Origin of the sequence: Rhizobium sp. Root1204 (assembly GCF_001424965.1) — a bacterium.
Classification (GTDB): Bacteria; Pseudomonadota; Alphaproteobacteria; order Rhizobiales; family Rhizobiaceae; genus Pararhizobium.
In genome coordinates this window covers 57672-115342 of record NZ_LMCZ01000009.1, presented here as the reverse complement: position 1 = coordinate 115342, position 57671 = coordinate 57672, and the positions used below count along the sequence as shown (strand labels likewise).

The window sequence follows — 57671 nt, the reverse complement described above, 5'->3', positions numbered from 1 at the left end:
CATCGCTTTCGATTTCGGCTAAGAGGCGAAATTCGCCCGGCGATTAAACGCGACCACCGACCGCAGCCCGGTGATGACCCGGCTGGTTCTCAGGCAAGCATCGCATTCCATGAAATGGAGATCAGCATGAACGCATCTTCCTATCGCTGGATCATTGTTGCAGCCGGCGGCCTGCTCGGCTGTCTCGCAATAGGTGCGATGTTTTCCCTACCCGTCTTCCTTTTACCCATCGCGCGCGGTACCGGCTGGTCTGTCACCGGCATTTCCAGCGCCATGACCATCGGCTTCCTGGCGATGGCGCTCGCGAGCATGGTCTGGGGCTCCCTGTCGGATCGCTGGGGCTCCCGCATCGTCGTACTGACCGGGTCGATCATCCTGACGGCCAGCCTCGCGCTTGCCAGCAGGGCAACATCACTGATTGAATTCCAATTGGTCTTCGGCCTTGTCGTTGGCGGTGCCACCGCGGCCATCTTTGCGCCGCTGATGGCCTGTGTCACCGGGTGGTTCGACACCCATCGCAGCCTTGCGGTTTCCCTCGTCTCAGCCGGCATGGGCATGGCTCCGATGACCATGTCTCCGCTCGCAGCTTGGCTCGTCACCGTCTATGACTGGCGACAATCGATGTTGATTATCGCAGCCCTCGCCGCCGCCATCATGATCCCGGCATCGCTCCTCATCCGCAACCCGCCAGTATCGAAGCAGGAGAGTGACGGTATCCCTGGCGAAGAGGGACCACAGGCGGGGATGACCACGGGACAAGCACTGCGCTCGCCGCAATTCATCGTCCTGATGCTGACCAACTTCTTCTGCTGCGCCACACATTCCGGCCCGATCTTCCATACGGTCAGCTACGCCATCAGCTGCGGCATCCCGATGATCGCCGCCGTCTCGATCTACAGCATCGAGGGCTTGGCCGGCATGGGCGGCCGTGTCGCCTTCGGCCTCCTAGGAGACCGTTATGGCGCCAAACGCATCCTGGTCATTGGTCTGTTGATCCAGGCATTTGGCGCACTCGCCTATGTGTTCGTGCGCGAGCTCTCGGGCTTCTATGCCGTGGCCGCCCTATTCGGTTTCATCTATGCCGGTGTCATGCCGCTCTACGCCGTTCTGGCGCGCGAAAACTTTCCCCAGCGGATGATGGGCACCATCATTGGCGGAACCGCCATGGCCGGCAGTCTCGGCATGGCAACCGGCCCGGTGGCAGGAGGTCTCATCTACGATACATTCGCCACCTATAGCTGGCTCTATATTGGAGCCTGGGGCATCGGCATCGGTGCGTTCCTGATCGCGATGACCTTCCGGCCGTTCCCGAAAGCAGCCCAGTCGCAGCTGGCGCCGGCTTGAAACTCCCGCCCGGCTCCGGTTCCTGTGCCTCGGGTTGAAAACCGGGAGGCGGCCTGAAGGACCTAGACAACCGAAGCCGCCCCACAACTGGCCCAACAACTGGATTGTGACCCGGCGCCGATTATGCGACCATTCGCGCGGGAGGATGTCTGCATGGTGTCGATGCTATCGCACATACGGGAGATCGAGCGCGTGGGCATGGGCGTCGTCAGCCCGCGTGATACGCCGGTCATTCAGTCCTGGCTGCGTTGCCTGAACGACTACAAGCTTGATCCGGCGATCGCGCAGGAAGCTTACATCGTACCCGAACTCAAGCTGCGTGAACATCGGGAGCAGGCCGAGGAACTGATCCGCATCGGCCGTTCGGGGCTCGAAGCTCTTTTCACGCAGATCGCTGAGCAGAATTATGTACTGCTGCTGTCTGATGCGCGCGGCGTCACGGTCGATTTCATGGGTGATCCGACTTTTGACAATCAGCTGCGCAAGGCAGGGCTCTATCTCGGCTCCGAGTGGTCGGAAAGCCGTGCCGGCACCTGTGCAGTCGGAGCGTGCATCGTCTCCGGTGAGCCTGTCATCATCCATCAGGACGATCATTTCGACACCAGCCATATCGGGCTGACCTGCACTGCCGCCCCCGTCTTCGACACGCTGGGAGACCTCACCGCAGTGCTCGACATTTCGCAACTCCGCTCGCCGACGGCTAAAGCCAGCCAGCAACTGGCGCTGCATTTGGTCGCGTCCACCGCGCGACGCATCGAACTTGCCAACCTGATGACCCGCACGCGCAATGACTGGGTGCTGCGCCTTGCCCGCTCTCCAGAGTTTCTTGACGTCGATCCCGATGCCGCGATCGCGCTCGACGGAAGCGGCCGTATCACGGGCCTGACGCATGGCGGCTTCGGCGCGCTCGCCCGCTCCATGAATATGCGTGGCCTTGCGACACGGGATTTCCTCGGCCAGCAGATATCCAACGTCTTCGACATCGATATTGACGATCTGCCGCGTTTCATGCGCGGCAGGCCGAACGGCGAGCGGCTGCTCCGGGCGCGCAACGGCCTGGTGCTGTTCGCCAGTGCCATCGCTCCTGCTGTCAATATCCGCGCACCTGCCGTGCCGGAGCCGCGCCTGCCGGGTGCACTTCGGGACCTCAGCAACGGGGACGCCGCTATGGAGCGGTTGCAGATTCGCGCGGCCAAACTGGCGGCGCGCGATATCCCGATCCTTATTCAGGGCGAGACGGGCAGCGGCAAGGAATATCTAGCGCGAGCAATCCACGACAGCTGTGGGAGCAGCGGAAATTTCGTTGCCGTCAATTGTGCCGCCATTCCGGAGCACCTGATCGAATCCGAGCTGTTTGGCTATGCGCCGGGCGCGTTTACGGGGGCCAACCAGAAGGGAAAGCGCGGGCTGATCGAGGAGGCAAGCGGCGGCACTCTTTTCCTGGATGAAATCGGCGACATGCCACTACCCCTCCAGAGCAGGCTATTACGGGTGCTTTCGGAAAACGAGGTCCAGCCGGTCGGCGCATTAAAGCCAAAGCCCGTTCGTCTTCGGGTGCTGTCCGCCTCACACCGCGACCTTGCCGATCTCGTCAAGGACGGCCGCTTCCGGCAGGACCTCTACTACCGGCTGAACGCCGCGACGGTAAATCTGCCTGCACTGCGCGAACGCGAGGATCTTGGCTGGCTGGTCGATCAGCTGCTCCGGCGCCTCAAGAAGGAAAATGGCGCGGCCTACCGCATCGACAAGGCAGCGCGGGCGGCGCTGCTCGCGCACGACTGGCCGGGCAATCTGCGCGAACTGTCCAACGCACTGCGCGTGGCGGCGGCGCTGTCGGACGCTGGTGTCATCGATCTCGACTGCCTGCCGGAACACCTCTTTACCGGGAGCGCGACGATCTCGTCCAAGACAGACGGCGACCTGCGCCAGGCGCTCCACGACTGTGGCGAAAACGTCTCGGCGCTGGCGCGAAAACTGGGCGTCAACCGGTCCACGATTCACCGCCGCCTGAAGCGTCTGAACTGACGCAACGGCTGCAACACCTGTTGCGCCCAAGGTGTTGCATCTATCTGGCCGATCAACAATGTATCTTCACAACATATTGAGAACGCGAGGGAAATAGGCCTCAGCCCATTCTGGCACGCCGCTTGCTGACCTTCTGTACAAGAACAACAGGAGGAAATTCAATGAAGGCACTGCGCTTTCACGCCGCCAAGGATTTGCGCATCGAAGAGGTGAATGCGCCCGCCGCGCCGGGGCCGGGCGAAGTACTTGTCGAAAACAGGTTCTGCGGCATCTGCGGCACGGATTTGCACGAATATGCCTATGGCCCAATCTTCGTGCCGAAGGAACCACACCCGTTCACCGGCGCGCATGGGCCGCAAATTCTCGGCCATGAATTCGGTGGCTCGGTCAAAGCTGTTGGCGAGGGCGTCAGCCATGTACAGCCCGGCGACCGCGTATCGATCCAGCCTCTCATCATGCCACGCCATGGCGACTACTATGCCGATCGCGGCCTCTTCCACCTGAGTGCCAATCTCGCGCTCGCCGGCCTCTCCTGGCATTCCGGCGGCATGGCCCAACAGGCCCTTCTCAACGACTACAACGTCCAGCCGATCCCCGATGCGCTCTCCGATCAGGAAGCGGCACTCATCGAGCCGACGGCCGTTGCCGTCTATGCCTGCGACCGGGGCGGCGTGACGGCCGGCCACTGCGTGCTCGTCACCGGCGCCGGGCCGATCGGCATTCTTGTCGCCATGGCAGCGCGCGCGGCCGGTGCCTCGCAAATCTTCCTTTCCGATCTCAATGACACACGGCTGTCACTGGCAAGGGAGGCGCTCGGTGAGGTTCGCACCATCAATCCGAAAACAGAAAAGGTAGGCGATGTCATCCGGGCCGAGACCGAAGGCAATGCCGGTTGCGATGTCGCGATCGAGTGTGTCGGCAACGAACATGCGCTCAAGAACTGCGCCGACGCCGCCCGCAAGCAAGGCGTCGTTGTGCAGACAGGGCTCCATCCCGGCGAAAACCCGCTGAACTGGTTCGACGTCACCTTCAAGGACATCGATATCCGCGGCTCCTGGGCTTATCCGACCCACTATTGGCCGCGCGTCGCACGGCTGATCGCCAGCGGCCAGATTCCCGCGAGCCGGATCGTCACGAAATATGTTTCGCTCGACGAGGCCGTCACGGAGGGGTTCGAGCAATTGCTCGACCCTGGCGGCAAACACCTGAAAATCCTGATCGACCTGTCACGATAGACCGATCCGTCTTGCGGGGCGGTTGAGGAGCCGTCCCCGTTTTGCAAACTGAGCTGGAGGAGAAACACGATGCTCGACAAGACCCCCACCACCCGCCTTCAGGCGCTTCTCGATACGTTCGGGGCAGCGCTCGAAGCTGGCCGGATCGACGATGCCGTCAATCAGTTCGCCGAGGACTGCTATTGGCGCGACCTCGTCGCCTTCACCTGGAACCTGAAAACCGTCGAAGGCCGCGATCAGGTGCGCGATATGCTGCAAGTGCAGCTTTCAACGGCCAAGCCATCGAACTGGCGCGTTGCCGCGGGAGAGGAGGCGACGGAGGCAGACGGCGTCCTCGAAAGCTGGATCACCTTTGAGACGGCAACCGGGCGCGGCTACGGTCTGGTGCGTTTCAAAAACGGGCAGATCTGGACGCTGTTGACGGCGCTTGCCGAGTTGAAGGGCCATGAGGAGAAATCCGGCTTCACGCGCCCGCTTGGCGCCAAGCATGGCCAGGACCTCGGCGCCAAGACATGGGCCGAGGAGCGCGAGGAGGAAGCCCGCACCCTCGGCTACGAAAAGCAGCCCTACACCGTCATCATCGGCGGCGGCAGGGTGGTATCGCCCTTGGCGCCCGGCTGCGGCAGCTCGGCGTACCGACCATCATCCTCGAAAAGAACGAGCGGGCCGGTGATAGCTGGCGCAAACGCTACAAGTCGCTCTGCCTGCACGATCCTGTCTGGTACGACCACCTGCCCTATATCGACTTTCCGAAGAACTGGCCGGTCTTTGCGCCGAAGGACAAGATCGGGGACTGGCTGGAATTCTACAGCAAGGTGATGGAGCTGAACTACTGGACCCGTTCTGCCGCCAAATCGGCGAAATGGGATGAGGTGACCAAGGAGTGGACGATCGTCGTCGATCGTGACGGCGAGGAAGTTGTGCTCCGGCCCAAACAACTGGTGTTTGCGACCGGCATGTCCGGCAAGGCAAACATTCCGGATTTCGAAGGACGGGACCAGTTCGAAGGCGAGCAGCACCATTCCTCCCAACATCCAGGCCCAGACGGCTACAAGGGCAAGAAGGTCGTGGTCATCGGCTCGAACAACTCGGCCCACGACATCTGCGCGGCACTTTACGAGGCGGGTATCGACGTCACGATGATCCAGCGTTCGACGACGCATATCGTGAAGTCCGACACACTGATGGATATTGGATTGGGCTCGCTCTATTCGGAGCAGGCGCTTGCCAACGGTGTCACGACGGCCAAGGCCGACCTCATTTTCGCCTCCCTGCCCTACCGGATCATGCATGAGTTCCAGATCCCGCTCTACGACAAGATGCGAGAGCGCGACGCGGCCTTTTATACGGCGCTTGAAAAGGCCGGATTCCAGCTCGACTGGGGTGCCGACGGCTCCGGTCTTTTCATGAAATATCTGCGCCGTGGCTCCGGCTACTATATCGATATCGGCGCGTCGCAGCTCATCATCGACGGCAAGGTGAAACTTGCAGCAGGCCAGGTGGAGGAGATTACCAAGAACTCCGTCAAGCTTTCGGACGGAAAGGAAATCCCCGCCGATGTCATCGTCTACGCGACCGGCTACGGCTCGATGAACGGTTGGGTGGCCGATCTCATCGACCAGGAAACCGCAGACAAGGTCGGCAAAGTCTGGGGCCTCGGCTCGGATACGCCGAAGGATCCCGGCCCTTGGGAGGGTGAGCAGCGCAACATGTGGAAGCCGACTCAACAGGAAGCGCTGTGGTTCCATGGTGGCAACCTGCACCAGTCGCGCCATTATTCGCAGTATCTGGCACTGCAACTGAAGGCGCGGATGGAGGGCCTGCCTGTCCCGGTTTACGCTCTTCAGGCCGTTCATCACCGGCGCTGATTGGGCAACGCTCAAGCCGGAGGCATTCCGCCAGCCAAACTAGGATGTAAGGAGTGAGGGGTGTTCCGCCCCTCACTCCTTGTCCTGAATTTTGGGCTGGGTATCGCAAACCGGCGACGCGATGGTCTCGCCTGCCCACCTTGCTCACCGTCAAGACACAATCCGGAGGTTTCGGCCCACACCCCACAGTGAGACGCAGCGCGAACGGCAATCCCGCTATTTGCGATAAGCCGCAGCTTTTTGTTATGGTCAGGCGGTTTTCAGCACGTCGCCGAGCGCACCCACAAGCGTATCGGCATTTTCGCGGGAAAAGACGAGTGGCGGGCGGATTTTCAGGATATTGGCATTGGGGCCAGAGGCACTGATCAGGACGCGCCGATCCCGCAGGCCGTTGACGATGCGGGTCGTCAAGCTGGCGTCAGGACTCTTTGATATCGGGTCACCGATGATTTCGACACCAATGAACAGGCCCGAGCCGCGCACGTCGCCGATGGCGGGATGGGACAAGCTCTTGAGACCGTCCATTAGATAGCGGCCGACTTCCAGTGCGTTCTGTTGCAGCCCCTCGATCCGGATCGTATCGAGCACGGCCTTGCCGGCGGCGGCGGCGATGGGATTGCCTCCGAACGTGTTGAAATAGCGGGCGCGCGGCCCGAATTCGGCGATGACCTCCGGACGCAGGACAATGCCTGCCATCGGGTAGCCGTTGCCCATCGGTTTGCCGATCGTCACCATGTCGGGTGCAACGCCGTGGCGCGCAAAACCCCACATGGCTTCACCGGTGCGGCCAAAGCCAGGCTGCACTTCATCGGCGATGAAGAGGCCACCTGCCTCATGGATCGCGTCCACCGCCGGTTTCAGAAACCCCTTTGGCCCGGCGAAGATACCGTCACTCGAGAAGATCGTATCGGTGATCAGCATGGCTGGCTTGATGCCATGGCGCTGCAGGTCAGCGATGGCCGCACGCACGTCGCGGCCAAATTTTTCCATCAGTTCTTCCGGCGAGTGACGATAGCTGTCCGGGGCAGCAACGGTGCGCACATGGGGGCCGAGCGTCACGGATTCTCCGAGCGAGGGCGAGAATTCCGCCACCACACTCGTCAGGCCGTGATAGGCAAGTTCAGTGGCGATGATGCCGGTGCCGCCGGTGACATAGCGGGCAATGCGCACGGCAAGGTCGTTCGCCTCGCTGCCTGTGCAGGTGAACATGACCTGGCTCAGCGCTTCGGGGAATGTCGCCGTCAACGTTTCGGCATAGTCGACAACCCCTTCGTGCAGGTAGCGCGTGTGAGTGTTGAGAACTGCAGTCTGCTTGGTAATCGCCTCCACCACCCGCGGATGGCAATGTCCAAGCGAGGCGACATTGTTGTAGGCATCGAGATATTTTTCGCCGGCGGCGTCATAGAGGAAGACGCCTTCGCCACGAACCAGATGAAGCGGTTTTTCATAGAAGAGACGATAGGCGGGGCCGAGCACCTTTTCCCGGCGCGCGATCAGCGCCCGTTCCGTCTCGTTCAGCCGTTCGAAATCTTCGCGCGAGAAAGCATTTACCATCGACATGATTCAGGCCTCGGACAAGTTGGGCGCAAGCGTTTTCAGCCCCGCCGGTGTTAGATCGGATATATTGAGGAGCCCCTGCCAGGCGGAGGCGTGGTTGCGCATGATGTAGTTGTGGTTCTCCGGAAAGCGTGCAGAGCGCCACTCGGCGATGATGATCGACATTGCGAGCCGTGCGCGGGTGAGCACCGGCAGCAGTTCCATTTCGGCGGGCTCCAAAGCGCGTACCGACAGGAAGCCCTCCAGGAACGCACCGGCGCGGGCCGCCCAATTCTCCGTCGCCAGATGATAGGAAAGCGCGACAGCGAGATCGTTGACCAGCGGGCCATGCACCATATCGCCGAAATCGATGATGCCAACGACCTCGGTGGGCTTTGCCGGGGCGAGAAGAATATTGTGCGGGTTGAAGTCGTTGTGGATGATCTGGCGCCGCTTAAGCCCGGTAATCAAGGGTAGAGCACGCTCGAATTCGAACAGTACGGCTTCCGCCTGCGCGCGGCGTTCAGGGGCGACATGATCGACGACGGCAGCGAGATCCAGCGTGTGAGAAATGTCCCACATCAGCTTTCCCGCGGGTGGACGTCCCTTGTAGTCCTTGAGACCAAGGCCAAGTTCCGCCAGGGCGCGGCCGACATTACGGCTCTGCACCTCGCAGGCGCGCGTACGGTACTGCAGCTCGCCGCGCAGGAAGGTCAGCAGGCGCATAATACGCGGCCCCTCCGAAGTGGCCAATGTGTGGCTCGGTTCGCCGTTCTTCGCCGGGACAAGGCGGGGTACGGGGACCGCAGGCGCGGCCGACGCCAGATGCAGCAACGCGCCATCCTGGAAGTCCAGTGCCGCCGGGTCTTCTGCGGGGTTGGCGATCTTGAGGATGAAATCGGTTCCGTCGCTGCGTATGAACAGGAAGGTCTCGTCACGTTCGCTGGAAAGCCGCTTTGCCGTGCCGGCAAGGCCATAGACGTCCGCGACTGCGGCCTCGGCGTCGGCAAGCGACGTCGGCTCCCATGTCGCAGACATGGAATCCGTTTTCTTGGTGGCGGACGATGGCTGCGTCATGTCTACTCCCTTGCGCGGCTTCCCGCATTTTTCTTGATCGCTGCCTCTTTCAGTGGGTTGTCTCCCCCAAGGAAGGCAGTTTGGCAGCCTAGGCACCGGCTGGCCGAAGATGCCTATTGCATCAAAGCGTACTTGAAACATGCCAGAAAAGATGCATCAAGTATCTTATTACTCGATTATTTGGATCGGTTCCATGGCTGAATTCACCACATTGGAATATGAGAACCTGAACAGCACCATTTATAGTGCGCTGTGCGACGCGCTGATCCAGGGGCGGTTCCAGCCCGGTGACCGGTTGAAGATTCGCGATCTCGCCGAACAGTTCGGCACGAGCGTCACACCGATCCGTGACGCCATCCTGCGGCTCGCCAATGACGAGGCAATCATCTTCCGCTCGCCCCGCGACATCCGCATCCCAGGCCTGAGCGAAAGCCGGTACCGGGAGATCCGAACAATCCGTATCCGGCTGGAGGGGCTGGCTGCAGAAACTGCAGCACAGGTTGCGACCAGCACCGATATCGAGGTTCTGGAGCGAATTTTGCGCGAAAACGAGCAAGCAATTGTTGCCGGAGACCGATTGAAAGGGACAGAACTCAACCAGGCCTTCCATTTCATGCTGCCGCAAATTGCCGGCCTTCCGGTGCTGAACGGGATTCTGCGACGACTCTGGCTGCAGATGGGGCCGCACATTTCCGACGCCTATATTCAGGGTGGGCGAGCGATGATCGACCATCATTACCCGGTCATCGAAGCCCTGAAACGGCATGATCCCGCGGCCGCTTCCATGGCGATCGTCGATGACATCCTGCTCGGCGGCAAGCCTATTCTGGACCGCATTGAAAGGGCGGAAGAGCGACAGGACCGCAGGGCATAGGACTTTCGTGAGACGAGGCTTGCATTTCGCGAGCCGCCCATTACGATGTATCAAGCATCAACGGAGAATGCGCCGATGACCGAAGACCGCCGCTACATGTTGTTGACGGGCGCAAGCCGCGGCATCGGCCATGCAACGGTGAAACTCTTCCAGGCGAAGGGCTGGCGCATCCTTACTGTGTCACGCCAGCCGTTCTCCGAGGAATGCGCCTGGCCGTCCGCCCGCGAAAGCCATATCCAGGCCGACCTCGCCGATCTGGCGCAAATCGACCGCCTCGCCGCGACCGTGCGCGAACGGCTGCCCAACGGCCGGCTGCACGCACTGGTCAACAATGCTGGTATTTCCCCGAAGGGGCCGGGAAAGAGCCGCCTCGGCGTGATGGGCACGGACGCGGATATCTGGACGCAGGTGCTCAATGTCAATGTCGTCTCGACGGCGCTGATCGCCCGCGCGCTCATGCCGGAACTCGAAGCGGCGAAGGGGTCGATCGTCAACGTCACCTCCATTGCCGGAACGCGCGTCCATCCCTTTGCTGGTGTCGCGTATGCGGCGTCGAAGGCGGCTCTCGGCTCGCTGACACGGGAGATGGCGCATGAGTTTGGCCGCCGCGGGGTCAGGGCGAATGCCATCGCTCCAGGTGAGATCGAAACATCGATCCTTTCGCCCGGAACGGATGAACTGGTGGCTGCGGAAGTGCCGATGGGAAGGCTGGGTGAACCGCGCGAAGTCGCGGAAACCATCTATTTTCTCTGCACGGAGCCATCGTCCTACATCAACGGTGCGGAAATTCACATCAACGGAGGGCAACACGTCTGACCACGGTCAAAAAGGGATACTCCCACTGACCGGCAATGACTGAAATGCATCAAGCGGCTGAAGCACCCAGGGGAAAAGGGCGCGATGGCCGCAGATACTGAACGCCACCGCTACGCCAAAGGCGAAGGTGACGCCAGCAGTTCGCATGAGATCGTCATGGGAGCCGGGCCATCCGGTTCCTTCGCTAACAAAGAAAAGGGGAATACAATGAAGACTTTCATGAAACCCGGAATTCTGACGATTGCAGCCGTCGTGCTGTCTACAAGCCTTGTCGCACCCGTTTTCGCGCGGGACCTGACGGTCGTCTCCTGGGGCGGCAACTATCAGGATGCGCAGCGCAACATTTACTTCAAACCGTTCTCCGAGAAGACCGGCAAGCCAGTGCTCGATGAAGCCTGGGATGGCGGCATCGGTGTTATCCAATCGAAGGTCAAGGCCGGCGCGCCGAACTGGGATGCGGTGCAGGTTGAAGCGGAAGAGCTGGCGCTTGGCTGTGCGGACGGTCTCTACGAAAAGATCGACTGGGACAAGATGGGCGGCAAGGACAAGTTTCTCGATTCTGCCGTGAATGACTGTGGTGTCGGTGCCATCGTCTGGTCGACGGCGATCGCCTATGACGGCGACAAACTGAAGGAAGGTCCGGCCTCGTGGGCAGATTTCTGGAACGTCGAGAAGTTCCCCGGCAAGCGCTCGCTGCGCAAGGGGCCGAAATACACGCTCGAATTCGCGCTGCTTGCCGATGGTGTCTCGAAAGACGAACTCTATGATGTGCTGGCGACCGAAGAGGGCATCGCACGTGCATTCAAGAAGCTCGATGAGTTGAAGCCGAACATCGTCTGGTGGGAATCGGGCGCACAGCCGCTGCAATTCCTCGCCTCTGGCGAAGTGGCGATGGCATCGGCCTATAATGGCCGCATCACCGGTATCAACCGGTCGGAAGGCAAGAACTTCAAGGTCGTTTTTCCGGGCAGCATCTATGCCGTCGACAGCTGGGTGGTGTTGAAAGATGCCGAGAACAAGGATGCCGCACAGGACTTCATTGCCTTTGCAAGCCTGCCCGAGAACCAGGCAAAGCTGCCGGAATTCGTGGCCTACGGACTGCCGAACAAGGAAGCTGCTGCAAAGGTTCCGGCTGAGTTTTCCAAGGATCTGCCGACCGACCCGGCGAACATGACGGACTCGATTTCGCTCAATGTCGATTTCTGGATCGACAACGCGGAAACGCTGACGCAGCGCTTCAACGCCTGGCTCGCCCAGTAGGAACATCCTCCAGGAAGGGCGCCCCATAAGCCGCCCTTCCTGTCTGGGCGGGCGCGTTCTCGCGGATTTTCCCGATAACGCGCCCTTTGCCTCAAGCGATGGAGCCTTCCGTGGCCGAATTCATTCGATTTGACCGTATCACCAAATTTTACGGCCCGCTTTGTGTGGTCGAAAACCTCGACCTTGGCATCGGCAAGGGCGAATTCGTCAGCCTGCTTGGCCCCTCCGGCTCCGGGAAGACGACATTGCTCATGATGCTTGCCGGGTTCGAGCAGGTCACTTCCGGCAATATCCTGCTGGATGGCACCGCCATCAACGACGTGCCGACCCACAAGCGGGACATGGGCGTCGTGTTCCAGAGCTATGCGCTGTTTCCCCATATGTCGGTCGGCGAAAACGTTGCCTTTCCGTTGCAGATGCGGGGCATGGGCAAGGCGGAGATCGGCAAGCGCGTGGCGCGGGCGCTGGACATGGTGCAGTTGTCGGCATTTGCCGACCGCCGCCCCTCGCAGCTTTCCGGTGGTCAGCAGCAGCGCGTAGCGCTTTCCCGCGCCCTGGTCTTCGAACCCCGCGTCGTTCTGATGGACGAGCCGCTCGGTGCACTCGACAAGCAATTGCGCGAGCAGATGCAACTCGACATCCGAGACCTGCATCGACGTCTCGGCCTGACCATTGTCTTCGTCACACATGACCAGTCGGAAGCACTGACGATGTCGGACCGCGTTGCCGTGTTCAACAAGGGCAGGATCGAACAGATTGGCACGCCAAGACAAGTCTATGACGAGCCGGCAACCCGCTTCGTCGCTGAATTCATAGGAGAGACCAACCTGGTGGAGGGCGTTGTCGAAGCGGTGCAGGGAGAAGAAGCCAATGTGCGGCTGGCCTCCGGCACACGGATCGTGTCGGCCGTCTCCAGCTCTGTGGTCCCGGGCCAGACGGTCTTTCTGTCCATCCGCCCCGAGCGTGTCGATCTCACCGAAGTTCGCGGAGATATGTCCAACTGTCTTGAAACGGAGGTTACCGACTCTGTCTATCAGGGAGATCACCTGCGAGTGCAGTTGCAAAATGCCGCTCATCCGCTAATCGCCAAGCTTGGACGGCGATCACGCGAATATCCGCCGGGCACCAAGGTCTACGCCGCCTTTTCCGCCGGCGATTGCCGGGTTATCGCGCCATGAGTGGGACGTCGCCACGAACAGGGCGATCGATCCTCCTTCTGGCGCCGCTGCTCCTCTTCGTCGTCGCGTTCTTCGTCTGGCCGCTGTTCAGCATGATGTCCCAGTCGGTGTCCGACACGGCGGTGCTGCGCCTTCTGCCGCGGAGCGCCGAGGTGCTGCGGGGCTGGGACCGCAAATCGCCACCGACCATGCTTATGCAAGCGGCGCTGATAGAAGATCTGAGAGCAATCGATGACGACCAGGCGCTCGGCGACATGGTGCGTCGTCTCAACAGCGCCCGGTCCGGTTTTCGCACGCTGATGTCCAAGACGACGAGCGCGCTCGCGGACACGGCGAATCCGCCCGCCGATCTCGTCTCCATCGACAAACGCTGGGAAAAGCCTGAATTCTGGCTGGCGATCGCCGATGCGCTCTCGCCGCTGACCGACCGCAACCTGCTCGCTGCCATCGATCTCGGCCGCAACGCCACCGGCGAGATTGAACACCTGCCAGCCGATCAATCGGTCAACCGCGTCATCCTCATTCGTACCTTCTGGATCGCCGCCCTCGTCACTTTCGCCTGCGCGTGCATCGGCTTCCCCTATGCGATCATCGCCGCTTCGCTGACTGGCTGGAAGCGCGACCTGATGCTAGGCGCCGTGCTGTTGCCGCTCTGGACATCGCTTCTGGTGCGCACGGCCGCCTGGTTCATCCTGTTGCAGGAAAAAGGCCTGATCAACGACCTGCTGCAAATGCTGGGCCTGATCAACAGCCCGCTGCCGCTGATCTTCAACCGCACGGGTGTCATCATCGCCATGACCCATGTGCTGCTGCCGTTCATGGTGCTGCCGATCTACTCGGTGCTCATCACCATACCGAAGAACCTGATGCCAGCGGCAGCATCCCTCGGCGCTCATCCCCTGCGTGCCTTCCTGCGCGTGCTTCTGCCGCTCAGCCTGCGCGGCGTCGCCTCCGGCAGCTTGCTCGTCTTCATTTCGGCGATCGGTTACTACATCACGCCCGCGTTGATCGGCGGTCCGGGCGACCAGATGATCTCTTCGATCATCGCCTTCTACGCAACGGGTTCGGCGAACTGGGGCATGGCGGGCGCGCTCGGCGTCGTGCTGCTCATCGCGACACTGCTACTCTACAGCATCTATGCACGGCTTTCTGCCGAAGAGCCGGAGAGACGCTAGGCCATGGCAATGAAGCTCACCAAAATCGCTTTTGCGGCGCTGACAATCCTCTTCCTTGTCGCCCCCCTCATCGCCATCCTGCCGCTCGCTTTCACTTCGAGCGTCATTCTCACATATCCGATCCCCTCCTGGTCACTGCGCTGGTTTGAAGAGCTTTTCACGGCGGATGCCTGGCGCCGCGCGATCATCAACAGCCTGATTATCGGCACTGGCACGACATTGCTTGCAACCATACTTGGTACGGCCGCTTCGCTTGGCTTACGGAACCGGCTTATCTTCTTTCGCGGGACGATACGCACGCTATTCCTGCTGCCGATGGTCGTGCCGGCCGTCGTGCTCGGCGTCGGGATGCAGGTTCTGCTTGCACGTTTCGGCCTGACGAACAGCTATGCCGGAGTGATCATCGCCCACACAGTCGTTGCCGTTCCCTTCGTCGTCGTCAGCGTCACCGGCGCGCTTGCCGGCATCGACGAGCGCATCGAACTCGCCGCCCAAAGCCTTGGTGCGCCACCCACAACGGTCTTCCGGCGCGTAACCCTGCCGCTCGCCATGCCCGGCGTGCTCTCCGGTGCTGTACTCGCCTTCGCCACCTCGCTCGACGAAGTCGTGCTGACCCTCTTCGTCGCCGGGCCCAATCAACGTACGCTGGCCCGGCAGATGTTTTCCAGCATCCGCGAAAATATCAGCCCGGCAATCGCCGCCGCAGCCCTCCTCTTCATCGCAGCGACCCTCATCATCGGCCTCTTTGTCGTGCTGTCCCGATCCATGTTGGCAAAGCAGCGGTAGATGCGCCCTATCTTGCTGAAATCCAGCGTCAGGGAAGCCAAGTGCTCCCTCTTCTGCGTGCTCAAATGGATCGCGGCATAAAGCCCGTCAATAGGCGGTGTGCATTGTTGTATCTGTCACGAAACCGCCCGACCGCTCAGCCCCGGGAAATGGCAGATTGCGCCCGAGCTTCTGTTGATGTCAGGTCAGGCCATTCTTGAACCGATCGCGAATAACGATCGGAATGATCTTCCAATACAATTGGATTCTATCGAAGATATTTCTCATTGTGGCGTTATCCTGAGTTATATTTTCGAGACAATCCGCATGACCGATTCTTCCGCCGTTTCCTCTTCAAAACCCGGAGCCTTAGCGGGCTTCATTCCCGGTATCGTGCTGGTGGCGGTGATCACGGCATCCGCCTACGGGCTGCGCAACCTGCCGTTTGTCTCGTCGCTCAGCCCGATGATCACAGCGATCTTTCTCGGGATGGTTTTTGGCAATCTCGTCGGGTTTTCCTCGTCCGCCGAAGCGGGCATCTCGATTGCCGGGAAAAAACTGCTGCGGCTGGCGGTTGCCCTGCTCGGCCTGCAGCTGACCTTCGCCCAATTGGCCAGCATCGGGATCAACGGCCTGATGCTCGCAGCGGTGATCGTTGTCTCGACATTGCTTTTCACAGTCTGGATGGGCCGATTGCTGGGCGTCGACCGGAAACTGAGCCTGCTACTGGCGGCCGGTACCGCAATCTGCGGCGCCTCGGCTATCGCCGGCGCCAATGCCGTCACGCGCGCCAGGGACGAAGACGTCTCCTATGCGGTTGCCTGCGTCACTGTATTCGGCACCATCGCGATGTTCCTCTATCCGTTTCTGAACATCCTCTTGGGCAACGACCCGCAATCCTACGGCCTGTGGGTTGGACTGACAATCCACGAGGTTGCCCAGGTTGTCGGCGCCGGGTTCCAGGGCGGTGAGGCCGCCGGACAGGTCGCCATCGTATCGAAGCTTGCTCGCGTGATGATGCTGGCACCCATTGTGATTGCTCTTGCTCTCCACGTCGCCCGATCCGAACACAGTGCGGCCGGCCGGCCGGCCCTGACGCAGGTAGTTCCCTTCTTCATCGTCGGCTTCGTCTCGCTGGTTGTCCTGAATAGCTGGGGTTTGGTGCCGGAACAGCTGCGGGGTTCCATTATCGCAATGACGCCTGTCCTCCTCACCGCCGCCATGGCAGCGCTTGGCCTGGGGACGAGTTTTACCAAATTAAAGCAGCGGGGCCTGCTGCCGTTGCTTCTTTCCTTCATCGCCTCATTGTACATTGCCACAGCGGGCCTGCTGCTGGTCAACCTGGCTCAGTAAGGTTGCCGGCCATTCCGCACAGCCGGTGGTATGATTTGAAAGGCGTGGTGTGACACTCGAACAGTTGCGGATATTTCTTGCTGTCGCGGAGCGAGAGCATATAACCCGCGCGGCAGAGGCATTGAACTTGACGCAATCGACCGTCAGCGGGGCGATCAACGCGCTCGAAAACCGGCATGACGTTAAATTGTTTCATCGTATCGGCCGCCGGATAGAACTGACCGAAGCCGGCAAGATTCTTGCTGAGGAGGCGAAAGCAATCGTCGCCCGCGTCAACGCGGCCGAGGCTGCCATGGCCGATCTCAGCGGTACCCGGCGCGGAACGGTGACCATCTTTGCGAGCCAGACCATTGCCAGCTACTGGCTGCCGCAACGCCTAGTCCGCTTCTATGAGCGTTTCCCCCAGATTGAGTTGCGGCTACAGGTCGGGAACACGGCACAGTGCACAAAGGCAGTTCTGGCTGGCGATGCCGATCTCGGCTTCATCGAGGGAACGATCGACGAGCCGGCCGTCTCCGTTGAGCCCATTGCCAACGATCGTCTCGTCGTCATCGTCAGTCACGACCATCCGTGGGTCAGCCAGCCTCCAGTCCTGCCGCGTGACCTTGACGGCACAGAATGGGTTTTGCGCGAACCTGGTTCGGGCACACGATCCTCCTTCGAACAGGCGGTGCGCGAGCTGGGGCTGAACCCCGGCAGCCTGCGTGTCCCGATCGAGCTCCCTTCGAACGAGGCAATCTGTGCGGCGGTCGAGGCCGGATACCTGGCCACTGCGGTCTCCGAAATGGTCGCCCAAGCGGGTGTCAACGCCGGACGGTTGCGCATCATGCCGCTCGAACTGCCATCGCGCGAATTCAGCCTCATCCGCCATCGCGAAAGGCATCGTACGCGTGCAAGCGACGCCTTTCGCGAGCTTGTTATAACCTGATAGAGCGGCATGTGTGGCGGCACAGCACGCGGCCAAAGGCCACCGCAGCTGAGCCCACAGCCAATTCGACCTGCTCACCGCAGTTTGATTGACGTTACGGTGCCGTAGCCGACAACGAGCCGATGGCCGACAGGCTGGATGCACGGTCCCAAAGAAGATCTTCCTCGGCCTCCAACCCAACCGAAACTCTGAGCAAGCCGTCGGTGATGCCGGCGGCCGATCGAGCCTGCGCCCCCATTCCGGCATGCGTCATGGTTGCCGGATGCGCGATCAGGCTTTCAACACCACCGAGCGATTCAGCCAGCGTGAATACCTGCAACGGCTTGACGAAAGACCGCACGGCCTCAAGCCCGCCAGCCAACTCGAAGCTTAACATGGCGCCAAAGCCTGACTGTTGCCGTTTGGCGAGTTCGTGTCCGGGATGCGTCTCAAGCCCAGGATAGTGAACAATGCCAACCTCCGGCCTCCCCGCCAAAAAATTCGCCACCGCGACAGCGGTTTTCTGCTGGCGCTCGAGCCGGGGAAAGAGAGTACGGACACCGCGAAGCGTAAGATACGAATCAAACGGCGACCCTGTCACTCCGGTCAGATTTGCCCAGTCCTTTAACGCCTCCGCATCACTCGAACGGGCCGCGACAACCGCGCCACCGACAACATCGGAATGGCCGTTCAGGTATTTTGTTGTCGAGTGAATGACAAAATCCGCTCCAAGAGAAATGGGCTGCTGCAGCGCCGGCGACAGGAAGGTATAGTCGACAACGACGCGTGCACCGGCGGCATGCGCCTGTTGCGCAATGCCATTGATGTCAACGATGCGCATCAGCGGGTTGCTTGGGGTTTCGATGAAAACCAGGGTTGGCGAGCCCTGAAGACCACTTCTGAGCGCTGTGGCATTTTGCTGGTCGATGAACTCCACGTCGAAATGTCTCTTGTCCCGGAGAGAACAAAGCAACCGGTATGTCCCGCCATAACAATCATGCGGTGCAATGACGCTGTCTCCGCTTTTCAGCAGGCTGAGAACCAAGTTGACAGCAGCCATTCCGGAGGCCGTCATCACGGCTCCGGCACCACCCTCCAGCTTTGCCAAGGTGTCACCCAAAAGGTCGCGTGTCGAATTGGCCGTCGTCGAATATTCGTAATCCTGCGTCTGTTCAAAATGTCGAAACGCAAAATTGCTTGAGAGATGGAGAGGCGGAGTGACGGCGCCAAAGGCGCTATCGGTAGCGATACCGTTTGCTGCAGCAATGGTTTTGACGTCTTTGGCCTTTCTCATTTCGATCTGACTTTCTGTGGTTGCCGGAGTGCGCGAAATTTTCGAGGCAGGACCATCCTCATCCAAGCCAGAGCGTCACCCTTCTTGGGAGGACTATAATTTCCATTTTGTGAATGACAGCAATCAATCATTCTCCAGTATCGGATTTTTGGCAGGGTGAGCGCAGATGTAGCTCAAGACGATGCCTGCTTTTCGGCCCGTCCCATCAGTTTTCCGACAAACGGCGGTAGAACGACAGCGCTATGCAGCCCTTCGCGAGCGGGGCTCTTCTGTCCCATCAAGGAAGCAGCCTTATAAAAATCGGGGTTTCAATTGCCCGGAAAATCTGCGAAAGGCCTTTCGTCCGCAAGGACAGGACGCGGCTGCTATTAGATTTAGAATAGGGCCGGGCGGGCAGATTGACGTCTCTCTCGCTGCCACGAAAGAACGTGGCCGTCCATTTTTTGCGACCTGCATCCGGCCGTATGATAGCATCAACTCGTTGAGTATTATCATGTTATGACAAGCCATCAGTGTTCGGCGGAGGTTCAACCTCTGCCTCTTTCGGATCGACAGCAAGGCAATTGGCCAGCTTTTTTTTCACATTGCAGCGGTTGCCGGTACAGGTGCACGGCAATCAATGCTAAAGATCGCGGCTATGTCATCGGCACTGCCTGCCGTAATCAGTCCATCGCGTTCATCGAAACGGCCCTGACTGTCACGGCACCAATATTTGAAAGGGCCATCCATGGCCGAGAAATTCATCGTTGTTCCCTACAAAAAGACGCGCGGCGGACTTGGACCGGGCGAGATGCGCCAGGCATCCAATGCTGCGAGCGCAGAAAAGATTGCTGCAGCCATGGCAGACCGGTTTGTCGGGGTCGCGGCCTATGCCGTCGAGGTCGATGAAGAGAGCGGCGACATGACGAGCCCGCGCCTGCTCGCCCAATTCGGGGATATCGCCGAACTGCCATCAAGCTGATCTTGCCAAGATCCGGCGCCTTTCTTGACGATTTTGGCTCGACGGAGGCCCTTTACCCCGCAGTTTGAAGGCTTTACCGCCTTCGCCGGTCTTTTCGAGGAACATTCGCCCTACAGCGACGTTTATCGGGCAGTTGCCTTCAACGTTTGCTGGCACAGGCACCATTTCTCGAAAGGATATGTCCGCCATGAATCAACGTTTTGATCCCACTGAAAACCGTAACGTGAATCCTGCGGCATGGCCGGCTGAACAGGCAGGCCCGCGTATCGATCCGGTGACAGGCGCTCCGGTGAACGATCCGTTGGCCAACCAGCGGCGGCCGGAAGACCTCGAACCCCGATCGGCACGCTCGAAATGGCCGGTTTTGATCATCCTGCTTGCAGGCTTGGTTCTGGCGCTTCTCGTCTGGTTGCCAGCAGATATGTCGACCGATCAGACCAGTGGCACAGCAACTCAGCCCACGGCGACAGAACAGACGACAACTCCACCAGCCGACACCGCTACCCCGCCGGCTGACAACAGCGCGACACCGGGTGCCGTTGCGCCCGGCACTGCAACTCCGGACACAAACGTGACGCCGAACACCACAACGACCCCGAGCGCCACGCCTGCGACCCCGGAAACGCAAACCCCGGCAACTGGTACCGGTACGCAGACACCAGCCACCGGCACTGCCCCGCAGAACTAAACGACGCTTGACACGTTCGATAAATGACGGAGCGGCTTCAGCCGCTTCGTCATTTGCTGTTGCCGGTCATCGCAAAAATATTCGGCAAGATTGTCTTGCAAATGAACCAAATGCCTCGTCATCCGTTTCTCCTCGGCTCTCCCAGAACAAGGACATGGCAATGACTGGAAAAACACCAAAATCCACAGGGCGCGAGGACGATTACCGCGATTACGAGGAACGAGATCTTAACGAGGGCTGGCCCTACGCCGACGCGGCGCCCGGATCAGACACCAGGGTCGGAAACCGGTCCTACGGTGAGAGCGCCGAAAACTTCGATGAAGCGGAAAATCCCGGATTCCAGCGCAGCGACGAGACGGCGATCGAAAGTAGCAACGGTCCCGACCTTTTCGGCGACGACACCGAGGCGGATGTTGACGACGATGCTCTGGAGGACATGATTGCCAATGTACTTGAGGACAGTGATATCGACACATCGAGTGTCGACATCAAGGCCCGCCGTGGAGCCGTATGGCTGAAAGGTTCCGTCGATACCGCGCGCGAGCGCCGCCAGATCGAAGCGCTGATCTATGCAGTGTCCGGCGTGACCCGTATCCGCAACGACTTGGAAGCAATTGGAGCAGACAGCGGCATTCCAGCTGATTGGGACGATTGATCGCGCAGCAAGATCGCGAGCATGAAATTATGGTCCGGCACTTTGTCACTCACCCATCAAGGGCGGACTCAAAGGCATCTGCGCCGCCATCGGTAGCTCCGCCTCGCCGCCCCGTCAGGGGCGACTCTCGTTGTGCCGCGAACGGATCGGCGAAACGGCGTTCCATCGTAACTGGCCGCTTAAAGGATCACCGTCATCAGGCTCCCAGAAGCTGGCCGATGGCATCGAGCGCCCTGCCGGCTTCGTCAGAAGGGCCTTTACCGCGTGTTTTGCTTCGGATGGATTCGAAAACAGCCGGCCATCCAGGCTCCATACGCCATATCTGACAGCGAGAAACCGAAACCCGTTATCCTCGCGTATCAGAGCGCCAACGGCTTCGCCGTTTAACTCTACGACCTGTTTCTGCATGAAATACCGCTCCTGCCACCGTTCCTCACGGCGGTCATTTCCAAATGCTGTTCATGACTCAGCCGACCGAGCCCTCGCCGTCAGCCAACCCACATAACGGACGGCTGTGACGTTTGTTCCGGTCTTCGAAAAATTAATCGGAAAAGAATCGGCAGCAGAATTGGACGCCGGAATCACTCCCGGCGTCTGTGCCTCGTGTTGATCAGGCCAAAAACCGGTCAGGCCTGAACGGTTTGATGTCTATAACGGTTTTTTCGCCGGTCATTTTTTCGGCGAGCGCGCGGCCGGTGACCGGGCCAAGGGTCATGCCGTGATGGGCATGGCCGAAGGCAAACCAAAGACCTTCGTGACGCGGCGCCTTGCCGATGACAGGCATCATGTCCGGCGTGCAGGGGCGCGCGCCCATCCACGGCTCCTCATCGCGGCGCTCGGCAAGCGGAAAGAATTCACGGGCGACGCGCTCGGCTCTCGTCAGCTGGACCGGGGTCTTCGGCGCATCGCGATTGGCAAATTCAGCGCCGGTGGTCAGCCGTATGCCGCGCAGCATCGGCGCCAGGAAATAGCCCTTTTCAGCATCGAGCACCCAGTTGTTCAGCTGCGCGCCTTCTTCCATGCCGTAATGCATGTGATAGCCGCGCTTGACCGCCAGCGGAAACCTGTAGCCGAGCTTCTTCGTCACGGTATCGGCCCAAGGGCCGAGCGCCACCACGACTTCCCTGGCCTCCAGCGGCCCCTCCGGCGTTGCAACACGCCAGCCCGCACCCTCGAGAACATGTTCCAGCGTCGCCGCATCGCCGGACACAAGGCGGCCACCGAGCGACTGGAAATAAGCGAGATATGCCTTGTTGAGGCTGTGCGGATCGCGGATCGACCACGGGTCGGTCCAGCGCAGACCGCCGGTGAGGTCCGCCCGGATCGACGGCTCCATCGTCTTCAGTTCGCTGCTGGACAGCTTCTGGTGATTGACGCCGAATGTCGATGACAGCTTTTCGGCTTCCTTGTAGGCCGCATCACGGGCTGCCTCGGTGCGGAAAACCTTCATCCAGCCATCCTTGCGGATGAGATCGCCGGCGCCGGACGCGTTGATCAGGTCGGCATGTTCGGTGATCGAATTCTCGATCAGGGGTGCATACATCGACGCGATGTTCTGGTGCTGAGTGAAGCCTGAATTCCACCAGTAGCGGATGAGGAACGGCACGAGACCCGGCAATGCACGGAAATGATAATGCGCGTCGATCGTGTTGTTCAGAGCATAGCGAAACAGCGCCCCGAAATCATGAGGGAAACCATAGGGAAAAACGCCTTCGCGCTGGATCAGGCCGGCATTGCCATAGGACGTTTCCTCGCCAGCACCGCGTCGATCGAGCAGCACAACGGACTTGCCCCGCCGCGAAAGATGGATGGCAGTCGACAGGCCAACAATGCCCGCCCCCAAAACAACAACATCAGTCTTCATGCCCGCCACCCCATTCTGCTTGTTGCGGTCTATTTCTTCAGTTTGGTCATGATCTGTTCGAGGAAACCAAGCATCAGCGCGGACACCACGAAAGCGATGTGAATAATGGTCGCCCACATCAAGTGCTCGCTGGTGTAGTTCGCCACGTTCAGGAAAATCTGCAACAGATGGATGGACGAGATCGCCACGATCGACGATGCCACCTTGATCTTCAGGCTGCCGGAATCAAGCTTGCCAAGGAACGAGACTTCGGCATCAGCTTCATCGAACCGGCTTACGAAGTTTTCGTAGCCCGAGATCATAACCATGACGATCAGGCTTGCGACTAGTGCCGCATCGATCAGGCCGAGCATGGCAAGAATCATGTCGGATTCGTCATAGGTGAAGACCATGATGGCGATCTTGTAGAATTTGTAGACGAAGGACACGGCGTAAAGTGCCAGCGCTGCAACCAGCCCCAGGTAAAAGACCACTAGGAGCCAGCGGCTCGACAGGATGATTCTTTCAACGATGAGTTCCAATGATTTCATGCTTGGTGCAGCTCCGGCATGTGCAATTGCGAGATAATCCGGTCATGAATAGCCAAGCCCATTGCCTTCGGCAAGGCGGAAGCGGCCTGTATTGGCGAGACATTTCGACCCCAACAGCAAAAGGGAGCGATGCTTTCGCATCGCTCCCTTCTCTCACGCATCACCTGATATGGGATCAGGTTCGGCGCATCAGGCCAGCCACCAGCGAGATGACCAGGAAGGCGAGAAACAGGAAGAACAGAATTTGTGCGATACCTGCGGAAGCGCCAGCAATACCACCAAATCCCAGAACACCGGCGATGATGGCAACAACGAGGAAGACAAGAGCGTAATACAGCATCGGGAATTCTCCTTGGTTTAAATCATTGCTGATTAAACGCCGGAGGCGAACCTTTGTTCCGGTAAAAAAGGCAGGACGCGGCGCCTCGCGACACAAACCAATCATTAACTACGACGCGAAAGATCGCCTCATTTTGACACGGTTTGGCCACGCATTTCTCGGAACCTTAGCAAGGAAGTGAACGTTGTGAAGGCATATACATCATGCGAGATAGTAAAATGACCGTATCAACAACGAATATCTGGAAATCTGCAGCGGCCTCGGTTCGCGTACCGAAAAAGGGGCGCGATCGGCACCTGCATATTGGCTCGACTTTGCGTGACCTCTACTTCACGGAAGCCCCACTGAACGCAGATGGCACGTTGTCTAATCTTCTTGCAGATCTCGATGCTGCCGAACAACGCTCGACAAGAGACACGGACAGCTGAGTTTTAGCAATTGATCCGGAGCAAAAAGATGACGGCCACACGGCCGCCTTTTTTTTTTACACCGGTTCGCATTCAGACGGGTTTGTAACAACAAAAAGCCGGCGTCATTTCGGCGCCGGCTTTGCAAATACTCGTCAGTTTGCCGGCGTTGCCAGAACGATTCCACGCGGGTTGGCCCTGTAGGCCTCCTCGTCATAGGCAGCCTGGGCTTCCAGCTGCGCCTTGGTGAAAGGCGAATAGATGGTCATTGTCCCCTTGGCATCGGCCATCACCTCAACGCTCTGCGCACTCATCGCAACCGGCTTTTGCCCGATCCCGAGAAACCCACCGACATCGATCACATAGGCTTCGATCTTGCCGTTCTTGTCGAGAAGAATGTCGCCGATCTCGCCCACCTTGGTATCGTCGGCAACCTTGACCTCGATGCCGATAAGCTTTTCCGCACTGACCAAAGACGGATCGACCGGCTGCATTTCGTCAGGTGGCGTTGCGGCTGTGGTGGTCGTATCGACCGGCGGGGCGATGTCCGGATCGGACATCTGCGGTGTGGTGCCGATAGTTGGTGGCGTCGCTTCCGCTGCTTCATCGGTAATGACGGGAGCGGTTGCAGGCGCTGCGGCGCTGTCGTCCTCGGGTCCTGTCGCAGCGACACCATCCATGATGGCCGTTCGCTGGAATTCGGGGGCTGCCTGAAGGTCTTCCTTGGTCGCCGACACGACGATGATACGTTGGCCGTCCCTGTCCGACCAGGACACGCGGTCGAAACCGACCGCCACATCCTTTTCGCCAATACCGAGGAACCCCCCAACGCCGATCACCAACGCCTCGGCGCCGCCATTGGCGTTGATGACGACATCATTGACGTCGCCGATGGCTTCGCCCTGTTCATCAGCGCCTGTATAGACAGTCTTGCCAAGGACTGAGGTTGCCAGAACCTGCTCTGGCGCGGCGGAAAAATATCCGGCCGGGCCTTTGCCCGGCGCCTGAGAGGTCGTGTTCGCGGTAGCAGCCGGATCAGCGTTGATCGCGCCGCCTTCCTGCGCCCATGCGCCTGTGATCAGCGCTGTGGTTGTCAAGAACGCGCCAAGCGTGGTCGTCGCCATAAGAGTTCGGATCATTGTTGTACTCCTTCATGCACGTCTGGGAGAAAGCCAGTTGGGCGGGAAAGCCACGGGTTCAGCCGGCTGGGATTGCTCTGGACAACGGAGCCGCGCGCATTTTGTTCCGTATTTCGGGCCACTGGCAGCCGGTGCCGGATGCGAAAATGGCACCCGGACGATGATCCGGGCGCCATTTGGTAACTACAGAACCACTGTAGTCAGTGGCGCGACCATTCGTCGATCTGGCGCTCGGCTTCCTCTTTTTCGACGCCGTAGCGAACTTGAATCCGGCCAGCCAGTTCCTGGCGGCGGCCATTGATGACATCAAGGTCGTCATCCGTCAGCTTGCCCCACTGGGCCTGGGCCTTGCCCCGAATTCATGGTGTCTCCTATGGTTGAGCCTTGTTCGGCCGGGTTTGAAAATGCTGCACAGTGGGGCTTAATTGCTCAACAGGCGCTGCTGATCGCGTTTGCCAGCAACCAGGAGCGGCATGGCCGGCTCATCGAAGGTTATCTGGATGTCCAGTTCATTCGAGGGTGTTATGGCCCAGGTGATCGTTGCATCTTCAGTATAGAGGGCCGGGTCGATAGCGGCACATTTGCCGTAGACGATCTTGTACTTGCTTCTGAAATCATTGAGCGACGGCTGCAGCAGTGCCTGGCATTCCTCGGCGGTTTCAAACCCGACCGCCGGTGCCGATAGCTCCTTGCATTCAACATTGCCCTGGGTACACCCGACAAGCATCATGATCGCTGCGATATGTTCCATCGTCGTGCTCCCTGCACAATGAATGATGTGGCAGGGAAACGGGGTGGTCGCCGGAGAAGTTCCGCAAATTTTGCCGGGAACATTTTTACCGCAGATAGCGTTTTGTCTCTGCGTCAAGGAATGCCTTGCGTGAGTTGGTGAACCCGGATACCCGCGACGGCCTCGGCCGCGCCCGCCCCAGAAAACCAAGACTTCCAAGGCATGATTTGCTGACGCACAGCAAAGGAATGCCTTCAATGTTGCGCCCGCCGCCTCCATATTGGCTTTCCGAAGATTCAGGCATGAAAACCGTGTTGATCCACGGCATGGTCATGTCTCCGGTCTTCTGGAACTGTTTTACGCCTGGCATCGTCCGCGAAGGCCGCGCCGCCGCCTATCCGCTACCGGGCCACAGTCCTTGGAGACTCGACAATCTCACGCAAAGCCTGACCACAGCAGCGATCGTCAGAGCTTACGCCGAAGCGATCGAGCGGGACTACAATGGAGAACCGGTGACCCTGATTGGACATTCGACCGGCGGCTTCGTCTCGCTTCTGCTTGCCCGGCATCGGCCGGACCTTGTCAGCAACGTCATTCTCATGGGCGCCTTTGCCTGCGGCCGGTTCGAGGGGCAGGAGCGGCTGGCATCGCGAATCCTGCGCCTTCCTCTGCTCGGCCAGCACCTCTTCATCCGGTTGTTCACCCGGTGGATAGCAACACGGGAGGCCTTTCGGTGGGGGGCACTCGAATGTGTGTTCGACAAGACCGCCGGCTGGGAAACCGAAGAAACCATTGCGGCAATGGAACAAGTCCGCGAGCGCCTGCTGAATTCTCAGGCGGGTGAAATCGCCGCTTTCGTCTCCTGGATGTCGCAAACATCCATCGTAAGCGAGCTACCGTTGATCGATGTGCCGGTGCTCAACATCATTGGCGGCCGTGATGCCATTGTGCCGCCTTTGCACCAGATCCATCTGTCCGGACGCCTACCCCGCGCTCATACCGTCATCCTCGACAAGGTCGGGCATCTGCCCATGGCAGAGGCTCGCGACAAGGTTGACCAGCTGATCGCCGCCTTTCTTCTGCTCGGGCCGCTGAGCCAAAATCGTAAGAGCTGCGGAAGGGGAAGGACCGCGACTGTGCCGCTCGGCAATACTCTGCCACTGGGCCTTTAATGAAAATCTCACACGGGAACAAATCCTCGTGAGCGGCGTTACCGCAGCAGACCCCGTGCCTGGCACGGCAGAAACACAAAGAGGAAACAACATGCTCGGTACAATTCTCCTGATCGTCCTGGTGCTCTTGCTGATCGGCGCACTACCCAATTGGGGCCACAGCCGCAATTGGGGATATGGACCGTCAGGTGGCCTCGGGCTGGTCGTCGTGATCCTCCTCATCCTCGTATTGATGGGCCGCATCTGATCTGCGCGCACGTCGCTTTTTCGCCCATCAACACCCCTTGAAAAGGAACCAGTCATGAAAAAAATCCTCCTCGCAGCAGTTCTCATTCTTCCGCTCGCGGCTTGCACCCAGACCGAGAAGGGGGCCGGCATAGGCGCCGCATCCGGCGCCGTCATCGGAGGTGTGGCGACAGGCAATGTGCGCGGGGCAGCAGTCGGCGCTGCAGTCGGCGGCGTGGCCGGTGCCTTGATCGGTAATGCCAGCGAACCGGGCCGCTGTGTCTACCGCGACCGTTATGGCCGCCGCTACACCGCATCCTGCTGATAAGACAGCAGAGATAAGCCAAAACAGGAAAACGGGCTTTGGCCCGTTTTTTTTGCGTCTGGATACCTTGGAGTGAATGCCCACTGTACTTTGCAAACCGCCTGTCACTTTTCCCCGCTATTTGTCTTGCAATAGGACCGCGCATCTGGATCGGTCATCGAGGACTTTTTGCTAATTCCGCACCATGAATGACCTGATGGCACGTCCCATCAAACGCTACACTTTTGAAGTGTTAATCAGCCTGCCGGGAATCCGCAACCTTTGCGGGCAGGGCTCCACAGCTGACGAATCTATCCGCAAATGCTGGAGGAGAGCCTGAAAAATTCAGCTGCAAGCCAAGCCGTCAGATACCGAAAGCAGTCATTCAGGTTGCCCAAGTGGTTTACGGTCAGAAAAGGCTTTGATCAATGGTTTGACGTTGAACGGCGCATTCTCGCGCTAGAAAATCGATGAGGGTGCGTACAGAGGGCAGCAGACCGCGCCGGGACGGAAATACCGCGTGCACGATGCCTGACGCCGGGCGCCAATCTGGCAAGACGGGCACCACCGATGCCTCAGGGACCTTCAATGAAGTGACCCACCATTCGGCCTGGAACCGCATGAGCGCCGCCGGTGTCCAATTGATGACTTGGTTCGGCGTCGCCTGTGAATTGCACCGCGACTGGCGCAACGACATCGAAGGTTTGGGCACGCTGTTTGCTAACCACATTCCGGACTACCGCAACCTGATCACCAGCTACAACACGATGGCATCCGGCAAGTAAGCTGGCGCCAGCTACTCTCCATGGCAGCTGCATCCGCTGCCATGGAGTTGTAGATTAAAGCAATACGTCATGGCCGCAACCTCCGGTGGACGCGATGAAGGCGCAGGGCTGTTTGTTCGAGCCAATAGCAGCAAGTTGTTGCTATCTTGCTGCATCGGTTGATGTCACCCTTCGCGTTTTCCGGTCAGCGCGCAAATTCGGGACTTCAGGCCGGGCCCTCTCCGGCAAGGGGTTGCGCCGGCGTAGCCTCGATGCTGCTCTGGTAATGGCGGATCCCTGCCCGTGTGCCCGAAAACATGCGTGCGGCACCGAGCTGCGCAGCAAAACCCGATGCGCGAACATAATCGAGCACCTCGGGATTGAGGTCCGCGAGCCATAGCTCAATACCCTGTCCCGCAAGATTACGCTCTCCCTCCATGATCATCTGAAGGGCTGAATACTCGATATCCACAACGCGGCTGAGATCCATCAGCAAAATGCGTGGCTTTTCCTGATCGACCAGTTCGCGGATACGATCGCCGACCAACTGCGCATTCAAGAAGAAGAGGCGTCCCTCCGGCCGTAAGATCAGAAGGCCTTCGAAGGTTTCATCGTCCTGGCGCTCTGCCGTAAGCGGCCGCAGCAAATCCTCCCCTCGTTTGCGGCCAATGATATGGAGACGTGGATTGGCGACCTGGCTTGCGAGACCAACCAACGATAGGATAATGGCAACGATGATGCCTTGCAGCGTACCGAAAAAAAGCACTCCCAAGAACGCTGCCAACGCCCAGCGAAACTCCATGCGGCGGGCCTTGCGGATCGACATGAACTCTGCGGGGTTGATAAGGCCGATGGAGTAGACGATTACAATGGCTGCAAGCACGGCCTGCGGCAGCAATCCGAGCAACGGTGCAAGAACCAGCATCGTCGCCGCGGACGCCGCCGCGGTGACCAACGACGCTTTCTGAGTAGATCCGCCTACAGCACGCACCACCGCCGTCTGCGACGTGCCGCCACCGGCCGGCATAGCGCCGAAAAAGCCACCACCGAGGTTGGCAAGGCCTGTGGCTACCAATTCACGATTGGGCCGGATCGGTTGATCCCCGGGTACGGCAAACGCCCGTCCGGCGGCAATCGTCTCTGTGAAACTCATCAATGCGATACCGCTTGCACCCGGAAGCAATTGCAAAATGAGATCGGTATCTGGCAGGGTCAAGGACGGTAGTGCCTGAGGAATGTGACCCACGATCGGCACGCCGCTGGCGCCGAGCCCAGCCATCCAGGACACCGCAATGCCTGCCCCGAGCACGGCGAGCGGCGCGGGGGAATGGGGCCACATCCGTTCCAGCAGCAACAAGAGCGCAAGCGCGGTCACACCAATGCCCAGCGTGACGATCGATGCATGCGGCAAATCTTGCACGAAGTTCAGGATGTCGCGGAAAAAGCCCTGCTTGACGATATGGAGGCCGAACAGTTTCGGAAGCTGATCGAGAACGATCACCAGTCCGATCCCGGCCTTGAAGCCGGTCAAGACCGACGAAGATATGAAGTTGGCAACAAAGCCCAAACGGAGAGCCGCCGCCATTATGAGGAGCAGGCCCGTGAGCGCCGTCAACGTTGCCGTCGCCGTCAGCAACCGGCCAGGCTCTCCGTCCGGTACGACGAGGGCAAGCTGGCTTGCCGTCAAAATAGCAAGGGTTGTCGTGGAGCTGACGCTCAGCACCCGGGAGCTACCCAGCAGCGCATAGACAATCATCGGCACGAAGGCCGTGTAAAGGCCGACATTGACGGGCAAGCCAGCAACCGTCGCGTATGCCATCGCTTTCGGCAGGACAACCGCAGCAGCGGTCAGGCCCGCGATGATGTCGAGGCGCAGCGTCCCGTCCGGCGGCAATGGCAATTGACCGGCATTCGACAATGGAACCATGACTTTGCACCTCCATCAGTTTAACGGCGTCCGGCCTGCTGACGCGCCATTGCCCGAGTTCACCTGTTGATAGTTCCAGTCGCTGCATTGGCAGGCTAGCTAACACCGAAATAGTGTAGTGTAACTATGCCGGCCCCAGGGCCGAAACTCGAATGGCAGAACCACGACTTTTCCATTTGTTTCGTTCCGCGACAATGCTGAATGGCCGTTGCGGGTGAACTACAGGAATTCAGGGGCTTAAGCGTATGTCAGAAAGCAAAAGGTCCAAGCCTAATGCGAAGAATATGAGACGATTTTTCTTCTCCACACTACTACAGCAAATTCGCATTTTGTGGCCTTTGTTCTCCGGAATCCTTGTTATAATCATCGGGTCTGGAATAGTTGTTGGATACATCGAAGACTGGCGAATGGATGAAACATTGTACTTCACGTTCATCACTGGGCTGACCATTGGCTACGGCGATTTCGTGCCGAAACACCTCATGTCCCGGCTATTGTCTCTGCTGATTGGCTTTTCCGGCATTGTCCTCACGGGCCTGGTGGCGGCCGTAGCCGTGCGGGCGCTCAATGCGACGGACGACGATAGAACGAAGTAGAAGTATATCTCGTCGAGCTCGGAGCATGACGGCGAAACCCGATAGGCGCACCCAATCCCGGTGCTGCCGATAGCTTGTCAAACCGGTCAGTTGCACCACGCGACCCCACTGACGATCGGCGCAGGGGGGTGTCTCCGAGAACGGCAATGGTCCTGCCGAGGGATGTCCCGGCCCGCGCGTAAAAGGCCCGCGGATGAGCCTACAGCCCTGCTTCGCCTGCTTTCTCAGCAAAGATTGGTCATCTTTTCGCCTTCGCGGCCACAACACCCGGCTTGACCAGCTTCAGTCCCCGCGCCCTTTCGTAGCCATGGATTTCTTTCACATCCAATTTGCGCATGAAGTCGATCGTCTCCTGTGTCAGGACCTGTCCCGGCACCATGATTGGAAAGCCTGGCGGATAAGGAATGACAAAGTTGGCCGAAACCATCTCCGGGCCTTCGCGCAGACGCCGGTCGCATTCCGCACCGATGAGCGGCACATATTCGCACACCGAGGCATCATATGCTTTGAAGAAGGCGGTGCGCATGTCGCCCTCCGGTGTCGTCCGGCCAGCGTCGCCGCGGAAGGCCTCATGGAAGTGGCTGAAGTTGGGAAGATCAGGCACGTCCGTCATCAGCGATTTCACTCGCTTTGCGAACGTCGCACGTTCCCCCTCGCCGCCGTCGGCCAGACGTTTCTCGATTCCGCGGCATATCTCGACGAGAACGCGGACGAGATGCGCGACATCACTGCGCGTATTGTTGATATTCGATTGTAGCAGCACGCTGTTGCGGGATGTCTTGTTCAGCTGGATGCCGTACTCATTCGCCAGCAATCCCTTGAACTGGGTTCCATCGAAACCGGCAGTCCCGCAGACCAGTGTCATGCGGGTGGGATCAAGATAGAATTCATCTTCACGCATGGCCTTCACGGCGGTGGCCCAGGTCGATCCAGGTGCCAGATAATCCGTGAAGCCGGACTGCCGATATATGCCGGGGATCATCTCATCCGCACCCAGAATGTGGAAGTACTTCGAGATCAGCGGATGTTCGTTCACCGCCCGGCGAATCTTGAGCGCAATCTCCAGCGCATTCATCACCAGGCCATAGCCCTCGAGCTCCATTTGCCGCCGGGCAACATCGAGACTGCCGATCAGCTGCTGGTTGGGGCTCGTCGAAGCGTGCGTGAACACCGCCTCGTGAAACTGGGCTTCAACCGTGTGAAAGTCCACGTCTTTCACCAGCAGCATGGAGCCTTGCCGGATCGCCGACATGGATTTGTGCGTCGAGTTGGTTTGGTAAACGCGAAGGCGGACGAGGCGAGGGTCGGGGATCAGGTGAGCGGCAAGCAGGGCATCATCCGCCGGATTTTTCCCGAGTTCCGCTTGTTGCCGTTCATACTCCTTGATCGAGCCTGGAGCCCGCAACCATTCCTCAAGATCCGCAGCGGCTCCCATCGCGGTGCGAGGACGCAGAAACGGTGAGAACCGGGCAAATCCGGACCACGCTTCATCCCACAGAAAAATCAGGTCAGGCTTGATAGCGAGACACTCCTGCATCACCCGCCGGACGTTGTACATGTGTCCGTCGAAGGTGCAGTTGGTGAGATCCAGCAGCCGCAACCGGTCGAGACGACCCTCCGCTCTCAGGGAGAGCAGCGCGCGTTTGATCGTGGCGAGTGGGACGGCGCCATACATCGAGTATTCCGTCATCGGGAACGCTTCGACGTAATATGGCTGCGCGCCTGTCAGCACCATGCCGTAGTGGTGCGATTTATGGCAGTTGCGATCGACAATCGCGATATCGCCAGGTGCCAAAAGCGCCTGCACTGCCATCTTGTTGGAGGTGGACGTACCGTTCGTCACGAAGAAGACGTGGTCGGCGCCAAAGGCGCGCGCTGCCATTTCCTGCGAGCGTTTGATGGTGCCGGTTGGTTCAAGGAGACTGTCGAGGCCGCCTGTCGTCGCACTGCTTTCCGCAAGAAACAGGTTGAGCCCATAAAATTCGCCCATGTCGCGGATCCAGTCGGATTTGAAGACTGACTTGCCGCGGGCGATGGGCAGCGCGTGAAATGTGCCGATCGGCCGGCGGGCATACTTCTTCAAGTTGTCAAAGAAGGGCGTCTCATAACGCGCCTGCACACCTTCGAGAATGGCAAGGTGCATCTCCAGCGGTTCCTCCACCGCGTAAAAGACCCGGCGCACCGCATCGGCCGCAGGGTCACCGGCAATTTTTTCGACCTGCCGGTCGGAGAGCAAGTAGATGTCGAGTTCAGGCCGGATGCGCTTGAGGGAGCGTGCGAGGCGCAAGGCTGACATGTCCGGCCCCTCCTCTTCCCCCAGCGGATCGAGCACGGAGCGAAGGATTGGCGCGTCATGACGGGATCGATAGGGAAACCCCTCGGCGAGAACCACGGAAATGATATCAGGGTTCAATGCCGCTGCACAAAAAGCGTCTTCGAAGGAGCCCACCAGAATTGGCTCGTAAACAAAGGGATCCTCAGGCCTGCGCAGTTTGCGAAGTTCTGTCGCGAGCGCCGGCCATCGCGCCGCCGGCTGGCTATTAACGTACAGGACTTCGAAATAGGGCCGGCGACTGCCAGCCTCAGCCGTGCCGTGGGGTAGGACATCCGCCACTTCGGTGGAGGAAAGCTCCTCATGAACGTCCCACTCGCTCAAACGCTTGCGGTAAGCATGCGTCAGCAACCCGTTTGAAATGCGGCGTGCGAGCATTGCCGCCCCACCCGCATCGTTCGCGGCAATGCGCTCTGCCAAGGCTGCGAGCAACCGTGCACCAGGATAAGCGTGATACTCCTCTGCCGCCGCGCCAGCAGCGATCGCGGCTTCCAGCGCCGCGCGCTCGCCGCGATTAGCCGCCCAGGCATCGGCCAATGTGGTGATTTCGCGCCAGCAGTCGTTACGCACTGAATGGATGAGCAGAAATTGATCGATATGTGTGGTCTCATTTTCCATTTGATGCTCCCAACTTGTCCAGATGCTGACCATGCCAACAATCTTCTACGATGACGGGTCGTCGCCACAATTGGTATTAAGGTTGCAGCCAGACCGCTAGGCAACGAGCATCACGATCACCATTCCCCAGATCGTCAGGAGTGTGTTGCCGATGGCGTATGTGACTGTGTAGCCCAGAGCGGGCACCTGGCTTTTGGCAGAATCCGTGATCATGCCCAGAGCGGCCGTGGTGGTGCGGGCACCTGCGCACGCCCCGAACAAAATGGCCGGATCGAATTTGAACAGATACCTGCCTGTGTACATTGCCAGTATCAACGGGATCGTAGTGGCGAGCACGCCCCATAAGAAGAGGCTGATGCCGAGTTCCTTGAGCCCAGCCACGAAGCCGGGTCCAGCGCTGATACCAACGACTGCGATGAAGATGTTCAGCCCGACCGAATTCATGAACCATACGGTCGATGAGGGTATGCGCCCAAATGTCGGATGCACCGATCTCAACCAGCCGAAGACCAGACCGGCGATCAAAGCTCCGCCTGCTGTCGACAAGGTCAGAGGCACACCGGCGATATTCAGGACGAGCGAGCCTATCAGCGCACCCAAGGTAATTGCAGCACCGATGAACGCGACATCGGCAACGTCGGTCGCACGATCGGCATAGCCGATATTTGTCGTCGCCGCGGCAATGTCCTTTGACCGGCCGACAAGCGTGAGGATGTCGCCGCGATGGATCGTCGTGTTGGGCAGGATCGGGATCACCGCAGCGGTCGCGCCTCGAACGATTTTTCGCAGGAAGATACCGCGGGCAAGCGGTAGTTTGGCAATCTCCGACAGCTGTTTGCCATCAAGCTCCTTGCTTGTGACATACACATCGACGCCTTCGGCGGGAACATTCAGCAGTTCGGGATCATTGATCTCTTCAGCCTCACGGCCGAGCACGTCGACAAGGACATCTCGGGGGCCGACCAGGGCAACGATGTCGCCGGCCTGCAATGTTGTCTCCGCAGTGGCTTCCTGAATAGTACCGTTTCGACGAAATCGCTCTATGAAGACCCGTGCATTGGGCACGAGAGCCTCAGCCTGTGAAGCGGTGAGACCGACAACGGGACCATCGGGTTTGATCCGATATGCTCTGAGCTCGAAGCGATGCCATGCCGATCCCGCCCCGCCCAATTCGGCTGCCGCACTGTGGCGAGTTTCATAATCTTTACACGCGGCAGCGAGATCGATCCCAAGAAGCCGGGGGCCGATGAGAGCCAGGATGACAGCCGAACCCGCCGTACCGAATATATAGGTTACCGCATACGCAATCGGCATCGCGTTCAGCGTTGTAGCGGTCTGATCCGCTGGCATGCCAAGGCGGTTGATCGCGTCCGTAGCAAGGCCCATAGAGGCGGAGATCGTTTGCGTTCCTGCATAAAGACCGGCAGCGGAACCAACATCATAACCCGCCAGCATGGCGATGATGACCGGAACCGCCAGGCAGTAAATGCAGACGACCACGGCAAAAGCGGCCTGTGGCAAACCGTCGGAAGCGATACCGCGGACAAACTGCGGGCCGACCCCGTATCCCACAGCGAACAGGAACATCAGAAAGAAAACCGACTTCACATTCGGCGAAATGACGATTCCCAACTGACCGATGACCACGGCGGCAAGCAGTGTCGAGGTCACGGCTCCAAGGCCAAGCCCCTTGTAGGTAAACTTGCCAACGAAATATCCAATCGCGAGTGACAGGAAGAGGGCAATTTCGGGGTACTTTTGAAGCGTCGCGGTGAACCATTCAAACATGACGGTATGATCTCCTGAGCAGGGCTATACGGCAGGTGAGCGGGTTTCCTTTATCAAGGTTGCGCCATCTCTCCCTTGGAGGCTCGATAGGCCTGCAGATAGCCGCGTGCTACCGCCCGTATTGCGCGTCCGATAGCGTCGTATGCTTCGTCAGGCAGGTTGGCGAAGGATACCCGCACCGACCAGTTTGCTGCCTGGAAACCGGATCCGTTGAGAACCACGATCCCATGGTCTTCGGCGAGCTTGAAGGCGATGTCCAGCGGGTGGATGTTCTCCTTGACCCAGTCAGTGACTTCATCGCCGACATACTTCCTTGCCCAGAATTCATAGTCGATGATGCCGTAATACCGGTCGAAGTATGGCCTGGCCTGGAATTCGATCCCCATTCCGTTCATCAGCTTGTCGAAGCGGCGTTGGCAGATGGCCATGCACGCCTTCTGATAGATCTTGTCGACATCCATCATTTCCACGAGGCCGAACAGTGACATCATCACCTGTTGCGGAAGCGAAAGGCCCGCAGTGTGGTTCAGTGCCACATCGCGGCTATCGGCAACGATGCGATCGATGAACTTGAGGTCGCGCGGCGTCAGCGTCAGCGCCTGATAGCGCTTGTCGAGGATTTTCTGCGTGGCTTCCGGATGATTACGGATCATCTTGTCGAAGATGTTGTCCTGGGCCACCGCAACGACCCCGAGACGCCAACCCGTGCAGCCGAAGTATTTGGAGTAGGAATAGACGCCAATGGTGTTGTGTGGCAGGTGGCCCATCACAGATTCGAAATTCGGCACGAAGGTGCCGTAAACGTCATCCGTCAGGACCATCAAATCTGGACGTTTCGTCTTCACGAACTTGACCAGACGATCCATCGTCTCGGGATCCATGGCCACGGCCGATGGATTCCCGGGATTGACGATGAAAAGGGCCTTGACCGTCTTGTCCTCAAGCGGCTTCAGATCATCATCCGTCAGCTGGAAACGATCCTCGGCATCGGCCGAAATGTGTATCTGCTTCAGCGCATAATCTTCCAGATGCGGCATCTCCAGATAGGGCGTAAAGATCGGCGTGACCATCGCGATCGTATCGCCAGAGTTCAGCAGCCGGGCATTCTTCAGGGCCTTGAAGATATAGCACATCGCGGCTGTGCCACCCTCGACGGGGTATAGATCGAATTTCGCAGTGGGACGATGGCCCGCGCACATGGCCCACATCAGATACTCGTGGGTAATGGCTTCGTTGTGCACCAGGGAACGGTCAGGTACGGGATAGTGGTCGCCGATAATTGAATCGGTCAACTCATTGACGAACTTGTCGGGTTCGAAGGCGAATTTCTGGATTGCAAAATCCACGACCGCCTCCAGCGTCTCGGCGCCGGGCGTGTCCGGATCGCCCTTGCGCTTTTGCACCCAGGCTTTCAGACGGCTGTGGCACCCGTCTGTCGGAGGCATGCCGGCAAGGCCGGCTGTTTCATCGTGGAAAACCCGTTTGGATTCTGTGAGCGCGAATTGCCCTAGCAGAAAGAATGCCTCGCGCGCCCGCGTTGCGACCCAGTTCGGGTTTCCGCGCCCGGCGTTCAGATACGTGCGCCCGGCTTTGTCAGCTTGCGCCAAACGGATGAGTTCATCCTTGATTTCAAATGGGCTGAGATCTTCGAATTTGGCGTAGATACCGGCGTTGGCCATAACCTTATCCTCCTTGTAGCACAGCGCATTCCAATCGCGGAGCGTGGAGGCGTTGTTCCTTTGAATTTGCAGGACGATCCGTTGAATGCAGCGGATATGGAAGTAGGTTACGCTGTAGTCCGGGGTAGAATACGTTGGGAAACCGGTCTGCTCGGTCGATACGCGACGCCGAACCGCTAAGGCTCTGCGCAAGCTTTGCGGCAACCCGCCACCAGGGCGGATAACCAATACTAGGGATGTTCCCGTATGTTACTTCTGGCGTGCTCTATCAGAGCTTATTATGAGGCTACCAACAATCCGGAGCCGCTGACATGCCGCAAAACCCTCTCGATCCGAACGCCCCCGTTCCCAGCGCGGACGAACTGCGCAGGGAGATGCTTGAGAAGCAGCTTAACGAGATGGAGCGAGAGGACAAAATCAGGGACCTCAAGCGTGAACAACTCTCGAAATTCACCGATGAGTTCTTCAACAAGCATGTCGGCGAACAGGAACGTTCAATCATCCGCAACGTCGTTTCGCGGGCAGTGAAAGATGGCAAGATGGAAGCTCTGGTCTATAGCTTCCCTTCCGACTTCTGTACCGACAGCGGCCGTGCCATCAATAACGCCGATCCCGATTGGCCCCAAACCCTGCAAGGCAAGGCCAAGGAACTCTTCGATCGCTTCAAGGAAGTGGCGCAGCCGCAGGGTTACCGTCTGAAGGCTATGGTGATCAATTTCCCTAACGGCGTCCCCGGCGACATCGGATTTTATCTCAACTGGGAACCACCGGTCACCTGACGCGGTGCGTCGGCGCCAATTCTTCGAGCTACCGGCATGCCCCGGCCGCAGCACGCTCTGGCACCGGGATCCAAATCGACGCGGTTTTCACCGAAAGAGTTGCCCATGGACGACAGGCAGACGCCGTCCGCCGAGCTGGACATCAGCGGACGTCCCAGCATTGAAACACGCATCACCGATTTCGTCCGCCTGGGCGTGGTCGTCCTGTTCGCCTACTTGTCCTATACGCTCGTCGCTCCCTTCATACTGATCGTAATCTGGGCAGCCATCCTCACCGTAGCTCTTTATCCGCTCTACGAACGCTTACAAGCATTGCTGGGCGGCCATCGCCGCATCGCGGCATTCCTGATCACCATTCTCTGCCTCGGTATCATCATCGGCCCGCTCACCGCCATTGCCTTGAATTTCGTGGAAGCCATACAGTGGCTGATCGTCAAGCTCTCGACAGGATCGCTGCATTTTCCCGCGCCCCCTCAATTCGTGCGCGACTGGCCGCTCGTTGGCGAGCGAATTTTCTCAGCCTGGGTGCTTGCCGCCTCAAATCTTGCGGGAACACTCGATCATTTGCAGCCGGCGCTTATCCAGGCCGGGAAATTCATCCTTGGCAAAAGCGCCGTCATCGGCCTGGGTCTGCTCAGCTTCATGACCTCAATCATCATTGCGGGCTTCTGCTTCGGCCATGGGTCAAAGCTTGCATCTGGTGGCGACCGGTTCGCCGAGCGCATCGCAGGTGAAAGAGGCCTAGGCTTCGTTCGCCTTGCTGGTGCCACCATAAGAAACGTTGCCAGCGGCGTTATCGGCGTTGCCGTCCTGCAGACGTTTTTAGCAGGGCTGGTGCTACGCTTTTTCGCCGTCCCGGCATCCGGAGGCCTGACCTTCGTGATCCTCATCCTCTGCATTATCCAGATCGGGCCTGCGCTGGTGCTGCTCCCCGTCGTCATCTGGAGTTGGACAACGCAAGACTTTACCTATGCCTTGTCACTCACTTTACTGCTGGTCCCGGTCGCCATCATCGACAACATCATGAAGCCTCTGCTCGTCTCCCGGGGACTCTCCACCCCCATGCTGGTGATCTTCATGGGCGTGATCGGAGGCACGCTCGCTTACGGTTTGATAGGCCTTTTTCTTGGCCCGATCGTCCTCAGCGTTTTCTATGATCTTCTGGTCGCATGGGTGCGCGGCCATGCGTTACCCCATCAGCCGACGTCGTCCTCCTGATCCATATTTTCAGTTGAGCCGATTTGAAATAGCTCACCCAATAACGCCGTTTTCTCCAGGTTGGACAGTCTTCGCGCGGTGAAACATGGGAACAGACTTCCTCACAGGCAGCCAGTGTGTTCAGCGCACAGCATTCTCGATATTTCAGACTCCGGCGGCTTTCGTCTCTTCACTCTTGGGGTTGGGGCAGTTCTTTGTTCTGGGATACGCGGGTTTGCGCAACCTCTTTGCCAACCCCTGTTGCGTTATGCAGGGATACATCGAGGCCCGCCTTTCGCAAGCCATCTATAAAATGCTGTTGATCCTCGGGGCGCAGGATACGTGTGGCCACCTCTTTGCGCGGATCCTCGAGGAATTCAGGCGCGTTGCGTGCGAGCCACTCCCGTTCTCCCTGTGCGTGTGCCAGCTCTCCCATCTGCCCATAAATGGCGAGCAATATGAGGTGGTAGATCGGATTGTCGCGGAGATTTGAAACCCGGGCCCAGTTCTCCGCACCGGGATAGTCGTGCTGCATATAGGAGCAGACAGCCATGGCCGACTGAAAATACTCTACCGGGCCAGGATTGCGTTTGACACTCTTGGAGACCAACTCGCAGCCACGGTCCCATTGGCCCGATAGAGCGAGGCGGAAACCGTATTCGCCCGCAAACTCGGTATCGTTGGGATTGATCGCGAATGCCCGCTCACCAATAATCAGCGCATTATTGACGTCGCCACTGAAGAAACGTGCAAGCATCTCGGCTTCAAGCGCCCGTACATTAGCGGGATCAAGCTCAACTGCCCTTTCAGCAGCCTCAACGGCGAGGTCTATGGGCGGCGGGCTGGGCGATTTAAGCCGATAGCGGAAGCGCAATTCGTCGAGGTAGGTGAACGATAACAATGCCCATGCTGTCGCATAATTGGGAAATTCAGCAACAACCTCCTTAAGGCAATTTTGAACTGAAGCGTGTGTCTGCCGGTTCAAGGCCGCACGGTAGCCATAGTATGACAAGGTACACGCGAAAGCCTTGGAGTCCTTCGATGAAGTCTGAGTGACCTCTGACGCATTCGCCTGAAAGATAACTCCGTACGGTTGCGCAAGCGAAGTCGCTATTTCGCTCGCTATCGTTGTTTCGATGTCAAAAAGCTCGCGCTGACCAAGTTGTGCATTATAGGCCTTCGTCCAGACAATTGCGCCATCGGCCTGATTTACCAGGCGTGCAGACAGGCGCAGCCGATCCTGATCCAACCTGACCCTGCCTTCCAGGCCATAGACCGGCAGATCGGAACTGGTGGGTAAACCTTCAGGCGAAGAAGTCGGTGATTTCCCCGCAATGACCACGATTTCCTTGAAGCGGGCCATCTGGGAGGTCACCTCATCTGTGAGACCCCGCGCGAGAGTGGCCGAGCTTGGCATCCCTGTGATGTCCTCGAATGGAGCAACAACAACCCTTGGGATTTTCGGAACGGTATCAGCCCCACCGCTCGATTTTGTCGTTTGGAACAGCTGAACCCCTGATTTATCAAATAACCAGACGCCCGCTACAAGGAGCACCACCACAGCGGACAGGAGACTCAGCACACCACTACTGGTCTTGAGCGTGGGAGTTTGGTTTTGCTGAGGCGGCCTCTCGGCATTTGGTGCCGTCTCATTGAAACGCGTAAATGCTGGAACATATCCGCCTTTCGGTATCGTGATGAGAACGGCATCTCTCTGACCGGCGAGCAGATAATAATGTTCGAGCGCACGCCGCACGCGGCCAGCTTCAATGCGAACGACGGGGTCGTTTTGGGCATCGAAGGATGCATTTCGGCCAAAGACCTCGAGCGCAATTGAGTAGGCCTTGATCCGGTCTGCACGCCCCTGCAAAGCTTCCTCGACCACGTAGCACAAAAATTTTTGAGCGCGGTCAGGGGCATCGAACGCCGGACTGGCGCGAATCTTTTCAAGTTGATCTCGTATTTCGCGGTCCAATGGAGGAACAAAAGCGTCCTCCGGAAGCGTTCCCGGAAGTGAAAAACTCATCATCTGCCCCCTACTCAAACGCCCGTTCAATGAACATTTTAACACGGCTAGGTAAAGCTAAAGAACTTTACGCAACAAGAAGCAGGTAGGCAACGAGAATTATATTACAATTTTCCGTCTGTTACTCGTTGACGACGTCCCAGGTGTCTCCGGGGTTAAACGCCCGGATTTTTTCAGCGACACTAGCGGTTTGATCTCCCAGGTCCGCTTCGTAAACTATGCCGCTTTTGTTAACGGCGAACGTTTTGACACCGGTAATCCCATATTTCACCGGCCACGCGACCAATCCGAAACCCGCAATCATGTTGCCGTTGATGATATAATCGAATTTTCCACCCGCAACATTCTCTCCCTGCCCGGTGAGTATCCGGTATCGGTAACCGTTGTAGCCAAGCCCCGCCTTGGCCTTTTCAAGAGCATTGCCATCGACGAGAGCTGGGCCGGCGGGACTTTCCTCTCCATCCCCCTGCTCGGAAGGCCAGTAAAGCCCGTCATGCTGTCCATCACTGCTGATCAGCTTTTGCGCATACTCGAGCACGCCGTCACCATCGCGATCTTCCGAAGCGTAGTCTTCCTGAGCATCGACATAGGCCCGCATTGTCTCAAGGGTTGAAATTTCGTTCTCGCCAACGCGGCGGTTTGCGATCTCCTCAAGTCCGGCATAGGTGTCGAACGCCCACTTTCCCTCCTGCGTCTTCACCAGGGGGAAAGGCAAAGGCCAAAGCTGGTTTCCGATTTCCAGGATCTTGCCACCGTCCTGATCCTCGACGACGAGTTTTTCATTCAAACCGGATTGAATTGCAGCGTAGTTGTCGCTCGCGCCATCACTGGATTTGGCTTTTGCGGCATCCAGCCCCAGGAGCTGCGCCAGCTTGTTGAAGTCGCCGCCATTAACGGTCGACTTGAAAGCCTCGACGGCCTGCTCCGGCGTGTCAAAACCAGTTGATTTCTGCGCTGCCATATATTCTTCGAGCGGCGGGTCGTTATCCTGATCCGCCGCCATGACAGGGGCTGTCAACAATGTTCCATTGAGAAAAATCACCCCGAAAGTCATGAGCGTCAGTCTTTCACATGCTAGTCTCATCGTCGTCATCTCCTCAGTATTTCTGTGTCAGTATCAACGACCACGTCCGCCACCGCGTCCACCACCACCACGGTGAATCTGCCGCCCGCCGCCGCCGCGATGTCCTCCCATCGACTGAGGCCGGCGGTACCCGCCGCCCTGCATCGATTGGCGGCCACGGTTCGATGACATCTGCGTCTGACGTTTATTACTGACGTTTCCAACAGCCGAGCGATTGCTAGACTTCCTGTTGGCCTGCCCCCCCGGCTTCGGTTTATTGACCTTGCGGTTGGCGTTGCTCTGCTTGTTGGATACCTTTTTGTTGTTCGCCGCGGGTCGGTTCGCGGCTGCCTTACCGCTGTTGTTTCGGGCCGCAGCTGCTTGGCCGGCCTTGTTGCCGGTGTTGCCGGCTCTCGCAGTCCGGTCGCGGTCAGCGCGTTGGCGGTTGGCATCGACCTTACTCTTTCGAACATCGTCGACCGTCACCTTCGGTCTGTTGGCCATACGATCCCCGCCGGCGGCGCGGGAATCCCTGGCGCGATTGGCGATATTGTTGCTGCGGTTCGCCGTGAAGTCGTTCTTGAACTTGCTGCGGTCGATATTGGCAATCTGGTTCCTGTCGAACTTGATCTTCGAACGGTCGATGTTTTTCCAGTCGACGTCGCCCATCTTGAACTTGTCGCGGTCGATATCGATGTTGTTGAAGCACTTGTTGCAGTCGATATCCACATCGCCATTCCAGCGGCCGCCCCAAACTCCCCAATCGTCCCAGTCGATCACGGACGCCCAGATCGCAGCGCCGGTGATGGCGGCTGCGAAATAAGGCGCCGAGGGATAATAGTAGCTCGGATAAGGCTCGTCATAATATGTAATCGGCGCTTGCACGTAACCTGGCTCATAAAGCATTTCCGGTTCGTATTTCGGAACGTAGATCTTTTCCGGGTTCGCCGCCTGAATGACGACATTCTCGCCCTGGGTTTCGACCTTCACCTTCTCATCCGTCTTAATGACACCATTGGCCACGGCCTTGTCGCGGAGGTTCTGGATGGCTATCAGCACGTCCTTCTGCTGGTAGGCAAGGGCACTACCGAGCGCCTGCGTCCAGTCGAGGTCGTTGCTCATCATCGAGACGATCTCGGGATAATTGAGCACCGAGATGATACTGTCGTCCCAGCTGTCCTTCGGCTTTGCGTCCTTGTTTTTCTTCTTCTGTTCAAGGAAGCGTTGCGCCTCGATGATCTGCAACGGATAAAGCGATGCCGAGGAGATCAGCGCCACGAGTTCATCCGGATAGAGCGCGATACGCGCCACCAGCACCTCGAGTTCATCCTCTGAGAGCAGGTCTGGTGTCTCATCAGCCTGGTCGTCATTTGCCGCCGCAGTAGAAGCAGGCTGTTGCGCCAAGGCGGGGCTAGATGCACAAACTCCAAAGCCAATCGCCGCTGCCAGAAACGTGGCAGCCAGAGAGCGAAGATCGATCGACAGTCCGCTGAATTTCATCACTTAAATCCTCACGTTCGCGGCAACGTCGAAGCAGCGCATCTGTGGAAGAGAACTGAACGACGGCAAGGTACCGGGCCGGCATTGGCGCCAGCGACCAGGAAGCGGCAATCAGGCCAACAGGCCCCCATTGATCCTGCTCCTCCATCGCGGCAAGCGGTAGTATTCCACCTGTAGATACATGTAACTTCGCGTGCGTAACGCTATTGTGGCCGCCGCGTCGATGGCGACGATGCGGCTGGTGCGCGGTTCGGGCGCATCAGCCGCACCACAGACGCGGCAACCGGGTTCACGCCACGTCGGGCACAGTCCGGCGCAAACCTGTATCCTCGATGTAGTCACTCGGTCGCTTTTGCCGTTTCCCCAGTTCCGGCGGCTCGAATTTGATGCGTTCGTAGGGAATGGACTGGAGGATGTGCGATATGCAATTGATGCGCGCGCGTTTCTTGTCGTCAGAGGGCACGATCCACCATGGCGCATGCTCGCTGTCGGTCATCCGCAACATGTCATCATAGGCGCGGGAATACTCCCACCACTTCTGGTAGGATACAACGTCCATGGGGCTCAGCTTCCATTGGCGTACCGGATCGTCGATACGGCGACGAAAGCGGCGTTCTTGTTCATCCTCGCTCACGGTCAGGAAATACTTGAGAAGGATGGTGCCGCTTTCGACGATCGCTGCCTCAAAACGTGGCGCAAGTTCCAGAAAACGGCGCGCCTTTTTTTCGCTGCAAAACCCCATGACACGATCTACACCCGCCCGATTGTACCAACTGCGATCGAAAATCACGACCTCGCCGCCGGCTGGCAAGGCCGCAATGTAGCGCTGCATATACATTTGGGTCTTTTCGCGATCGCTTGGCGCCGGTAGCGCCATGACACGAAAGACACGCGGGCTGACGCGCTCGGTAATACGCTTGATGATACCGCCCTTGCCGGCGGCATCGCGTCCTTCGAAGATGATGACGATACGCGCGCTAGCTTTTTTTACCCACGCTTGCAGATGAGCCAGCTCGATAACGAGTTTCTCCATCTGCTCATCGTAATCGCGGACAGTGTTGCCGCCATCATCCTCGGACGGCGTGGATTCGCGCGTGCCCTTCTGTTTCTTAGCCATTCTAACTTCTCCCGGTTTAGGATTTTCCCTCGATTGCATTAAACTGCTCTGACTTCCCGGTGCCCAAAGTGTGGAAAGCCTGGAGGGCGTCATCCAGGTCGTCATAGATATGCGCTGCCCCGACGCGTTCGATCAGCCCAGCTCTTTCGAGCAGCGATCTTGCTTCCGCGTGCAGTTCAGCTAAACACAGCTGAATACCCCGCTCTTCCAATTCGGCGCGAACCTCTTCCAGCATCGCAGCTGCCGTGCTGTCCATCTGGGCGATCGCACCCGCGTCGATCACGAACCAGCGAGTATCGGCAGGCAACGCACTGGTAATTTCCCGCAGCCGCTCGCGCACATAGTCCGCGCTAAAAAACAGAAGGCTGCCTTGAAGGATCCAAACCACGACACCGGGCACCGCCCTTGCCTCGGCAACATGATGCAGCTTGTAGAAGCCATCACGCCCTTCGATCCGACCTAGAAAGGCATCACGCGGAAACATCATGCCGCGCAGCAGGTAAACCAGCGTTGCCGCAATGGCGATAACAACACCGTTGAGCACGCCGAAGCTGATTGCGCCCCACATCGCGATCAAGGCGAAAGCAAATTCCATGGGATTAATGCGCCAGATCGCGCGCAACTCGCCGACGTCGATCAAACTGAAGGCGGCGGAAACGAGGATCGCCGCCAATGCCGCGACCGGCAGGATGCGCAGTGCGTCGTTCAGGAAAAGCAGTGCCGCCATCAGGGATGCCGCAGACACGAGGCTCGCAAGCTGCGACTGCCCACCGATCGACAGGTTTATCGCTGTCCGGGAATCCGAAAAACTGATGGGAAAGGCACCGAACAGTCCCGACGCTACCTGAGCGCTGCCCAGGCCAACAAGCTCGCGGTTGGCATCGACCGGATCGCCGGTGCGCGCACCGAAGCTGCGCGCCGTAACGATGCCAGAGCCAAAACTCACCAGAAATATAGCCGCCGATCCGAAGATCAGGCTGTCGAGCGGCACGTCTGAGAACGCCGGCATGCTGAAACTCGGGACACCGCCCGGGATTTCGCCAACGACGGCAATCCCCATGGACTGGAAATGCAATAACGAAGACAGAACAACGGCGAGAACGACAACAATGACCGGACCGGGTACCGGAGATCGAACGGCCTTTGCCCCAATGAGCACGACGAACATGAAGGCCGTCAATGCGATTGTCGGCCAGTGGATCAGGCCCACCTTGCTTGCGAATTCCATCAGCGGCGTGAACAATCCGTCAGACTCGATCTTTACGCCAGTCATGCGGCCAAGTTGGCCGATGAGGATCGAGACAGATATGCCAGCGAAGAAGCCGACAAGGATGGGCCGTGACAGGAAAGTAGCAAGGACGCCTAACCGCAGCAGACTGGCTGCTATGCAGATGCATCCTACGCCAATGGCAAGGAGCCCGGCAATCGTCACCCGGTCTACCGGGTCCTCAGCGGGCATGCCGGCAATGATCGTGGTGATGGCCGCAGCAATCACGGTCATGGATGCGGCATCAGGACCGACGGTCAGCCGGCGGGAAGCACCAAAAATCGCATAGGCAATCGCTGCCACGATACTGGCATAAATCCCAGTCTCTGGCGGCAAGCCGGCAATGGCAGGGTAGGCAATCGAACTCGGCAACCCGACGGCTGCGATCGAAAGCCCCGCTGAAATGTCGTTGCGGACCCATTCAGGCCTGTAACCGGCGAACCCTCTGAAGAGTGGCAAGCCAGAAACTTTGTTCATCTTGGTATCCAACCAATACCCGAAGCCCGCCGCGGGCTCGCTTTGCTGAGCGAACCCGTAACAGAACACGCGGGGTTTGATGAACCGCCCCCCATGTCAATGCTCGAGGAACACATAGTTCATCCAGGCGCTCATGCGCAGGAGGACTTTGCGAAGGATGGCAACGTGATGCCAATGATGGGTGTAAACAGCGACATCCGCGACCACACCGCCCGGAAGCTGGTAGGCGCTTGTGTCTTCGAGAATATCGATACGGGCGAGTGTTTGCCCCGCCTGCGAGCGCTCGGGCGATTGTGGATCGATCAGAGCGCCGGTGGGCTGGAGCTGCCCTTGGGCCATTACATCGATGATGGCGCCGACTTTTGCTTTAAAGATCTTACCGGGCACCGCCTTGAACGACACTTCGGCTTCGTCGCCAACGATCACCCGCTGCAACGAATTCTGAATGAAGGCCGCGGCAAGCATACGGTCCTCGCTATCGATGAAAACCATAACCGGCCGCAACGGCAGTGGATTTGCCATCATACCCGGACGAAGAAAAACCTGGGTAACGTAGCCATCGCCGGGCGCGCGGACCGTCGTTTGATCAAGATCGAACTCCGCGTTAAGAAGCTCTGCCTGCAAGCGGGCAACGGCCGGGTTCACGCCGTTAATCTCGGATTCGTAGGCCAACCGCGCCTGGCTGGCCTGGGCTTCCGCTGTGGCGACAGCTGCGACCTCGGTCATATAAAGACCACGCCGATTTTCGACGTCGAGTTCAGAGACTGCCGTGCCACCGCCGCGCGCCTTCGATTTTTCGTAAATATCAAGGTAGCGTTCATAGCTTTGTTTCGAGCGATCGCGCGTGGATCTGGCACCCTCGACAATTGCGGTCGCAGCATCCAGCGATGCCTTGAGCTGAAGCACGGCCTGCTTGGCTTCTGCGAGCGCCGCTTTTTTCTGGTCGACAGCATATTGATAGGGACGTGGGTCGATACGAAACAGGATGTCGCCCTTTTTCAAGGGCGCGTTGGCCTGAACCGGCACCTCAACGACAAGCCCACCCACAGCAGGAATAACCGGCGCGGACGTGAAGTAGATACGTCCGTCACCGGAATACGGGTGGTTATAGCTCATCAACAGGATCAACGAACCGATCAGAAAGATACCACCCAGCACAGCTGTTGAAACACTCCATTGATTCACTGGAATGCGGAAGATCTTGAATACTGCGATGCAAAGGGCGGTATAGGTGAGGATGAGGAGCAGATCCATCAGACAGTCTCCCTCGGCTCTTGTTTCAGTTGTAGCTCGAGTTCGACAACACGCGCCTGCAATACCGCCACCTCGGCATTGGCCTCGACTTCCGCCTGAAGCTTGCCGCTCGGCTGGATGCCCCAGCCTCGGTCCTCACGGTAAATCGTCGCCCATATGAACAAAAACGGCCAGATTGCGTGCAAGGTGAAAAGACTGACCCAACCAGCGACATGGATGGCATCCTGATGCGGGTGGTTCCGCGCCTTTGCAAGCAGATGAGGGATGTCGTGAATGGCTATGACACCATAAAACAACGTGAGTACCATGAAGAAAAGGACACCCAAAGCAAAGTAGTCTAAGAACACGTTCACCCCTCCCGCAGCAGCACAAGTTTTCCGACTTTTTACCAATTTCCCGGCGCTTAACCAAGCAGGCTGCCAACAATGATAGCCGTTATCTTAGGCTGTTTTCGAAGGAGGAGCCTGTAGCATCACGTAGCCTCTATCGGTCGAACTGGTAGACCATCCGATAACCCGCGAGGAACTCACATCTTACCGGCCGGTCACCCCCGATATTGGTCTTGCAGATGTAGGCCGCGTCGATTGCACGCGTGTAATCTCAAGTATGTTACCTCACATCTCACGCGCGCCATTATATCGTCGGGGCTTGTTACGATGAGACGCATCGCCTGACTGGAGATTTGGCCATGACGGAGCGGACTGGCTTCGAGTTGGAAGATGAGGGGCTGGCAGCTGCGCTTCGGCGATTTCCAACGCATGCGGCTCAGATGCGTACGTTGATCCAACGAAACGAGAGTTTTCGCGCAATGTGCGATGACCTCGCCTGTGTTGAGCAGGCACTTCTTTCGGTCGACAAAATGCCGAGCGAGATCCGCGATGAGCGCCGGCGCGAATTCACGGAGCTTGTCGACGGCCTGGCCGTCGAGATCGAGCGCACTTTGAGCCAAGTAAAAGTCATTTCAATTGCACGGTACATTAATCGTGGGCAATAGCAGAATAGTCGGGTCGCCCTGTGCACCGCCCCTGCCTTCGGCAAGTCAATGGTAGTCGAACGTCATTCGTGACCATCCTGAGCCCCTACAAGAGGTCAGAAGGCTGGCATTATTTTTCCACACCACCTGCAACGTCGATGACGGCGATGTGACGTTTTGAGGAAAATGGCGGTTTGCAGCCGCATTGGTAGGAGTGAGCTGTATCCTGCACTTGGGCTGGACAACGGTTTTCATTTTCGCGGTCTTCCGCGCTCCAGTTGTTCAGGAACGGCAGCCGATACCAACCATGATGAATAGCTGGATTGGAGCACAAAAGTCGGCGACGGGCATGCATCCGGCAGGCCCGTCGCCAGGCGGGTCTATTCCTTGACCACGTAGGTGTAGAAGCGGATCTTTCCTTCCTCCCTAACTTGATAGACACCTTGCACTTCGTAGGAAAACCCAGGGAACCTGTTGCAACTGTCTTCGAAGGTCAGGAAATAGTCGATCATCGGGTGCTCGCGGTCGTCGTAGCGTTCGCCAGGGACGATAATGCCGATTCCTGGCGGGTAAATCAGGGCTAGCGTGGCTGCGATACGGCCCTTGACCTGGTCCATCGGGACGAAATCGACGTCGTCGCCGATCAATGCTTCGTTAGCGTCGCGCGCTGACATTGCCTGCTCTGGGAAGGAATCGTAGCGGAAGCAGAGCCGCTGCAACTCTTTAACGTCCTTCTCGACGAAGAAATCTTTCATTTCCTGGGCCAGCTGCTTCAGCGTATAGCCGCGATACCGGGCTTCGTTGCGGGCATAGAGACCAGGCACAACCACCGACAGGGGACTGTCCGCTTCGTAGTGCTCCCTGAACCGCTCGCGGGCGGATAGCAGCATCGCCATCTTGCCTTCGCCGACAGCTGGGGTCATCAGAAACAGGATGCTTGTGAGGTCGTTCTTTTCCGGGATGACGTTGATCTCCCGCAAATAATTGGCAAGGATGGTCGCCGGCAGACCGCTTTTCTGATAATTGCCAGTTGCGCGGTCGATCCCGGCGGTCGTCAGCATAAACTTGGTCGGAAAGGTCGACGCCAAGCTTTAAGCATTTTCCGTTCCCGTCGCGATCCACGTGGCAAAGAGGCCTCAATGATAGCAGCGCTACCGGCGGGCCTGTTCGAAAGATTCACTTGCCAGGTTTGAAGGCACGCTCTGGGCTATGGTGTGTCCGGCCACCGCGCCCATTCCACCCGGACCAGCTTTGATCAGGTTTCAGAAACACAATCGAAAGCGGGATCAATACGATCCAGAAACCGTGACATCATGTCGCTCCCTGTCTCCGGTTCGCTCCCAACCATGACGGCCACGGCGATTGCTATCAGTGAAGAGGTCGGGTTGTGGCTCGATGCCCCGGCCCTGATATTCATCACAAGCGTCGGGCACAGGAAAAGTGCAAGCCGGATGACGCGGCGCCAATCGTGCGGAAGCATGCCCCGGGCATCCATCGCGCTCAAAAGAGGACGCCACATATTGTCGGCTTTCACGTCCAGCAATTTGCGTCGCACCGCGCTCAAATCCCAGTCGGTTTCCAGGAAAAGTGTTCCAGCCTCGTAGCGTGCAAGTCCCGAATATCGTTTTTCGGCTTCAGCTGGATCGTAGAGCCACAGCGGATGTGCAAAAATATTATGAAAAGTCGTCTTTACCTCAGCCAGAAGCGACGGCACGTTCTGTCCAGCAAAGGCCGGATCGAAATAGGATAGTTCCGCCCGGCCATCCGCCTCCGTGTACCAGACATTCGCATTGTGCGCATCGCCATGCGCGACAACGCCACCCGCGTCAGCAAGCTTGTCAGGTCTCAAGCGGACACTCGCAAGATCGAAGAGTTCTCCGAAGCTGTAACGATAGCGCTGGCCATTGATGACGATCCGGGCTTTCGAAAAAGTTCCCCAGTCAAGATCCACGCCTGGAAGAAGAAACTGCTGGCCGACATAGAAATTTTTGTAGCGCCCGCCCGGAATGGCGCCGGATTGCGGATCGGTGAGCCTGTCGTAGAACAATCTATGAATCGGCTCGGCCGCCACCTCCTGCGACGTTACGTCATGCAGGGTTTCCAGATAGACGGAAAGCACCCGGGCAGAAAGAGCCTGTTCTGCAGCGACGGCTTTCGATTCCGCCGCCGGGTCCGGCTGGAGATCCAGCGCCCGCAGCACATCGGAAAAGCGCGGATCGCATCGCCGGCGGTAAATGAGGATCTGTTCGCCCGGCAGAACCGACATATAGAGCGGTTGGTCAACAGGAAGCCCGGCGCGCGCAAGAATGTCGGCGCGATAATATTCGCCGGACATCGCCTCTTCACCGTCCTCCTGATGAAATTTGAAGAAGAAGGACTGGCGGCCGGCGTCGAAAAAGCCATTCAGCGAATTCAGGCTGTACTGATCGTGGTTGATGCGGACCTGCTCCGCCTTCAGTGAAAACAGATCCAGAAGCAGGCCGGCCAGGAGTGCTGTTGCCGCCGGCTCATCGGTTCGCGCCATCCGGCGGATATCCGCTGTCCTGCTGTTGCTTTCGGTCATCTTCATCTTCCAGTCTCTGACGTTACTTCAACGATGACGGCGCATAGCGGCTGCCAAGGGAATACCGGTCTCCGGCATAGGTGAGCCGGTTGACCGTCGCGACCTTTGTGCCGGACCAGGTGCGGCGGTGAAGCAGCAGGCAGGGAGCCCCCTCTTCCAGCTTTAGCAGCCGTGCGGTTCCCGCATCCGCACCGATGGCGGAAATGACATGTTCCACTTCGGTCATCGGCGTCGAGCGCTGGAGATAGTCGTAAGTGGTCATGACGGCGAAGTCTTGCTGCTCGTAGTCCGGCACGAGTTCGGAATTGACGAAGCGTTCTTCCACCTGGACAGGGACGCCGCTGTCGAAATGGACGACAATCGAATGGGCAACGCGGATCTGCCTACCGGCTTCGAAGGCTGCCAGGAGTTCGATTTCCGGCCTTATAGTCTCGAGAAGAATGACCTCGGCCCGATGTTCTCCGCCACGTCCGCTGATCTCGTTGGCGATGTTGGCGACCTCGATCAGGGTCGATTGCGGTTTGGGTGGCGCGACGAATGTTCCCACCCCCTGGATGCGCAGAAGATAGCCCTCGGATGTCAATTCGCGCAGTGCTCTATGAATGGTCATGCGCGAAACACCGAGTGCCGCCACCAGATCATGCTCGGATGGCAGCTTGCGGTTCTTGTCCCATTCGCCGCTGCCGATATGCGCAAGGACATAGTCCTTGACCTTCTCGTAGAGCGGGCTCGCATTGTCCGTCAGTGGCTTCGTCGCAGCCGGCTTTGCGTCGGGGGATTGGCTCACGGGCGGTACTCGTCTTGGGTAAACCGAACGATCGTTTTGAGACCCGTTGCGTCCCCGTTGAGAAGGCGTTCATAGGCCTGCGGTATGGCATCCAACGCGATTTCCCGATCGATCAACTCGGCAAGGGCGGCCGACAGTCCAGGAAGCATGGCGACCGCTTCCGGCAACTCGCTGGTAAAGGCGTGACAGCCGATGAGTGCTATTTCGCGCTCGACGAGCAAGTTCGGGTCAAGCTCGATGCGGCCGTGCGTGATGCCGACCAACGTCAGCGAACCGCCGCCACCAAGAAGGGCGATAACCTGCCTCAGGACATCGATATGGCCCGTCGCATCGAGCGCGTAGCGTATCAGCCGTCCAGAAAGCGCGTCGCGGAGAGATTCTGTGTCGAGAGTGACACTTGCGGCCGCGGCCACCCGCGCAACCAGCTCTGCGCGATCCGCGTTGCGGTCGCAGACAAGGATCGGGCCGTCGTGAAGACGCGACAGCAGAAGAGCAGCAAGGCCGCCAATCGGGCCGCAGCCGATAACGAGAACTGGCTCGCCCGCCGGAACCGCCTGCCGGCGAACCGCATGCAGGGCGACAGCCAGCGGCTCGGCCATGGCCGCAATGGCGGGATCAAGCGCCGGATCATGTTTCACCAGCAACCGCGCCGGCAATGCCACCTGCTCAGCGAAGCCGCCATCGCAGATTTCTCCAACGAAGCCGAGATGATCGCAGATGTTCTGCCGGCCGCTTCGGCAGGCAGAGCATTCGCCGCACCAGAACCGGGAATCGGCAACGGCGGTATCGCCGGGGCTGAACTCACGAACGCCAGCTCCGACCTCGGTCACCACGCCGGCAAACTCGTGGCCTGCAACTGAAGGCGATCGTGTGATCCACTGTCCCGTGCGAAAATTGTGAAGATCGGAGCCGCAGATGCCGGCGGCGGTAACAGCGACACGGACCCAGCCGGGCGCAAGCGTGCCGGGGATTTCGATATCCTCGACCCGAATATCGCCTGCAGCGTACAGCCTTGCCGCTTTCATCTTCACAGATAGTCCTTGCGAACATCGGAGACCGCATGCTCATGCGAGGAAAAACCCTCGTAGCGGGCCAAGGTACGGGCGTGTCTTGCAAACTCCGGATAGGCCGATGCGGTGACATAACCGATCGATGAGCGCTTGACGAAATCGGCCACCGATAGGGGCCCATAGGTACGCGCCCAGCGGCTTGTCGGCAGAACGGCGTTGGGTCCGAGACCGAAATTGCCGATAGAGACCGGCGTATGCGGTCCCATCAGGATTTCCGCGGCTTCCGTGATATGGCCAAGATGGGCGAAGGGATCGGCCGACAGGATTTCCAGATGTTCCGGCGCATAGTCGTTGATGAAGCGATAGCTTTCTTCAAGGGAGGACGTGAGCACGATGCCGCCACAGCGGCCGGTGAGCACCGCTTTCGAGAAGGCGACCCGTTGTTCAGTCATCCGGCCCCAGTGATCAGGCAAGGCGGCGAGAGCCTCGTCTGCGACCCGGCGGCTATGGGTAACGAGGTAGGCGGATGAATCCGGGCCGTGCTCGGCTTCGACCAGAAGGTCGAGCGCCGCAAGGCCCCCATTCACCGTATCATCTGCAAAGATGACAGCCTCTGACGGGCCGGCAGGCAGGCCCGGATCGATGACGCCGGACAGAAGCCGCTTGGCCGCGACTACGAACGGGCTTCCCGGACCAACGATCTTCAGCGCCGGCTTGATGGTCTGCGTGCCATAGGCGACAGCCGCCACAGCCTGTGCACCACCAACCTTGTACACGTTTGAGACACCGGCGAGACGCGCTGCAACCAACGTCGCGGCATCCACGGAGCCATCCGGCGCCGGCGGCGTGACAATGGCGATCTCCGGCACACCGGCGACGACGGCGGGAACGGCCGTCATCATGGTCACCGAAGGGAATGCGCCCTTGCCGCGTGGAACGTAAAGCGCAACGGACCGGATCGGGGTGAAGCGATCGCCGGCATAGGCGCCGGGACGCATTTCCTTCAGCCACATCGGTTCCGGTTTCTGCACCTCGTGAAAGCGCCGGATATTGTCAATGCCGAACCGGATGGCCGCAATGACATCCTCTTCCACCAGATCGAAAGCGGCGTCGAATTCGGCTTCCGTCGCCTTGAGCCGGCTCTCGTCCAGCTCTGCCTTGTCCAGATCGCGCGCATAGCGCACCAGGGCTGCGTCGCCCTCGACGCGAACCGCTTCGATGATCGGCTTCACCGTTTCCATGAAGCCGGAGAGGTCGGTCTCCGAGCGGCGCAAGAGCGCTGCACGGCTCGGCGCATCCAACGCGGAAAGATCGTGAAAGGAAACATCTGACATGGCTGTTTTTCCCGTTTCGCCGGCGCAACCCGCCGGCTTCTGCGTCATTTAGATTTGAGGAAGATTTCAAGACCGACGAGACGATCAAGCAGAACGATCGCCAGCGCCGCACAGGCGATGAAGACCACCGAGATCGCCGCAAGATCCGGCGTGATGATGGAACGGATGGAATTGTAAATCTGGACCGGCAAGGTGACGATACGCGCATCCGTCAAAAGTAGGCTCACCAGGAACTCATTCAGCGCCAGAATGAACATCAGCAGCGACCCGCTGATGACCCCGGGCATGACAGCGGGCAGAGTTACGTGAAAGAAAGTGGAGAGCGGTGGCGCACCACAACTGGCGGCGGCGAGCTCAAGGTCGGGATCAAGGCTGGAGGCGCTCGCGGTTACGGCCCAGATCATGAACGGCAGGTTGATGACGCAGCAGGCAAGCCCAACCGGCCAGAGCTGGCCCAGAAGCCTCGTCTCACCGAAGATCAGCATCAATCCGATGCCAGAACCGATGAGCGGGATGGTGAACGGCAGCAGAAGATAGATCTGCACCGACTTTTCAAAACGGATTGCGTATTTTGCAAGCGCGATACCAGCCAGCGTCCCCACCGGGATGGCGACGACCGTGCAGATTGCCGACACATAAAGGGAACGCAGGAAAGCATCCCACAGATCCCGCGAGGTGGCGATCTTCTCATACCATTTGAGGGAAAAACCCTCCGGCGGAAAAGTGATAATGTTTCCGGACGTGAACGAGGCCCCAAGGATCACGATTGTCGGCGCCGACAGAAGAACGAGTACCGCGACGACGAAAATCCAGAGAACGATGGTTTTGCTCAAGGGAGCGGTCATTGGCGCGCCCTCCCCATGGCCAACGTGCCGGCTCCGAACAGAGTGAAGACCAGACCAACCAGCAGGGAGCCCGTGGCGACGAGCAGGAGCGCCAGCGTCGAGCCCAGTCCCTGATCCGAGGTGCGGAAGAACTGATCGTAGATGGCGTTGGCGATAAAATCCTGGCTGCCGCCGCCAAGGATCGCGGGCATCGCGAAATCGGTGAGCGATAATGTCAGCACCACCAGTCCGGCACCAACCAGCCCCGGTCTGGCAAGCGGCAGCACCACGTGGCGGAAGGTACGGACCCAGTCGGCCCCAAGGGAGCCAGCAGCGGCTTCCAGCTCTTCCGGAATGGCGGTAAGCGCCGGCGCCAGCATCAAGACGGCGAAGGGTAGCATGTACTGAACAAGGCCGAAAAGCACAGCCCAGTAGTTGTAAAGAAGGCGAATCGGCGCGATGCCGACAAGACTAAGGGCCTCATTGACCATGCCCTGATTGCCCAGAATGATCAGCCAGCCATAGGCCCGCACAACCTGGCCGATGAAGAAGGGTAGAAACAGCGCGATCAGCAACAGCTTGCGGATGACCGGAGAGGACGTGCGCACCATCACATAGGCATAGGGAAAGGCGAGAATGAGGGTCACGGCCGTAACCATCAGCGATCCTGCGAGGCTGCGCCAGGCAACGACCGCAAACAGGCTTTCGGTGAAGGCCCGCCGGTAGTTCGCAAGCGTATAGGTTTCCGACATCAGGAACGTGCTCGTATCCAATGTCCGCAGGCTGGCATCGCCGATCTGCCAGAGACCCAGCACCAGAAGACCGACAAGCAGCAGTGCAGGTGCGAGCATCAGCCACGGTATTGCACGGCCTAAGCGCGCGGGCCAGACGAAGGCCGCGAAGGCTTCCAGTGCATCCATGATGCGCCAGGTCAGGGGATAGGCAGATTTCGCCGCTCGCATGTCAGTCCTTGTTCGGTACCTGGGTCCGTGCTCGGGAGCGCTCCCTCATCTGGTCTGTTGGCCACCTTTCCTGCGTAAACAGGGAGAAGGACCGGGAGGCAGACACGCTCGCTCCCTCTCCCCACCGGGGAGAGGGAAATATTAGGGCATCCGAGGGCTCAACCCTGCATGATGGCCTTGAACTTCGAGAACCACTCGCTTTCGTTTTCCACCTGCACCTTGGAGGAGATGCGGATCAGGTGTTTGAAAGCGTCTTCAGTGGTGGGATAGGAGGGATCGTCGACGAGATCGGCGGGCGGCTTGACGCCCGGCACAACGCCCGGCAGACCGAGCCCGTCAAGCCAGATCTGCTGGGCCTCGACCGTCAGCGAGTGGTTGATATACTCCTTCGCCCAGTAAAGCTCGTTTGCCGGCAGACCCTTCGGGATCCAGAGGCCATCCGTATCGAACTTGGCCCCTTCTTCCGGCACGATCCACTTGATATCGATGCCGTTTTTCTTGGCTTCGCGCGCATTGGTGGAAATCGTGCAGGCAGCGTCGATCTCGCCCTTCTGGAACCACGTGGTAAAATCCGGGTCTTCACCGAGCAGCGGCTGCTGTTCCTTCATCTTGGCGACGAAATCCCACGCTGGCTGCATGTTGGCCGGAATATCCTCAAGCTTACCGCCGCCGGCGACCTGCGCGGGGAAATGGAAGCCGATGCCGTCATTGTAGAGTGCGATGCGGCCCTTGTACTTGGGATCAAGCAAGTCTTTCCAGGACTTCGGCGCACCGTTGGGAAAGGCATCCGGACGGTAGGCAAGGACATAGACATAACCGTAGGTGTTGACGATCGGATAACCGTCGAGGCCCACCGGCTTAGCAAGATCGGTCGTATTCTTCAGGTTGGAAAGATCCGACAGATCCTCGGTAACGCCGCGCAGCGCCGATTTCGTGGCGTTGGTGGTCGTGTCCCAGTTGATGTGGATCGGTGGCACGCGGCCTTGGGCTACGGCTGCCCAAACCTTTGGCTGGATTTCGTTGTCTTCCGTCAGATCGTGGCGGACTGCGATGCCGGTCTTGGCGGTAAAACTATCGGAAACGCCGGCCTTCAGCGCGTCCACCCAGCTCCC

The 57671-nt window shown here is 58.8% G+C and carries 51 protein-coding genes and 3 pseudogenes (1 of these 54 only partly in view); 24 read left to right on the top strand and 30 right to left on the bottom strand.

The window, feature by feature from the left end:
- Positions 1–126 precede the first annotated feature (126 nt).
- The 4 genes and pseudogenes from ASC96_RS11920 (at position 127) to ASC96_RS11905 (ending at position 6472) form a co-directional block, all read left to right on the top strand.
- The gene (locus tag ASC96_RS11920; protein ID WP_060503347.1) at positions 127–1344 is read left to right on the top strand and encodes an MFS transporter; all 1218 of its coding nucleotides are present in this window, start codon (positions 127–129) and stop codon (positions 1342–1344) included.
- 153 nt (positions 1345–1497) lie between these two features.
- Positions 1498–3369: a sigma-54-dependent Fis family transcriptional regulator gene (locus tag ASC96_RS11915; protein ID WP_060503257.1), complete on the top strand. Its 1872-nt coding sequence runs from the start codon at positions 1498–1500 to the stop codon at positions 3367–3369.
- Positions 3370–3530: 161 nt separating this feature from the next.
- Complete coding sequence (locus ASC96_RS11910; protein WP_060503256.1) at positions 3531–4604, top strand: 2,3-butanediol dehydrogenase; 1074 nt, start codon at positions 3531–3533, stop codon at positions 4602–4604.
- A 69-nt stretch (positions 4605–4673) separates the two neighbouring features.
- Positions 4674–6472 (top strand): annotated as a pseudogene (locus tag ASC96_RS11905) (NAD(P)/FAD-dependent oxidoreductase).
- Between the two features lie 249 nt (positions 6473–6721).
- On the opposite strand, the gene ASC96_RS11900 reads toward ASC96_RS11905, so the two are convergent.
- Together ASC96_RS11900 and ASC96_RS11895 are read right to left on the bottom strand one after the other, a co-directional pair.
- Entirely contained in the window at positions 6722–8032 is a 1311-nt protein-coding gene (locus ASC96_RS11900) for an aspartate aminotransferase family protein (protein WP_060503255.1), read from the bottom strand.
- Between the two features lie 3 nt (positions 8033–8035).
- On the bottom strand, positions 8036–9085 hold the full coding sequence (locus tag ASC96_RS11895) for a phosphotransferase enzyme family protein (RefSeq protein ID WP_060503254.1): 1050 nt from the start codon (positions 9083–9085) through the stop codon (positions 8036–8038).
- A gap of 193 nt (positions 9086–9278) precedes the next feature.
- Here ASC96_RS11895 and ASC96_RS11890 point away from each other — a divergent pair, with 193 nt between their 5' ends.
- From ASC96_RS11890 to ASC96_RS11855, 8 genes are all read left to right on the top strand, one after another.
- Positions 9279–9959 (top strand): GntR family transcriptional regulator, encoded by a 681-nt coding sequence (locus ASC96_RS11890; protein WP_060503346.1) that lies wholly within the window; start codon positions 9279–9281, stop codon positions 9957–9959.
- Positions 9960–10034: 75 nt separating this feature from the next.
- A complete protein-coding gene (locus tag ASC96_RS11885) occupies positions 10035–10775 on the top strand; it encodes an SDR family oxidoreductase (RefSeq protein WP_060503253.1) in 741 nt (246 codons plus the stop codon).
- A 207-nt stretch (positions 10776–10982) separates the two neighbouring features.
- Positions 10983–12035, top strand: coding sequence for an ABC transporter substrate-binding protein (locus ASC96_RS11880; protein ID WP_156397440.1), 1053 nt, complete (start codon positions 10983–10985; stop codon positions 12033–12035).
- 110 nt (positions 12036–12145) lie between these two features.
- Positions 12146–13213 (top strand): ABC transporter ATP-binding protein, encoded by a 1068-nt coding sequence (locus ASC96_RS11875; RefSeq protein WP_200956621.1) that lies wholly within the window; start codon positions 12146–12148, stop codon positions 13211–13213.
- Positions 13210–14388 carry an ABC transporter permease gene (locus ASC96_RS11870; RefSeq protein ID WP_060503251.1) on the top strand — a complete coding sequence of 393 codons (1179 nt, stop codon included), beginning with the start codon at positions 13210–13212 and terminating at the stop codon, positions 14386–14388. Before ASC96_RS11875 ends, ASC96_RS11870 begins: the two co-directional genes overlap by 4 nt.
- A 3-nt stretch (positions 14389–14391) precedes the next feature.
- The gene (locus ASC96_RS11865) at positions 14392–15174 is read left to right on the top strand and encodes an ABC transporter permease (protein WP_060503250.1); all 783 of its coding nucleotides are present in this window, start codon (positions 14392–14394) and stop codon (positions 15172–15174) included.
- A gap of 306 nt (positions 15175–15480) precedes the next feature.
- The gene (locus tag ASC96_RS11860) at positions 15481–16506 is read left to right on the top strand and encodes a YeiH family protein (protein ID WP_082512045.1); all 1026 of its coding nucleotides are present in this window, start codon (positions 15481–15483) and stop codon (positions 16504–16506) included.
- Positions 16507–16555: 49 nt separating this feature from the next.
- Positions 16556–17434 carry a LysR substrate-binding domain-containing protein gene (locus ASC96_RS11855; RefSeq protein ID WP_060503249.1) on the top strand — a complete coding sequence of 293 codons (879 nt, stop codon included), beginning with the start codon at positions 16556–16558 and terminating at the stop codon, positions 17432–17434.
- A gap of 94 nt (positions 17435–17528) precedes the next feature.
- Here the strand turns inward: ASC96_RS11855 and metB are convergent, their stop codons facing one another.
- On the bottom strand, positions 17529–18707 hold the full coding sequence (gene metB / locus ASC96_RS11850) for a cystathionine gamma-synthase (protein ID WP_060503343.1): 1179 nt from the start codon (positions 18705–18707) through the stop codon (positions 17529–17531).
- A gap of 727 nt (positions 18708–19434) precedes the next feature.
- Here metB and ASC96_RS11845 point away from each other — a divergent pair.
- The 3 genes from ASC96_RS11845 (at position 19435) to ASC96_RS11835 (ending at position 21011) form a co-directional block, all read left to right on the top strand.
- The gene (locus tag ASC96_RS11845) at positions 19435–19668 is read left to right on the top strand and encodes a hypothetical protein (protein ID WP_060503248.1); all 234 of its coding nucleotides are present in this window, start codon (positions 19435–19437) and stop codon (positions 19666–19668) included.
- A 187-nt stretch (positions 19669–19855) separates the two neighbouring features.
- The gene (locus ASC96_RS11840) at positions 19856–20356 is read left to right on the top strand and encodes a hypothetical protein (protein WP_156397438.1); all 501 of its coding nucleotides are present in this window, start codon (positions 19856–19858) and stop codon (positions 20354–20356) included.
- A 160-nt stretch (positions 20357–20516) separates the two neighbouring features.
- Positions 20517–21011 (top strand): BON domain-containing protein, encoded by a 495-nt coding sequence (locus ASC96_RS11835; RefSeq protein WP_162246346.1) that lies wholly within the window; start codon positions 20517–20519, stop codon positions 21009–21011.
- A 114-nt stretch (positions 21012–21125) separates the two neighbouring features.
- On the opposite strand, the gene ASC96_RS32570 is transcribed toward ASC96_RS11835, so the two are convergent.
- From ASC96_RS32570 to ASC96_RS31620, 4 genes are all read right to left on the bottom strand, one after another.
- Positions 21126–21419, bottom strand: a complete 294-nt coding sequence (locus tag ASC96_RS32570; protein WP_156397436.1) for a hypothetical protein — start codon at positions 21417–21419, stop codon at positions 21126–21128.
- Between the two features lie 202 nt (positions 21420–21621).
- A complete protein-coding gene (locus tag ASC96_RS11830) occupies positions 21622–22875 on the bottom strand; it encodes an FAD-binding oxidoreductase (protein WP_060503245.1) in 1254 nt (417 codons plus the stop codon).
- 29 nt (positions 22876–22904) lie between these two features.
- Positions 22905–23405, bottom strand: a complete 501-nt coding sequence (locus ASC96_RS11825; RefSeq protein WP_082512026.1) for a TIGR00645 family protein — start codon at positions 23403–23405, stop codon at positions 22905–22907.
- A gap of 175 nt (positions 23406–23580) precedes the next feature.
- Positions 23581–23745, bottom strand: coding sequence for a DUF1328 domain-containing protein (locus tag ASC96_RS31620; protein WP_037105882.1), 165 nt, complete (start codon positions 23743–23745; stop codon positions 23581–23583).
- A 218-nt stretch (positions 23746–23963) separates the two neighbouring features.
- On the opposite strand from ASC96_RS31620, the gene ASC96_RS32565 reads away from it, so the two are divergent.
- Positions 23964–24173: a hypothetical protein gene (locus ASC96_RS32565; RefSeq protein WP_156397434.1), complete on the top strand. Its 210-nt coding sequence runs from the start codon at positions 23964–23966 to the stop codon at positions 24171–24173.
- Positions 24174–24307: 134 nt separating this feature from the next.
- Here ASC96_RS32565 and ASC96_RS11820 read toward each other — a convergent pair whose 3' ends face one another.
- From ASC96_RS11820 to ASC96_RS11810, 3 genes are all read right to left on the bottom strand, one after another.
- Complete coding sequence (locus ASC96_RS11820; protein WP_082512025.1) at positions 24308–25291, bottom strand: PRC-barrel domain-containing protein; 984 nt, start codon at positions 25289–25291, stop codon at positions 24308–24310.
- 200 nt (positions 25292–25491) lie between these two features.
- Entirely contained in the window at positions 25492–25650 is a 159-nt protein-coding gene (locus ASC96_RS31615; RefSeq protein WP_082512044.1) for a CsbD family protein, read from the bottom strand.
- 62 nt (positions 25651–25712) lie between these two features.
- Positions 25713–26042 carry a hypothetical protein gene (locus ASC96_RS11810; protein WP_060503242.1) on the bottom strand — a complete coding sequence of 110 codons (330 nt, stop codon included), beginning with the start codon at positions 26040–26042 and terminating at the stop codon, positions 25713–25715.
- Positions 26043–26323: 281 nt separating this feature from the next.
- Between ASC96_RS11810 and ASC96_RS11800 the strand changes: the two genes are divergently transcribed.
- The 3 genes from ASC96_RS11800 (at position 26324) to ASC96_RS11795 (ending at position 27743) form a co-directional block, all read left to right on the top strand.
- Positions 26324–27193, top strand: coding sequence for an alpha/beta hydrolase (locus ASC96_RS11800; protein WP_162246345.1), 870 nt, complete (start codon positions 26324–26326; stop codon positions 27191–27193).
- A 91-nt stretch (positions 27194–27284) separates the two neighbouring features.
- Entirely contained in the window at positions 27285–27440 is a 156-nt protein-coding gene (locus ASC96_RS31610) for a DUF3309 family protein (protein WP_082512023.1), read from the top strand.
- 54 nt (positions 27441–27494) lie between these two features.
- The gene (locus ASC96_RS11795; protein WP_060503239.1) at positions 27495–27743 is read left to right on the top strand and encodes a YMGG-like glycine zipper-containing protein; all 249 of its coding nucleotides are present in this window, start codon (positions 27495–27497) and stop codon (positions 27741–27743) included.
- A gap of 388 nt (positions 27744–28131) precedes the next feature.
- Here ASC96_RS11795 and ASC96_RS33760 read toward each other — a convergent pair.
- Positions 28132–28293, bottom strand: a pseudogene (locus ASC96_RS33760) (LysR family transcriptional regulator); the annotation flags it as partial.
- Here ASC96_RS33760 and ASC96_RS33755 point away from each other — a divergent pair.
- Positions 28289–28507, top strand: a pseudogene (locus tag ASC96_RS33755) (hydrolase); the annotation flags it as partial. The pseudogenes ASC96_RS33760 and ASC96_RS33755 sit on opposite strands and share 5 nt — an antisense overlap.
- A gap of 205 nt (positions 28508–28712) precedes the next feature.
- Here ASC96_RS33755 and ASC96_RS11785 read toward each other — a convergent pair.
- The gene (locus ASC96_RS11785; RefSeq protein ID WP_060503237.1) at positions 28713–30413 is read right to left on the bottom strand and encodes a SulP family inorganic anion transporter; all 1701 of its coding nucleotides are present in this window, start codon (positions 30411–30413) and stop codon (positions 28713–28715) included.
- A gap of 245 nt (positions 30414–30658) precedes the next feature.
- On the opposite strand from ASC96_RS11785, the gene ASC96_RS11780 reads away from it, so the two are divergent.
- Positions 30659–31009 (top strand): potassium channel family protein, encoded by a 351-nt coding sequence (locus tag ASC96_RS11780; protein WP_348270797.1) that lies wholly within the window; start codon positions 30659–30661, stop codon positions 31007–31009.
- A 238-nt stretch (positions 31010–31247) separates the two neighbouring features.
- Here the strand turns inward: ASC96_RS11780 and ASC96_RS11775 are convergent, their stop codons facing one another.
- The 3 genes from ASC96_RS11775 to ASC96_RS11765 form a co-directional block, all read right to left on the bottom strand.
- On the bottom strand, positions 31248–33959 hold the full coding sequence (locus ASC96_RS11775) for a decarboxylase (RefSeq protein ID WP_060503235.1): 2712 nt from the start codon (positions 33957–33959) through the stop codon (positions 31248–31250).
- Between the two features lie 96 nt (positions 33960–34055).
- Positions 34056–35747 (bottom strand): aspartate-alanine antiporter, encoded by a 1692-nt coding sequence (gene aspT / locus ASC96_RS11770; RefSeq protein WP_060503234.1) that lies wholly within the window; start codon positions 35745–35747, stop codon positions 34056–34058.
- A 53-nt stretch (positions 35748–35800) separates the two neighbouring features.
- Positions 35801–37426, bottom strand: coding sequence for a bifunctional aspartate transaminase/aspartate 4-decarboxylase (locus tag ASC96_RS11765; RefSeq protein WP_060503233.1), 1626 nt, complete (start codon positions 37424–37426; stop codon positions 35801–35803).
- Positions 37427–37737: 311 nt separating this feature from the next.
- On the opposite strand from ASC96_RS11765, the gene ASC96_RS11760 reads away from it, so the two are divergent.
- Both ASC96_RS11760 and ASC96_RS11755 read left to right on the top strand, forming a co-directional pair.
- A complete protein-coding gene (locus tag ASC96_RS11760) occupies positions 37738–38205 on the top strand; it encodes a hypothetical protein (protein ID WP_060503232.1) in 468 nt (155 codons plus the stop codon).
- A 105-nt stretch (positions 38206–38310) separates the two neighbouring features.
- Positions 38311–39423: an AI-2E family transporter gene (locus ASC96_RS11755; RefSeq protein WP_060503231.1), complete on the top strand. Its 1113-nt coding sequence runs from the start codon at positions 38311–38313 to the stop codon at positions 39421–39423.
- A 169-nt stretch (positions 39424–39592) separates the two neighbouring features.
- Here the strand turns inward: ASC96_RS11755 and ASC96_RS11750 are convergent, their stop codons facing one another.
- The 7 genes from ASC96_RS11750 to ASC96_RS11720 form a co-directional block, all read right to left on the bottom strand.
- Positions 39593–41428, bottom strand: a complete 1836-nt coding sequence (locus tag ASC96_RS11750; RefSeq protein WP_082512042.1) for a hypothetical protein — start codon at positions 41426–41428, stop codon at positions 39593–39595.
- A gap of 121 nt (positions 41429–41549) precedes the next feature.
- Positions 41550–42521 carry a DUF2950 domain-containing protein gene (locus ASC96_RS11745; RefSeq protein WP_244481997.1) on the bottom strand — a complete coding sequence of 324 codons (972 nt, stop codon included), beginning with the start codon at positions 42519–42521 and terminating at the stop codon, positions 41550–41552.
- Between the two features lie 24 nt (positions 42522–42545).
- A complete protein-coding gene (locus tag ASC96_RS11740; RefSeq protein ID WP_060503230.1) occupies positions 42546–43991 on the bottom strand; it encodes a DUF3300 domain-containing protein in 1446 nt (481 codons plus the stop codon).
- Between the two features lie 289 nt (positions 43992–44280).
- Positions 44281–45147: a polyphosphate kinase 2 gene (gene ppk2 / locus ASC96_RS11735; protein ID WP_060503229.1), complete on the bottom strand. Its 867-nt coding sequence runs from the start codon at positions 45145–45147 to the stop codon at positions 44281–44283.
- On the bottom strand, positions 45125–46852 hold the full coding sequence (locus tag ASC96_RS11730; protein ID WP_060503228.1) for a SulP family inorganic anion transporter: 1728 nt from the start codon (positions 46850–46852) through the stop codon (positions 45125–45127). The genes ppk2 and ASC96_RS11730 overlap by 23 nt, the downstream gene beginning before the upstream one ends.
- 96 nt (positions 46853–46948) lie before the next feature.
- A complete protein-coding gene (locus tag ASC96_RS11725) occupies positions 46949–48106 on the bottom strand; it encodes an HlyD family secretion protein (RefSeq protein ID WP_060503227.1) in 1158 nt (385 codons plus the stop codon).
- Positions 48106–48453 carry a DUF3302 domain-containing protein gene (locus ASC96_RS11720; protein ID WP_060503340.1) on the bottom strand — a complete coding sequence of 116 codons (348 nt, stop codon included), beginning with the start codon at positions 48451–48453 and terminating at the stop codon, positions 48106–48108. Before ASC96_RS11720 ends, ASC96_RS11725 begins: the two co-directional genes overlap by 1 nt.
- Positions 48454–48794: 341 nt before the next feature.
- Here ASC96_RS11720 and ASC96_RS11715 point away from each other — a divergent pair, with 341 nt between their 5' ends.
- A complete protein-coding gene (locus ASC96_RS11715; protein WP_060503226.1) occupies positions 48795–49100 on the top strand; it encodes a hypothetical protein in 306 nt (101 codons plus the stop codon).
- Positions 49101–49459: 359 nt separating this feature from the next.
- Here the strand turns inward: ASC96_RS11715 and ASC96_RS11710 are convergent, their stop codons facing one another.
- The 8 genes from ASC96_RS11710 to ASC96_RS11675 all read right to left on the bottom strand — a co-directional run.
- Positions 49460–50167 carry a hypothetical protein gene (locus ASC96_RS11710; RefSeq protein WP_060503225.1) on the bottom strand — a complete coding sequence of 236 codons (708 nt, stop codon included), beginning with the start codon at positions 50165–50167 and terminating at the stop codon, positions 49460–49462.
- Positions 50168–50334: 167 nt separating this feature from the next.
- Entirely contained in the window at positions 50335–51642 is a 1308-nt protein-coding gene (locus ASC96_RS11705) for a hypothetical protein (RefSeq protein WP_060503224.1), read from the bottom strand.
- A 22-nt stretch (positions 51643–51664) separates the two neighbouring features.
- Complete coding sequence (gene hutC, locus ASC96_RS11700; RefSeq protein WP_082512020.1) at positions 51665–52429, bottom strand: histidine utilization repressor; 765 nt, start codon at positions 52427–52429, stop codon at positions 51665–51667.
- A complete protein-coding gene (locus ASC96_RS11695; RefSeq protein ID WP_060503223.1) occupies positions 52426–53454 on the bottom strand; it encodes an alcohol dehydrogenase catalytic domain-containing protein in 1029 nt (342 codons plus the stop codon). Before ASC96_RS11695 ends, hutC begins: the two co-directional genes overlap by 4 nt.
- A 2-nt stretch (positions 53455–53456) precedes the next feature.
- Positions 53457–54773 carry a histidinol dehydrogenase gene (hisD, locus tag ASC96_RS11690; RefSeq protein WP_060503338.1) on the bottom strand — a complete coding sequence of 439 codons (1317 nt, stop codon included), beginning with the start codon at positions 54771–54773 and terminating at the stop codon, positions 53457–53459.
- Positions 54774–54817: 44 nt separating this feature from the next.
- A complete protein-coding gene (locus ASC96_RS11685) occupies positions 54818–55618 on the bottom strand; it encodes an ABC transporter permease (protein ID WP_060503222.1) in 801 nt (266 codons plus the stop codon).
- Positions 55615–56559, bottom strand: coding sequence for an ABC transporter permease (locus tag ASC96_RS11680; protein ID WP_060503221.1), 945 nt, complete (start codon positions 56557–56559; stop codon positions 55615–55617). The genes ASC96_RS11685 and ASC96_RS11680 overlap by 4 nt, the downstream gene beginning before the upstream one ends.
- Positions 56560–56717: 158 nt before the next feature.
- On the bottom strand, positions 56718–57671 hold the 3' portion of the coding sequence (locus ASC96_RS11675; protein ID WP_348270800.1) for a PotD/PotF family extracellular solute-binding protein. It continues 135 nt past the right edge of the window; only the last 954 of its 1089 coding nucleotides appear in the window; the start codon falls outside the window, past its right edge — the gene reads right to left on this strand; the stop codon is at positions 56718–56720.

What these genes read in the sequence shown, in the direction of transcription:
- ASC96_RS11845 (WP_060503248.1), top strand. Translation starts at nt 19,435, where the DNA reads ATGGCCGAGAAATTCATCGTTGTTCCCTACAAAAAGACGCGCGGCGGA.
- ASC96_RS11740 (WP_060503230.1), bottom strand. Translation starts at nt 43,991, where the DNA reads ATGAAATTCAGCGGACTGTCGATCGATCTTCGCTCTCTGGCTGCCACG.
- ASC96_RS11840 (WP_156397438.1), top strand. Translation starts at nt 19,856, where the DNA reads ATGAATCAACGTTTTGATCCCACTGAAAACCGTAACGTGAATCCTGCG.
- ASC96_RS11750 (WP_082512042.1), bottom strand. Translation starts at nt 41,428, where the DNA reads ATGAGTTTTTCACTTCCGGGAACGCTTCCGGAGGACGCTTTTGTTCCT.
- hisD (WP_060503338.1), bottom strand. Translation starts at nt 54,773, where the DNA reads ATGTCAGATGTTTCCTTTCACGATCTTTCCGCGTTGGATGCGCCGAGC.
- ASC96_RS11915 (WP_060503257.1), top strand. Translation starts at nt 1,498, where the DNA reads ATGGTGTCGATGCTATCGCACATACGGGAGATCGAGCGCGTGGGCATG.
- ASC96_RS11685 (WP_060503222.1), bottom strand. Translation starts at nt 55,618, where the DNA reads ATGACCGCTCCCTTGAGCAAAACCATCGTTCTCTGGATTTTCGTCGTC.
- ASC96_RS11870 (WP_060503251.1), top strand. Translation starts at nt 13,210, where the DNA reads ATGAGTGGGACGTCGCCACGAACAGGGCGATCGATCCTCCTTCTGGCG.
- ASC96_RS11895 (WP_060503254.1), bottom strand. Translation starts at nt 9,085, where the DNA reads ATGACGCAGCCATCGTCCGCCACCAAGAAAACGGATTCCATGTCTGCG.
- ASC96_RS32570 (WP_156397436.1), bottom strand. Translation starts at nt 21,419, where the DNA reads ATGCAGAAACAGGTCGTAGAGTTAAACGGCGAAGCCGTTGGCGCTCTG.
- ASC96_RS11830 (WP_060503245.1), bottom strand. Translation starts at nt 22,875, where the DNA reads ATGAAGACTGATGTTGTTGTTTTGGGGGCGGGCATTGTTGGCCTGTCG.
- ASC96_RS11725 (WP_060503227.1), bottom strand. Translation starts at nt 48,106, where the DNA reads ATGGATCTGCTCCTCATCCTCACCTATACCGCCCTTTGCATCGCAGTA.
- ASC96_RS11755 (WP_060503231.1), top strand. Translation starts at nt 38,311, where the DNA reads ATGGACGACAGGCAGACGCCGTCCGCCGAGCTGGACATCAGCGGACGT.
- ASC96_RS11890 (WP_060503346.1), top strand. Translation starts at nt 9,279, where the DNA reads ATGGCTGAATTCACCACATTGGAATATGAGAACCTGAACAGCACCATT.
- ASC96_RS11760 (WP_060503232.1), top strand. Translation starts at nt 37,738, where the DNA reads ATGCCGCAAAACCCTCTCGATCCGAACGCCCCCGTTCCCAGCGCGGAC.
- ASC96_RS11860 (WP_082512045.1), top strand. Translation starts at nt 15,481, where the DNA reads ATGACCGATTCTTCCGCCGTTTCCTCTTCAAAACCCGGAGCCTTAGCG.
- ASC96_RS11745 (WP_244481997.1), bottom strand. Translation starts at nt 42,521, where the DNA reads ATGACGACGATGAGACTAGCATGTGAAAGACTGACGCTCATGACTTTC.
- ASC96_RS11920 (WP_060503347.1), top strand. Translation starts at nt 127, where the DNA reads ATGAACGCATCTTCCTATCGCTGGATCATTGTTGCAGCCGGCGGCCTG.
- ASC96_RS31620 (WP_037105882.1), bottom strand. Translation starts at nt 23,745, where the DNA reads ATGCTGTATTACGCTCTTGTCTTCCTCGTTGTTGCCATCATCGCCGGT.
- ASC96_RS11835 (WP_162246346.1), top strand. Translation starts at nt 20,517, where the DNA reads ATGACTGGAAAAACACCAAAATCCACAGGGCGCGAGGACGATTACCGC.
- aspT (WP_060503234.1), bottom strand. Translation starts at nt 35,747, where the DNA reads ATGTTTGAATGGTTCACCGCGACGCTTCAAAAGTACCCCGAAATTGCC.
- ASC96_RS11910 (WP_060503256.1), top strand. Translation starts at nt 3,531, where the DNA reads ATGAAGGCACTGCGCTTTCACGCCGCCAAGGATTTGCGCATCGAAGAG.
- ASC96_RS32565 (WP_156397434.1), top strand. Translation starts at nt 23,964, where the DNA reads ATGACCGTATCAACAACGAATATCTGGAAATCTGCAGCGGCCTCGGTT.
- ASC96_RS11695 (WP_060503223.1), bottom strand. Translation starts at nt 53,454, where the DNA reads ATGAAAGCGGCAAGGCTGTACGCTGCAGGCGATATTCGGGTCGAGGAT.
- ASC96_RS11810 (WP_060503242.1), bottom strand. Translation starts at nt 26,042, where the DNA reads ATGGAACATATCGCAGCGATCATGATGCTTGTCGGGTGTACCCAGGGC.
- ASC96_RS11900 (WP_060503255.1), bottom strand. Translation starts at nt 8,032, where the DNA reads ATGTCGATGGTAAATGCTTTCTCGCGCGAAGATTTCGAACGGCTGAAC.
- ASC96_RS11775 (WP_060503235.1), bottom strand. Translation starts at nt 33,959, where the DNA reads ATGGAAAATGAGACCACACATATCGATCAATTTCTGCTCATCCATTCA.
- ASC96_RS11795 (WP_060503239.1), top strand. Translation starts at nt 27,495, where the DNA reads ATGAAAAAAATCCTCCTCGCAGCAGTTCTCATTCTTCCGCTCGCGGCT.
- ASC96_RS11680 (WP_060503221.1), bottom strand. Translation starts at nt 56,559, where the DNA reads ATGCGAGCGGCGAAATCTGCCTATCCCCTGACCTGGCGCATCATGGAT.
- ASC96_RS11885 (WP_060503253.1), top strand. Translation starts at nt 10,035, where the DNA reads ATGACCGAAGACCGCCGCTACATGTTGTTGACGGGCGCAAGCCGCGGC.
- ASC96_RS31610 (WP_082512023.1), top strand. Translation starts at nt 27,285, where the DNA reads ATGCTCGGTACAATTCTCCTGATCGTCCTGGTGCTCTTGCTGATCGGC.
- ASC96_RS11715 (WP_060503226.1), top strand. Translation starts at nt 48,795, where the DNA reads ATGACGGAGCGGACTGGCTTCGAGTTGGAAGATGAGGGGCTGGCAGCT.
- ASC96_RS11705 (WP_060503224.1), bottom strand. Translation starts at nt 51,642, where the DNA reads ATGACCGAAAGCAACAGCAGGACAGCGGATATCCGCCGGATGGCGCGA.
- ASC96_RS11730 (WP_060503228.1), bottom strand. Translation starts at nt 46,852, where the DNA reads ATGAACAAAGTTTCTGGCTTGCCACTCTTCAGAGGGTTCGCCGGTTAC.
- ASC96_RS11785 (WP_060503237.1), bottom strand. Translation starts at nt 30,413, where the DNA reads ATGGTTCCATTGTCGAATGCCGGTCAATTGCCATTGCCGCCGGACGGG.
- ASC96_RS11825 (WP_082512026.1), bottom strand. Translation starts at nt 23,405, where the DNA reads ATGAAATCATTGGAACTCATCGTTGAAAGAATCATCCTGTCGAGCCGC.
- ASC96_RS11800 (WP_162246345.1), top strand. Translation starts at nt 26,324, where the DNA reads ATGAAAACCGTGTTGATCCACGGCATGGTCATGTCTCCGGTCTTCTGG.
- ASC96_RS11765 (WP_060503233.1), bottom strand. Translation starts at nt 37,426, where the DNA reads ATGGCCAACGCCGGTATCTACGCCAAATTCGAAGATCTCAGCCCATTT.
- ASC96_RS11820 (WP_082512025.1), bottom strand. Translation starts at nt 25,291, where the DNA reads ATGATCCGAACTCTTATGGCGACGACCACGCTTGGCGCGTTCTTGACA.
- ASC96_RS11865 (WP_060503250.1), top strand. Translation starts at nt 14,392, where the DNA reads ATGGCAATGAAGCTCACCAAAATCGCTTTTGCGGCGCTGACAATCCTC.
- metB (WP_060503343.1), bottom strand. Translation starts at nt 18,707, where the DNA reads ATGAGAAAGGCCAAAGACGTCAAAACCATTGCTGCAGCAAACGGTATC.
- ASC96_RS11880 (WP_156397440.1), top strand. Translation starts at nt 10,983, where the DNA reads ATGAAGACTTTCATGAAACCCGGAATTCTGACGATTGCAGCCGTCGTG.
- ASC96_RS11780 (WP_348270797.1), top strand. Translation starts at nt 30,659, where the DNA reads ATGTCAGAAAGCAAAAGGTCCAAGCCTAATGCGAAGAATATGAGACGA.
- ppk2 (WP_060503229.1), bottom strand. Translation starts at nt 45,147, where the DNA reads ATGCAATCGAGGGAAAATCCTAAACCGGGAGAAGTTAGAATGGCTAAG.